This window comes from Pseudolysinimonas sp. (assembly GCF_057350545.1).
On sequence record NZ_JBMRCP010000097.1, the window covers coordinates 1 to 45,849 of the forward strand.

The 45,849-nt window shown below is 70.7% G+C and carries 51 protein-coding genes and 1 tRNA gene; 16 read left to right on the forward strand and 36 right to left on the reverse strand.

The window, feature by feature from the left end; all coding sequences use genetic code 11:
- Positions 1-189: 189 nt before the first annotated feature.
- Complete coding sequence (locus ACO1X9_RS13305) at positions 190-1,011, reverse strand: sigma-70 family RNA polymerase sigma factor (RefSeq protein WP_486351325.1); 822 nt, start codon at positions 1,009-1,011, stop codon at positions 190-192.
- A 310-nt stretch (positions 1,012-1,321) separates the two neighbouring features.
- On the opposite strand from ACO1X9_RS13305, the gene ACO1X9_RS13310 reads away from it, so the two are divergent.
- From ACO1X9_RS13310 to ACO1X9_RS13330, 5 genes are all read left to right on the forward strand, one after another.
- Positions 1,322-1,804, forward strand: coding sequence for a flagellar protein FlgN (locus ACO1X9_RS13310; protein ID WP_486351326.1), 483 nt, complete (start codon positions 1,322-1,324; stop codon positions 1,802-1,804).
- Between the two features lie 7 nt (positions 1,805-1,811).
- Positions 1,812-3,224 carry a flagellar hook-associated protein FlgK gene (flgK, locus tag ACO1X9_RS13315; RefSeq protein WP_486351327.1) on the forward strand — a complete coding sequence of 471 codons (1,413 nt, stop codon included), beginning with the start codon at positions 1,812-1,814 and terminating at the stop codon, positions 3,222-3,224.
- 2 nt (positions 3,225-3,226) lie between these two features.
- A complete protein-coding gene (flgL, locus tag ACO1X9_RS13320; RefSeq protein WP_486351328.1) occupies positions 3,227-4,108 on the forward strand; it encodes a flagellar hook-associated protein FlgL in 882 nt (293 codons plus the stop codon).
- The gene (locus tag ACO1X9_RS13325) at positions 4,105-4,485 is read left to right on the forward strand and encodes a flagellar assembly protein FliW (protein ID WP_486351329.1); all 381 of its coding nucleotides are present in this window, start codon (positions 4,105-4,107) and stop codon (positions 4,483-4,485) included. Before flgL ends, ACO1X9_RS13325 begins: the two co-directional genes overlap by 4 nt.
- A gap of 95 nt (positions 4,486-4,580) precedes the next feature.
- Positions 4,581-4,934: a hypothetical protein gene (locus ACO1X9_RS13330; RefSeq protein ID WP_486351330.1), complete on the forward strand. Its 354-nt coding sequence runs from the start codon at positions 4,581-4,583 to the stop codon at positions 4,932-4,934.
- A gap of 63 nt (positions 4,935-4,997) precedes the next feature.
- Here the strand turns inward: ACO1X9_RS13330 and ald are convergent, their stop codons facing one another.
- Positions 4,998-6,113, reverse strand: a complete 1,116-nt coding sequence (gene ald / locus ACO1X9_RS13335; protein ID WP_486351331.1) for an alanine dehydrogenase — start codon at positions 6,111-6,113, stop codon at positions 4,998-5,000.
- 134 nt (positions 6,114-6,247) lie between these two features.
- Between ald and ACO1X9_RS13340 the strand changes: the two genes are divergently transcribed.
- Positions 6,248-6,730: an Lrp/AsnC family transcriptional regulator gene (locus ACO1X9_RS13340; RefSeq protein WP_486351332.1), complete on the forward strand. Its 483-nt coding sequence runs from the start codon at positions 6,248-6,250 to the stop codon at positions 6,728-6,730.
- Here the strand turns inward: ACO1X9_RS13340 and ACO1X9_RS13345 are convergent.
- From ACO1X9_RS13345 to ACO1X9_RS13360, 4 genes are all read right to left on the reverse strand, one after another.
- Complete coding sequence (locus ACO1X9_RS13345; RefSeq protein ID WP_486351333.1) at positions 6,727-7,887, reverse strand: M20 family metallopeptidase; 1,161 nt, start codon at positions 7,885-7,887, stop codon at positions 6,727-6,729. The genes ACO1X9_RS13340 and ACO1X9_RS13345 overlap by 4 nt on opposite strands.
- Positions 7,884-8,081 carry a hypothetical protein gene (locus ACO1X9_RS13350; protein WP_486351334.1) on the reverse strand — a complete coding sequence of 66 codons (198 nt, stop codon included), beginning with the start codon at positions 8,079-8,081 and terminating at the stop codon, positions 7,884-7,886. The genes ACO1X9_RS13345 and ACO1X9_RS13350 overlap by 4 nt, the downstream gene beginning before the upstream one ends.
- Positions 8,082-8,114: 33 nt before the next feature.
- Positions 8,115-8,735, reverse strand: coding sequence for a YdeI/OmpD-associated family protein (locus ACO1X9_RS13355; protein WP_486351335.1), 621 nt, complete (start codon positions 8,733-8,735; stop codon positions 8,115-8,117).
- Positions 8,736-8,999: 264 nt separating this feature from the next.
- Positions 9,000-9,746 carry an ANTAR domain-containing protein gene (locus ACO1X9_RS13360; RefSeq protein WP_486351336.1) on the reverse strand — a complete coding sequence of 249 codons (747 nt, stop codon included), beginning with the start codon at positions 9,744-9,746 and terminating at the stop codon, positions 9,000-9,002.
- A 151-nt stretch (positions 9,747-9,897) separates the two neighbouring features.
- Between ACO1X9_RS13360 and ACO1X9_RS13365 the strand changes: the two genes are divergently transcribed.
- Positions 9,898-11,481, forward strand: coding sequence for a M28 family peptidase (locus tag ACO1X9_RS13365; protein WP_486351337.1), 1,584 nt, complete (start codon positions 9,898-9,900; stop codon positions 11,479-11,481).
- A gap of 176 nt (positions 11,482-11,657) precedes the next feature.
- Here ACO1X9_RS13365 and ACO1X9_RS13370 read toward each other — a convergent pair whose 3' ends face one another.
- From ACO1X9_RS13370 to ACO1X9_RS13405, 8 genes are all read right to left on the reverse strand, one after another.
- Positions 11,658-11,897, reverse strand: a complete 240-nt coding sequence (locus ACO1X9_RS13370) for a hypothetical protein (RefSeq protein ID WP_486351338.1) — start codon at positions 11,895-11,897, stop codon at positions 11,658-11,660.
- 162 nt (positions 11,898-12,059) lie between these two features.
- Positions 12,060-12,494, reverse strand: coding sequence for a GreA/GreB family elongation factor (locus ACO1X9_RS13375; RefSeq protein WP_486351339.1), 435 nt, complete (start codon positions 12,492-12,494; stop codon positions 12,060-12,062).
- Positions 12,495-12,588: 94 nt separating this feature from the next.
- Positions 12,589-12,735 (reverse strand): DUF2871 family protein, encoded by a 147-nt coding sequence (locus ACO1X9_RS13380; RefSeq protein WP_486351375.1) that lies wholly within the window; start codon positions 12,733-12,735, stop codon positions 12,589-12,591.
- A 25-nt stretch (positions 12,736-12,760) separates the two neighbouring features.
- Positions 12,761-12,832 (reverse strand) — tRNA-Arg (locus tag ACO1X9_RS13385).
- A gap of 46 nt (positions 12,833-12,878) precedes the next feature.
- Positions 12,879-13,781, reverse strand: coding sequence for a CHAP domain-containing protein (locus ACO1X9_RS13390; protein ID WP_486351340.1), 903 nt, complete (start codon positions 13,779-13,781; stop codon positions 12,879-12,881).
- Between the two features lie 77 nt (positions 13,782-13,858).
- A complete protein-coding gene (locus ACO1X9_RS13395; RefSeq protein WP_486351341.1) occupies positions 13,859-14,356 on the reverse strand; it encodes an HNH endonuclease in 498 nt (165 codons plus the stop codon).
- 316 nt (positions 14,357-14,672) lie between these two features.
- Entirely contained in the window at positions 14,673-15,317 is a 645-nt protein-coding gene (locus ACO1X9_RS13400; RefSeq protein ID WP_486351342.1) for a C40 family peptidase, read from the reverse strand.
- A 310-nt stretch (positions 15,318-15,627) separates the two neighbouring features.
- Entirely contained in the window at positions 15,628-16,320 is a 693-nt protein-coding gene (locus ACO1X9_RS13405; protein ID WP_486351343.1) for an iron-dependent transcriptional repressor DtxR, read from the reverse strand.
- A gap of 57 nt (positions 16,321-16,377) precedes the next feature.
- On the opposite strand from ACO1X9_RS13405, the gene serC reads away from it, so the two are divergent.
- Both serC and ACO1X9_RS13415 read left to right on the forward strand, forming a co-directional pair.
- Positions 16,378-17,502, forward strand: a complete 1,125-nt coding sequence (gene serC / locus ACO1X9_RS13410) for a phosphoserine transaminase (RefSeq protein ID WP_486351344.1) — start codon at positions 16,378-16,380, stop codon at positions 17,500-17,502.
- 14 nt (positions 17,503-17,516) lie between these two features.
- Positions 17,517-17,750, forward strand: a complete 234-nt coding sequence (locus tag ACO1X9_RS13415) for a DUF2530 domain-containing protein (protein ID WP_486351345.1) — start codon at positions 17,517-17,519, stop codon at positions 17,748-17,750.
- Here ACO1X9_RS13415 and ACO1X9_RS13420 read toward each other — a convergent pair.
- On the reverse strand, positions 17,661-18,227 hold the full coding sequence (locus ACO1X9_RS13420; protein ID WP_486351346.1) for a DUF3027 domain-containing protein: 567 nt from the start codon (positions 18,225-18,227) through the stop codon (positions 17,661-17,663). The two genes, ACO1X9_RS13415 and ACO1X9_RS13420, sit on opposite strands and share 90 nt — an antisense overlap.
- A complete protein-coding gene (locus ACO1X9_RS13425) occupies positions 18,224-18,604 on the reverse strand; it encodes a cold-shock protein (protein ID WP_486351347.1) in 381 nt (126 codons plus the stop codon). The genes ACO1X9_RS13420 and ACO1X9_RS13425 overlap by 4 nt, the downstream gene beginning before the upstream one ends.
- Before the next feature lie 25 nt (positions 18,605-18,629).
- On the opposite strand from ACO1X9_RS13425, the gene ACO1X9_RS13430 reads away from it, so the two are divergent.
- The 6 genes from ACO1X9_RS13430 (at position 18,630) to ACO1X9_RS13455 (ending at position 25,567) form a co-directional block, all read left to right on the forward strand.
- Positions 18,630-18,890, forward strand: a complete 261-nt coding sequence (locus ACO1X9_RS13430; RefSeq protein WP_486351348.1) for a hypothetical protein — start codon at positions 18,630-18,632, stop codon at positions 18,888-18,890.
- Positions 18,891-18,896: 6 nt separating this feature from the next.
- Positions 18,897-20,750: a helicase-associated domain-containing protein gene (locus ACO1X9_RS13435; protein ID WP_486351349.1), complete on the forward strand. Its 1,854-nt coding sequence runs from the start codon at positions 18,897-18,899 to the stop codon at positions 20,748-20,750.
- A 115-nt stretch (positions 20,751-20,865) separates the two neighbouring features.
- Positions 20,866-22,503 carry a DNA repair helicase XPB gene (locus ACO1X9_RS13440; RefSeq protein ID WP_486351350.1) on the forward strand — a complete coding sequence of 546 codons (1,638 nt, stop codon included), beginning with the start codon at positions 20,866-20,868 and terminating at the stop codon, positions 22,501-22,503.
- Positions 22,504-22,681: 178 nt separating this feature from the next.
- Positions 22,682-23,776 (forward strand): helix-turn-helix transcriptional regulator, encoded by a 1,095-nt coding sequence (locus tag ACO1X9_RS13445; RefSeq protein WP_486351351.1) that lies wholly within the window; start codon positions 22,682-22,684, stop codon positions 23,774-23,776.
- Positions 23,777-23,858: 82 nt separating this feature from the next.
- The gene (locus ACO1X9_RS13450) at positions 23,859-24,395 is read left to right on the forward strand and encodes a TetR/AcrR family transcriptional regulator (RefSeq protein ID WP_486351352.1); all 537 of its coding nucleotides are present in this window, start codon (positions 23,859-23,861) and stop codon (positions 24,393-24,395) included.
- 56 nt (positions 24,396-24,451) lie between these two features.
- Entirely contained in the window at positions 24,452-25,567 is a 1,116-nt protein-coding gene (locus ACO1X9_RS13455; RefSeq protein ID WP_486351353.1) for an epoxide hydrolase family protein, read from the forward strand.
- Positions 25,568-25,582: 15 nt separating this feature from the next.
- Here ACO1X9_RS13455 and ACO1X9_RS13460 read toward each other — a convergent pair whose 3' ends face one another.
- The 20 genes from ACO1X9_RS13460 to ACO1X9_RS13555 form a co-directional block, all read right to left on the reverse strand.
- The gene (locus tag ACO1X9_RS13460) at positions 25,583-26,611 is read right to left on the reverse strand and encodes a zinc-dependent alcohol dehydrogenase (RefSeq protein ID WP_486351354.1); all 1,029 of its coding nucleotides are present in this window, start codon (positions 26,609-26,611) and stop codon (positions 25,583-25,585) included.
- Between the two features lie 174 nt (positions 26,612-26,785).
- Positions 26,786-27,568 carry an IclR family transcriptional regulator gene (locus ACO1X9_RS13465; protein ID WP_486351355.1) on the reverse strand — a complete coding sequence of 261 codons (783 nt, stop codon included), beginning with the start codon at positions 27,566-27,568 and terminating at the stop codon, positions 26,786-26,788.
- A gap of 62 nt (positions 27,569-27,630) precedes the next feature.
- Positions 27,631-28,578: a phosphotriesterase family protein gene (locus ACO1X9_RS13470; RefSeq protein WP_486351356.1), complete on the reverse strand. Its 948-nt coding sequence runs from the start codon at positions 28,576-28,578 to the stop codon at positions 27,631-27,633.
- The gene (locus tag ACO1X9_RS13475; RefSeq protein WP_486351357.1) at positions 28,575-28,964 is read right to left on the reverse strand and encodes a RidA family protein; all 390 of its coding nucleotides are present in this window, start codon (positions 28,962-28,964) and stop codon (positions 28,575-28,577) included. The genes ACO1X9_RS13470 and ACO1X9_RS13475 overlap by 4 nt, the downstream gene beginning before the upstream one ends.
- The gene (locus ACO1X9_RS13480; RefSeq protein ID WP_486351358.1) at positions 28,961-29,821 is read right to left on the reverse strand and encodes a fumarylacetoacetate hydrolase family protein; all 861 of its coding nucleotides are present in this window, start codon (positions 29,819-29,821) and stop codon (positions 28,961-28,963) included. The genes ACO1X9_RS13475 and ACO1X9_RS13480 overlap by 4 nt, the downstream gene beginning before the upstream one ends.
- A 7-nt stretch (positions 29,822-29,828) precedes the next feature.
- Entirely contained in the window at positions 29,829-30,719 is an 891-nt protein-coding gene (locus ACO1X9_RS13485; RefSeq protein WP_486351359.1) for a 3-hydroxyacyl-CoA dehydrogenase family protein, read from the reverse strand.
- Positions 30,716-31,873, reverse strand: coding sequence for a hypothetical protein (locus ACO1X9_RS13490; RefSeq protein ID WP_486351360.1), 1,158 nt, complete (start codon positions 31,871-31,873; stop codon positions 30,716-30,718). The genes ACO1X9_RS13485 and ACO1X9_RS13490 overlap by 4 nt, the downstream gene beginning before the upstream one ends.
- Before the next feature lie 22 nt (positions 31,874-31,895).
- A complete protein-coding gene (locus ACO1X9_RS13495) occupies positions 31,896-32,627 on the reverse strand; it encodes an SDR family NAD(P)-dependent oxidoreductase (RefSeq protein WP_486351361.1) in 732 nt (243 codons plus the stop codon).
- Positions 32,624-33,754 carry an amidohydrolase family protein gene (locus ACO1X9_RS13500; RefSeq protein WP_486351362.1) on the reverse strand — a complete coding sequence of 377 codons (1,131 nt, stop codon included), beginning with the start codon at positions 33,752-33,754 and terminating at the stop codon, positions 32,624-32,626. Before ACO1X9_RS13500 ends, ACO1X9_RS13495 begins: the two co-directional genes overlap by 4 nt.
- Positions 33,751-34,929: an ABC transporter ATP-binding protein gene (locus ACO1X9_RS13505; RefSeq protein ID WP_486351363.1), complete on the reverse strand. Its 1,179-nt coding sequence runs from the start codon at positions 34,927-34,929 to the stop codon at positions 33,751-33,753. The genes ACO1X9_RS13500 and ACO1X9_RS13505 overlap by 4 nt, the downstream gene beginning before the upstream one ends.
- Positions 34,930-34,932: 3 nt before the next feature.
- Positions 34,933-35,763, reverse strand: a complete 831-nt coding sequence (locus ACO1X9_RS13510) for a carbohydrate ABC transporter permease (RefSeq protein WP_486351364.1) — start codon at positions 35,761-35,763, stop codon at positions 34,933-34,935.
- On the reverse strand, positions 35,760-36,677 hold the full coding sequence (locus ACO1X9_RS13515; RefSeq protein ID WP_486351365.1) for a carbohydrate ABC transporter permease: 918 nt from the start codon (positions 36,675-36,677) through the stop codon (positions 35,760-35,762). The genes ACO1X9_RS13510 and ACO1X9_RS13515 overlap by 4 nt, the downstream gene beginning before the upstream one ends.
- Positions 36,678-36,755: 78 nt before the next feature.
- Positions 36,756-38,012 carry an ABC transporter substrate-binding protein gene (locus ACO1X9_RS13520; RefSeq protein WP_486351366.1) on the reverse strand — a complete coding sequence of 419 codons (1,257 nt, stop codon included), beginning with the start codon at positions 38,010-38,012 and terminating at the stop codon, positions 36,756-36,758.
- 83 nt (positions 38,013-38,095) lie between these two features.
- Complete coding sequence (locus tag ACO1X9_RS13525) at positions 38,096-38,869, reverse strand: MBL fold metallo-hydrolase (RefSeq protein WP_486351367.1); 774 nt, start codon at positions 38,867-38,869, stop codon at positions 38,096-38,098.
- Positions 38,866-39,876, reverse strand: a complete 1,011-nt coding sequence (locus tag ACO1X9_RS13530; protein ID WP_486351368.1) for a Gfo/Idh/MocA family protein — start codon at positions 39,874-39,876, stop codon at positions 38,866-38,868. The genes ACO1X9_RS13525 and ACO1X9_RS13530 overlap by 4 nt, the downstream gene beginning before the upstream one ends.
- On the reverse strand, positions 39,869-40,690 hold the full coding sequence (locus tag ACO1X9_RS13535) for an ABC transporter ATP-binding protein (RefSeq protein ID WP_486351369.1): 822 nt from the start codon (positions 40,688-40,690) through the stop codon (positions 39,869-39,871). Before ACO1X9_RS13535 ends, ACO1X9_RS13530 begins: the two co-directional genes overlap by 8 nt.
- A complete protein-coding gene (locus ACO1X9_RS13540; RefSeq protein ID WP_486351370.1) occupies positions 40,683-41,681 on the reverse strand; it encodes an ABC transporter ATP-binding protein in 999 nt (332 codons plus the stop codon). Before ACO1X9_RS13540 ends, ACO1X9_RS13535 begins: the two co-directional genes overlap by 8 nt.
- Positions 41,678-42,541, reverse strand: a complete 864-nt coding sequence (locus ACO1X9_RS13545; RefSeq protein ID WP_486351371.1) for an ABC transporter permease — start codon at positions 42,539-42,541, stop codon at positions 41,678-41,680. The genes ACO1X9_RS13540 and ACO1X9_RS13545 overlap by 4 nt, the downstream gene beginning before the upstream one ends.
- Positions 42,534-43,481 carry an ABC transporter permease gene (locus ACO1X9_RS13550; RefSeq protein ID WP_486351372.1) on the reverse strand — a complete coding sequence of 316 codons (948 nt, stop codon included), beginning with the start codon at positions 43,479-43,481 and terminating at the stop codon, positions 42,534-42,536. Before ACO1X9_RS13550 ends, ACO1X9_RS13545 begins: the two co-directional genes overlap by 8 nt.
- 51 nt (positions 43,482-43,532) lie before the next feature.
- Positions 43,533-45,116 (reverse strand): ABC transporter substrate-binding protein, encoded by a 1,584-nt coding sequence (locus ACO1X9_RS13555; RefSeq protein ID WP_486351373.1) that lies wholly within the window; start codon positions 45,114-45,116, stop codon positions 43,533-43,535.
- A 145-nt stretch (positions 45,117-45,261) separates the two neighbouring features.
- On the opposite strand from ACO1X9_RS13555, the gene ACO1X9_RS13560 reads away from it, so the two are divergent.
- A partial coding sequence (locus ACO1X9_RS13560) for a response regulator transcription factor (RefSeq protein WP_486351374.1) occupies positions 45,262-45,849 on the forward strand: 588 nt, incomplete at its 3' end.

Consider the following 45,849-nt stretch of genomic DNA (forward strand, 5'->3'; position numbering starts at 1 on the left):
AGGTTCGACTGCGTCGCCGACAGGTTGCGGTACGCGTTGAGCGCGCCGATGTTGGTGTTGATCTGCATACCCATTGTGATTCCTCCATGATTCGGGTGTGACAGCCGGTCCATCCGTGGTCCGGCAAGTACGACTGTCGGGCGGTGCGGTTATTCCGTTAGAAGTTCGATCGAGCTCGTGCGCGGTCGGTCAGCCGGCGGCCGACATCCCGAGGGCCGCGGTCGGGACGACGCCGGCGCGCAGCCGCGACGTACCGAAGTCGGCGAGCGCCGCGAGGTAGGCGCTGCGGCGCGCGGGGGCGATGCGCGACGACGGCTCGACCGGGGCCGCTCCTTCGTCGCCGTAGTGCGTCGCCATCCCGTCCTTGAGCAGACGCAGCGCCTCGGAGCGCATCTGCGACACCGCCGAGTGGGTGAGCCCGAGTTCGGCGGCGACCTCGGTGACGCTGCGGTCTTCGAAGAACACCTGCTCGACGATGTGCCGCATCTTCTCCGGGAGCGCCTCGACGGCGGCCCGCACGAAGGCGGTGCGCTCGCCGTCGAGGAGGGAGTCCTCGGGGCTCGCGATCTGCGCGGCGACGGTCTCGGTGACGTGCTCGTCGAGCGTCGTGGTGACGGTCGACGCATCGGAGAGGGCCGCGCGCGCCGTGGAGATGTCGACGCCGAGTGCGTTGGCGAGCTCCGTGACGTCGGGCGTGCGGCCTAGCGCGGTGGTGAGGGTCTCCTGCACCGCGAGGGTCTCCTTGATGCGCGTGCGCATCGTGCGGGTGGCCCAGTCGGCGGCGCGCATCTCGTCCGCGATCGCGCCGGTGATGCGGCGACGCGCGTAGGCGCCGAACGGCACCCCGCGGTCGGGATCGAACGAGTCGGCGGCCATGACGAGTCCGAGCGACGCAGCCGAGGCCAGATCGTCGCGGGACAGGTGCGTGGCCCGGCTCCAGATCTCGGAGACCAGGTAGCCGACCAACGGCAGGTTGTCGACGATGAGTCGATCGCGCTCGGACTTGAGCATGGACACTTCCCCCCAGCAAGCACATACGGGTACCGGGGAAAGCGGGCGTCCGTTGTTCGGGTTCGGAGCCGTCCGTCGCACCCTTCTCTCCCAGCATCCCGACGGTTCCCCAGCAGAACCGCCGGAACTCGAGGTCCGACAACCCAGAGGAAACCAGCCCCGTCTACCCCCTTGCTACCCCCCACTCCGGGCGCGCCCCGTGAGGGGGTCACAGGAGGGGTACAGCGAACTCGCAGGGACGAAAACGCCTTCCGCGGCTTACGGTTCGCACAGGTCGACCGATTGTGTCCCCCGATGAGAGGAGGGCCGGATGGGTGCCCAGGAGCTGTCCACGCTGCTCTGGCGTGAACGCGAACTTCTCGAGCTGCTGCAGTTCAAGCTCGAGGAGGAGCGACTGCTGCTCACGGCGGGCAAGTCCCGCTGGCTGCCTTTCGCGACCCGCGAAGTCGAGCAGGTGCTCGAACGCCTCCGCGCCTCCGGCCTGGAACGCACGATCGCGGCCGGCGACGTCGCCGACGAGTGGAAGGCGTCGGAGCACACCTTGGGCTCGCTCATCGCCGCGGCCCCCACATCTGCCTGGCGCGAGACCTTCGAGGCCCATCAGCGCGCACTCACCGACCTGACCGCGCAGATCGCCGAGGTGCGCGACGCGAACGTGCAGTACCTCCGTGCGGCGACCCAGTCGACGCAGGAGACCCTCGCCTCCCTCGACCTCGGTTCGGGGCTCTACGACGCCCGCGGCGGGGCGGCGACCGATGTCGCCCCCGGCCGCATCCTCGACGGGGAGGGCTGAGCCCGCCATGGTCAACTCCACCTTCGGTCTGCTGTCCACCGCCGCGTCGGGCCTGCAGGCCGCGCGCGCCGGCATGGATGTCGTGGGCCAGAACATCGCGAACATCAACACCGCGGGGTACACGCGTCAGCGGGTCGAGACGAGCGCCGCCGCCCCCCTCGGCGCGGGCAACCTGCTCGACACCACCTTCCGGGTGGGCTCCGGGGTGCGCATCGACGGCGTCCAGCGTCTCGGCGACACCCTGCTGGAGCGTCGGCTGCAGGCCACCGCGGCCGACTCGGGCGAAGCGTTCATCCTCACCACCGTCTATGCCGCGCTCGAGGCGGGCATCGCCGAGCCGAGCGAGAACGGGCTCTCCGCGGCGCTCAACGGCTTCTGGTCGGCGTGGCAGGACGTCGCGGCGCAACCGACCGACGACTCGATCCGCGGCGTGCTGCTCGAAGAGGCGCGCAGCCTCGTGGCCCGCATCTCGCAGACCGCGAGCGCCGTCGAGTCCACCTGGACGAGCGTGCGCGCCGACCTCACCGACTCCGTCTCGGAGGTCAACGAGCTGGCGACCAGGTTCGCGAACCTCAACGGTCAGATCACGACGCTCGCGGCATCCGGTGGTTCCACGAACGAGCTGCTCGACGAGCAGGCGCGCCTCGCGGGCGAGCTCGCCGAGCGCACCGGATCGACGCTGCGTCGGCACTCCGACGGCTCGGCCGACGTGCTGATCGGCGGCAACCCGCTCGTCTCCGCCACGACGGCGCGGACGCTCGTCGTCACCGGCACCGACGTTCCGGGCGGCGTGGGCGGCAACCCGCCGCGCGTCGAGTGGGCGCACCACCCGGGCGTCGCGGCCGAGATCGGCGGCGGCGAGATCGCCGGGCGGCTCGCCGCGCTGTCGGCAGACGGCCCCCTGCTCGGCCAGCTCGACGCGCTCGACGCGCTCGCCACCTCCCTCGCCGCGAAGGTGAACGCCGTGCACGCCGGCGGAGCGACCCGCGCGGGCGTCACCAACCTCGACTTCTTCGCCCTCGCGCCCGGCGTCCCCGCCGCACACGGACTCACGCTCGTGCCGACGACGGTGGATGCGATCGCCGCGGCGACCCCGGGCACGGGAGGCGCCGGCGGACACGTCGCCGACGCGATCGCGCAGCTCGCCGACGCCTCCGACGGACCCGACGCCATCTGGAACCGCTACGTCGTCGCGCTCGGTACCGAGTCGCGAGCCGCGACGTCGCGGGCCTCCCTCGCCGATCAGGCCGCGGCGGGTGCCGTCGCGATCCTCCAGTCGCAGTCGGGCGTCGACATGGATGAGGAGACGATCTCGCTCATGACCTACCAGACCGCCTATCAGGGCGCCGCGCGCGTGATGACGGCCGTCGACGAGATGCTCGACGTGCTCATCAACCGCACCGGCCTCGTGGGGAGATGACGATGACCCGGATCACCAGCCAGATGCTGACGATGTCGGCGCAGCGCAACCTCGCCACCTCGCAGTCGGAGCTCGCGCGCCTCCAGGAGATGGGCTCGAGCGGCACGCGCCTCTCGAAGCCCTCCGACGACCCCGCCGCGACCGCATCCGCATTGCGCGTGCGCACCGCCCAGCGGGCGACCGAGATCCACCAGCGGAACGCCGACGACGCCCTCGGCTGGCTCGGCGCCGTCGACAACGCGCTCGGCTCCTCGACCGACCTGCTGCGCCGCGTGCGCGACCTCACCGTGCAGGGCTCGAACGACGGGGCGATGTCGACCGAGTCGCGCGAGGCGATCGCCGTCGAGCTCGAGAGCCTGCGCGACGCCCTCCTGCAGCAGGCGAACACCCAGTACCTCGGGCGCAGCGTCTTCGCGGGCAACTCGCTCGCCGGCCACGCCTTCGCCGCCGACTACAGCCACTCCGGCGTCGTGGGGACGACCCTCGAGCGTCGCATCGGACCCGACTCGAGCGTCACGATCGACGGCGACGGAGTCGCGGCTTTCGGCGCGGGTGCGACGAGCGTCTTCGCGCTCATCGACGACATCGCGACCGACCTCCGCGCGGGCACCCCGATCAACACCCGACTCGACGGGATCGACGACCACCTCTCGGCGATCACGACGCAACGGTCGGTCGCGGGCAGCCGGTACGCTCAGGTCGAACGCGGGAAGGAACTCCTGATCATGTCGTCCAACGAACTCGAAGCACGTCGTTCGGGGCTGGAGGACGCCGACCTGGGCAGGATCATCATCGACCTGAAGATGCAGGAGGTCGCTTACCAGGCGGCCCTCAGCGTCACCGCCCGGGCCATCCCGCCGACGCTTCTGGAGTTCCTCGCGTGACCGCGACACTGACCTTCACCGCCCCTCCGCCCGGGCTCGCGCCACATGTCGAGTTCTCCCTCGACGACGTCGAGGGCGCCCCGGGCCTGCATGCCCTGCGCGCGGCGACCGACGCCACCGTGCGGCTCTTCGTCGTCGAGGCCTCGGTCTACGTGCCCGACTACGCCCCGACCTTCACCGAGGAGCACCTGCTGGATGTCGGCGCCGGTGCTCGCGCCGACGCCTCGGTACTCGTCGTGACGACCCTCGACGCCGACGGCCCCGTCGTGAACCTGCTCGCCCCCGTGCTGGTGAACACCGCGACGGGCGCCGCGTCGCAGGTCATCCTCGACGGGTCGGACTGGCCGCTCCGCGCGCGTCTCGCGAAGACGGCGTAGCGCGTCGCCGACACCACCGATTTGCGTCGAAACTGCCGCATCACGCAAGTGCGCTCGACGCAGATCGATGAACTCGAGCCTCGTACGCTGATCGGATGAACCCCGACTGGATCGAGCACAAGCGCGGCGACCGCGAACTGCTCGGCTGGATCGCGCCCGACGGCGACGGGTTCGTCGTGTTCGACCTGCTCGGCCGCTCCCGCACGCCCGCACCCGTCGACTGGCTCGACGCCGAGGAGTTGCTCGAGGAGCTCGGCATCGGCTACCTCGCCGACCGCTACACACTCGTGCGCGACGACGGCTCCGAGCAGCCCGTGCGCATCGGGGAGCTCAGCACGACCGGGGTCACCGTGATCGCCGACGACTTCGGCGCCGCGTCGGCGGTGGGCGCCGATCCCGAGCGCTTCCGACTGCCGTTCCCGGTGCCGGTCGAGGTCTTGCGCGGTTAGTCGCAGAACGTCGCGGGAGGACGCGACAATGTGCAACTAACCCGACAAAACCCCGACCCGAGATCAGGCCGGCTCGGCGAGCGGGGTCTCGAACGGGAGCTCGAGCGCCTGCGCGACACCTCGGTTGAACAGCTTCCCGTCGTGGGTGCTGAGCCCGCGGGCGAGCGGCCGGTTGCGGGCGGTCGCCGCCTCCCAGCCGTGGTCGGCCAGATCCAGGATGTAGGGAAGGGTCGCGTTGGTCAGGGCGCGGGTCGAGGTCTCCGGCACGGCGCCCGGCATGTTGGCGACGCAGTAGTAGATCGAGTTGTGCACGGGGAACGTCGGGTCGTCGTGCGTGGTCGGCCGCGAGCCCTCGAAGCAGCCGCCCTGGTCGATCGCGATGTCGACGAGCACGCTGCCTTCGCGCATCCCGGCCACCATCTCGTCGGTGACGAGTTTCGGCGCGGCGGCGCCGGGGATGAGCACCGAGCCGATCACGAGGTCGGCCTCGCGCAGCTGGTCGGCGATCTCGAGCCGCGACGAGTGCCGCGTCTGGAGCGTGGTGCCGAAGCTCTCCTCGAGCTGCCGCAGACGCGGGAGGTTGACGTCGATGACGGTCACGTCGGCGCCGAGCCCGACGGCGTTGCGCGCGGCGTGCTCCCCCGCGACGCCGCCGCCGATGACGACGACCTTCGCCCGACGCGTTCCGGGAACGCCGCCGAGCAGCGTCCCGCGACCGCCCGCGGAGTGCATGAGGTGGTAGGCGCCGACGACGATCGAGAGCCGTCCGGCGACCTCGCTCATCGGGGCGAGCAGCGGCAGCGAACGGTCGTCGAGCTGCACGGTCTCGTAGGCGATCGACGTCGTGCCCGCGGCGAGCAGCGCGTCGGTGCAGGGTCGGGATGCCGCGAGGTGCAGGTAGGTGAACAGCACCTGGTCGCGGCGCATACGTCCGTACTCGGCGGCGATGGGCTCCTTGACCTTGAGCAGCAGATCGCCCTTGGCCCACACGTCGTCGGCGTCGGCGGCGAGCTTCGCGCCGGCCGCGACGAAGGCGTCGTCGGAGATCCGCGAGCCGTTGCCGGCGCCGGGCTCGATCCACACCTCGTGGCCGCGCGCGACGAGGGCGTCGACACCGGCCGGGGTGATCGCGACACGGTTCTCGTTGTTCTTGATCTCCGTGGGGATGCCGATGCGCATGGGTGACCCTTTCGACGTCGAAGTGGCTCCATCCTGAAGCCATCGCGTTTCCGGCGGATGAACTCCGAAACATTCGCGCCTTTGCGCCCGAATCAGGTTGAATGTTTCCAGCGAGCAGCCCCGAGGAGGGTTCCATGTCGGATGTCCTGCAGCCCGAGAGCGACGATCTCGACCGAGCCGTGCTCGGCATCCTGCAGCACGACGCGCGCGCGACCAACCGCGACGTGGCCCGCCGCCTCGGACTCGCCGAATCCACCGCCCACGCGCGCGCCCGCCGACTCGAGTCGCGCGGCGTGATCGCAGGCTACGAGGCCGTCGTGCGGCAGAGCAGGCTCGGGCGGGGGCTGCAGGCCCTCATCCACGTCACGCTGCGCCCGGGCGCGCGGCAGACGAGCCTCACCGAGTTCCGCGAGCTCGTGAGCGCGCTGCCCGAGGTGAACCAGCTGTTCTTCCTCGGCGGCACCGACGACTTCATCGTGCACGTCGCCGTCGAAGACTCGTCGGCCCTGCGCCGGCTCGTCGTCGACCACCTCTCGGCCAACCCCGCCGTCGCGTCGACCCGTACGAGCATCGTCTTCGAGTACCACCGCAACATCACGACGGCGTCGTTCGACTAGCTCCCCGCGAAGCGCAGCACCGCCTCTACTACGGCGCCGGGGTAGGCCCGCACCTGGTCGACATCCACCCACTCGTCGACGGCGTGCAGCCCGCCGCCCGCGGGGCCGCACACGACGGTCGGGATGCCGGCCTCCTCCCAGAGCGCCGACTCCATCCAGTACGGGAACCCGCGCCGAGCGCCACCGCCGAGCGCGGCGCCGAGATGCTCCGCGAACGCGTGGGACGCACCCGCGGGTGCCGCCTGCCACGGGCTGCGCCGGATCACCGACGTCACCTCGACACCGACACCGCTCGGGATGCCGAGAGCCGTCACGAGGGAACGCACGTCGTCGAGACCCGCGGTCGGGGGCTCCGACGGCAGCGTGCGTCGTTCGACGAGCACGTCGGCGTGGGCGGCGATCGTGAACGGTGCGGACCCGGCGCGCACGACCGTCGTCATGAGCGACCCGCGGTCGAGTTCGGGGTCGGGCGCCTCGCCGCGGAGTTCTGCGTCGCGCGCGACGATGGCGGCGAGGAGCCGCGCGACGACCGGCACCACATCGACGCCCTCGTCGGGCTGCGACGAGTGGGCGGCCCTCCCCATGAGCTCGACGCGCACGACCTCGTAGCCGCGATGCGCCGAGGCGAGGTCGAGCCAGGTGGGCTCGGCGATGAGGCAGACGTCGGGGCGTCCCGCGATCCGCTCCAGCCGCGCGAGCACGGCCTCCGCCCCCGTGCTGCCGTCCTCCTCGTCGGCGACCAACGCCACCACGAGTCGCCCGGGAGCGTCGCGTGACGCGAGCTCCTCGGCGGCGACCAGCAAGCCGGCGACGCCCGCCTTCATGTCGCTCGCGCCGCGGCCGTACAGCCGGGAGCCTTCGACCCGCGGGACGAAGGGTGCGGGCATCCCCTCGACCGGCACGGTGTCGAGGTGCCCATTCAGCACGACGCTCGGGCCGGGGCGGCTGCCGTCGCGCACCGCGAGGATGCTCGGTCGACGCGGGTCGGCCGACGGCACGCGGTGCACGGCGAAGCCGACGGCCACGAGTCGATCGGCGACGACGTCCGCGATCCGCTCCTCCCCCGCACCCGTGGTCGCGAGGCTCGGGCTCACGGAGTCGATCGCGACGAGTTCCTCGGTGAGTCGGAGGGCCAGGTCGCCCAGGTCGACGGTCACGAGCGCGCGCGACGGTGGAGCACGAACGCGATGAGGAGGAGCAACAGCCCGGCGCCGGCAATCGGGAGACCCAGCACGACGAGCAGGCCGGCGCCGATGTTGGCATCCGGCTGCGGCATCGACCCCCAGATCGCTCCGACGAGCGCGGCGAGCCCGCCGATCAGGAGGGCGGCGGCTCCAAGCTTCCTCAGCATGAATCCAGTCTCCCTCACGGTCGAACAGCGAGGTCAGCCCCGGGCGCGTCGACCCTCGGATGCGGCGGTGACGATCTCGGCGATGCGAGCCGCCCGAGTCTCGTCGCGGGCGGCACTGACGAGGATCCAGAGCATCTGCTTGCGCGCGCTGGGTGGGAAGGCATCCCAGTGGGCCCGGGCTCGCGGGTCGAGATCGAGCGCCGCCGAGAGGTCGGGCGGATCGATGAGGTCTTCGACCGAGTCGAGGATCGTCCACCAGCCGTTCGCCCTCGCGGCGGCGATCGCGGCGCGGCCGGCATCCGTCATGAGACCACGCCGCTCCATCTCGGCGGCACGCTCGCGATTGAGTCGCGTCCACGAGCTCTTCGCCCTGCGCGGCGTGTAGAGCTGGAAGCCGCGGTCGTCGTCGAAGACGGTGTTGGTCGAGTCGACCCACCCGAAGCAGATGGCCTCCTCGACCGCGTCGGGATACGGGCAGCGCGGTCGACCGGTGCCGGTGCGCCACGAGCACAGCCAGACGCCGCGGGCCGACGCGTGGTTGAGGTCGAGCCAGGCGCGCCACTGCTCCCGGGTCTCCGCGTGGAAGACCGGGTAGTCGAACTTCCAGGTCGCGGGGTGATCGGACGCCGGGGTCGGTGGCTGCGAGGCGGGCATCAACCGCACACGATAGCCGGCACCGCAGACACCACGTGCCCCGAGACCGTGCTCCGGCGCCAGGCACGGCGAGCGGCCCGGATCGACCGGAAGGGGCGGCGAGCTCCGTCACTGCCGAGACGCCGACGCGGATGGCGTCGGGGGACGACATCCGAAGACGACTCGGTGACGGCCGCCTCATCGAGGGCGTTGCTCATGCTGGGGGCCCCTCGAATCGGCGCGGACAGAACCCGCCGCCGGGGACTAGAGCAACTGCGGCTGACCCTACACCGTCGGACGCCGATTGACGTCAAGAGTTCGCGCGGTGACCCCTTCGGCGACGGCACGCAGCGTGAGGTTGTGATGGCGCGCGTACGCTCGGAGCCGGCTGAACGCCTCATCCACCCCGATGCTCTCGAGCACCGACAGCACCCCTTTGGCCTGCTCGATGATGACGCGGCTCTCGAGCGCCCACTGCAGTTGCTCGGCGACGAGGCTCGACTCGCGGATGCTGCGCTCCTGCAGGATGCCGATGGTCGCGACATCCGCGAGCGCCTGAGCCACCCCGGCGTCCGCCGGATTCAGGATGCCGGGGGCACTGCTGAAGAGGTTGAGAGCCCCGATCACCTGCCCGCGCAGACGCATCGGGGTCGCGTGGACGGCGCGGAAGTCCTGCTCGAGCGCGGCGGCCAGGAACTCCGGCCAACGATCGTCGGCGACGGCGACGTCGGCGATGTCGACGACGGATCCGGTGCGGAAGCACTCGACGCAAGGGCCTGCGCCCGCGCTGAGCTGCATGATCTCGACGAGCTCGGCCCGCTCGCTGGTCGACGCAAGCAGCCGCAGGTGACCGTCGTCGTCGGCGAGGAGGAGGCCCGCGGCTTCGACATCGAGCACGTCGGCGCAGACCGCGACGAGCGTGTGCAGCAGATCGATCAGGTCGTAGTCGGCGATCAACGTGTCGGCTACTGCGACGAACGCGCCGTTGATGCGCTGTTCCCTCGAGACCTCATCCATGACGAACCGCCTCATGTCACGATCGCGGCGTCGCCGGCGGGGCCGACCGTCGGTCGTGCTCGAAGCGTACACTCGCCGCGTTCCGGCCGGGCCAGTCCGCGATCTGTGAGACGCGAGCTCGATACCGTCGACTCCCGGAGCGACGCTTCCGACGTAGTATCCGGCTGTGAGCGACCTCGAGAACGCACTGGATGGCGTCAGCGCCGAACGGCTGCTCGACCACATCCGCACCCTCGCCTCGCCCGCCTTCCAGGGTCGGCGCCCCGGCACGGAGGGCGAGACCCTCACCATCGGGTACCTCGAGGAGCAGCTGCGGGCGATCGGGCTCCGAGGCGGCGTGCCGGGGGGCGGCTTCGTGCAGGAGGTGCCGGTCGTGAGCAACGTCCCGTCGCCGACGACCCGCATCGCGTTCCCGGGCAGCGAGCCGCTGCAGCCCGTCCACTTCGACGACTACCTGATCCGGTCGCCGCACCCGACCGTCGACCTGCGTGCGCCGCTCGTCTTCGTCGGCTTCGGCGCCGAGGCGCCCGAGTACGACTGGAACGACTACCCCGACGACGTCGACGTCACGGGCGCGATCGTCGTGATGCTCGCGGGCGACCCGAACCGCCCCGATCCCGCCGATCCGACGCGCGCCGACCCGACGTTCTTCAAGGGCTCGGCGATGACCTTCCACGGCCGGTGGACCAACAAGTTCGACGTGGCCGACCGCCACGGGGCTGCGGGATGCCTCATCATCCACGACGACGTGCGCGCGGGCTACCCGTTCTCGGTGCCGCGCAGCGGCTGGGAGGGCGAACACCTCGGGATGGAGACCCCGGCCGACCGGATGCCGCTCGAGGGCTGGCTCACGCGGGACTTCGCGCGAGAGCTCCTCCATCGCGCAGGCCACGACCTCGACGACCTGGAGCGGCGCGCGCTCGAGCCCGGATTCCGCCCGGTGGTCGTCGGTGCCGAAGCCCACGTCGCCCTGACGAACACGACGCGTCGCTTCACCTCCCGCAACGTCGTCGCGCGTCTCGACGGCACCGACCCCGAGTTCTCCGACGAATGCGTCGTCTACTCGGCGCACTGGGACCACTTCGGCCAGAAGATCGAGGACGGCGTCGTGACGGGCACGCTCGGCGGCGCGGTCGACAACGCGTCCGGATGCTCGGCGGTGCTCGAGATCGCCCGCGCCCTCGCCGCATCCCCCGCTCGCCGCTCGGTCCTGTTCGTGTTCTTCACGCTCGAGGAGTCCGGGCTGCTCGGCGCCGCCCACTACGTGGGCGACCCCGCGGTGCCGCTCGACGACACCGTCGCGATCCTCAACCTCGACATGATGAACGTCTGGGGTCGCACGAGCGACGTCGTGAGCACGGGCCGCGGGCACTCGAGCCTCGATGCCGTGCTCGAGCGCCGGGCCGCGGAGCTCGGGCGCGTCGTCACGGGCGATCCCGAGCCCGACAAGGGCTACTTCTACCGCTCCGACCACCTCGAGTTCCTGCGCCACGGGGTGCCCGCGCTGTTCTTCCTGCACCCGGGCTCGGTGTACCTCGACCGCCCCGCCGACTACGGCACCGCCGTGCGCGCGCGGTACGTGAGCGACCTGTACCACAAGCCGGGCGACGCGATCGAGGACGACTGGGATCTCGCGGGGATGGTCGAAGACGTGCGGATGCTGACCCGCATCGGCCGCGACATCGCCGACGCCGACGAGCGGCCGACCTGGTCTCACGACTCGGAGTTCGCGATCCGCGTGGTCGACTGACTCCGTCGGGTGGACCGACCCCGTCGACTGATACCCCTAGCCGGGGCGCATGAACTCCGAAAAGACCACTCAGGAAGAAGTCGCGGTACGGAGGTTCGGCGCCGAGGGTTCCGAGGTCGCTGTGTTCGAGTTCGAAGGCCGCTTCAGGGTCTCCTACCTCCGGCACACGATGGCGCTCAGGCCGGGCGGATTGAGTTCTTTGTTGACGAACTCCTCGGCTCCGAGCAACCCGAGCTTGCGCCCGATGCCGCGCTCGACGCTCCGAAGGGCAGCTCCGGGCTGTCGGTGAGCACGAGGTTGACGTAGACCATGCCCGCCTCGATACGGTCGACGAGGCGCTCCGCCTGGACGGCATCCGTCGTGAACGGGTAGGAGCCCGAAACCGAGAGCGGTGCCGTCGGCGATTCGGATGCCATTGTCTTCGTCCTGGGCCTCGGAAGACCATCGCTACCGGTCCGAAGCGATCCTCGCCGTAGGCATCGATGTCGGGCGTCACGCCTCTGAGGACGGTCGGCTCGAGGTACGGGCGGATGCGGTCACCGCCGAGGACCAGCGTCTCGCCCTGCGACGCGGCTCTATCAGGACGTCGCGCTGCCGAACGGTACCGCAGACACGACGCGGCCCGACACCTCGGCGCCAGAGGGCGTCGCGAAGGCGAAGCCATCACCAGGGAACTTGCCTTCGATCGCCATCCCGAGAGGCGAGGTCGGCGGGTATATGTCGATAAGGGCTTCCTCAGCCGCCTCGGCAATCCCGCGATGCGCGAGAAGGAACGTGATGGGGCCGGAGTCCCCATCGAACTGAACGGTGACCGTCATGCCCGGTTCGACGAGTCCGTCGTCCGGCTTGTCGCTGACGTCGGCGTGACGAAGGATTGCACGGAGTTCGCGGATGCGCGCTTCGACCTCGGGTGCGGGCGCCGAATGGCGACGAGTCAGCTGCTCGAATTCTTCCTGAAGTTTGCTGTAGGCAGCCGGCGTGAGCCAGATCGTTTCGTGCAGAGGTGCGGGCATGGCCAGGCCCCCTTTCTCGTCGTGGCCGCGCAAGGGTAGCGGCGCGAGGGTAAATCTTTAGCCTACCTCGCTCGCCCGACCGAGGCGTGGGCTTTCAGGCGGCTACGCAGAGCCAGGACGAGCAGATGATTCCGTCGGTGAGCAATATATGGGCGGTCCCGGCGATGCCCGCGACGGCCTTGCTTGTTTCGACGCCGGTGACCTGGTGCATCCCGTGCACGGTCAGCATCGCGGCGGTGATGACGAGGCCATCGGTTCCATCTACGTGCCCCTGGAGGGACTCGAACCCCCAACCCTTTCCTTAGGACGGAACTGCTCTTCCATTGAGCTACAGAGGCTGAAGCCCTGAGTCTACCGAGCAGCCGCCTCCCGTTCCGCGAAGGGTCAGCCCGGCGGGTAGAGGTAGTACGCGCCGCTCGCGGGAATCACGCGCTGGCTGTACCCGTGGTCGACGGAGTAGTTGTACTCCTCGAGCGCGACGCTGCCGTCGGGAAGGATGCCGGAGACGTAGGCGACGTGGTTGCCGCCCGGGAACCACGCGACGGCACCGGCGACGGGAGTCGCCGAGGTGGTCCAGCCCTTGTTCTCCCAGTGACGCTTCCACGAGTAGGCGCTGCCCTGGGCGAGGGTCGACCAGTCCCACCGGAACGGAGCGGACGTCGAACCGGCGTCGCGGTTGAGCCGCCACGCGACGAAGTCGACGCACTCGCGGTAGTAGTAGCGCAGCGGGGAGAGCCCGCCGCCCTGGGGACGCGAGAGGTACTCGGGCCAGGGGTAGTCGTCGCCGAGGGCCCGAGCACCGGAGGCGAGGTACGCCGCGAGGTTCTGCTGGCGGATGGCGTCGGCGTAGAGGCGGCGGAGGTCGGCCGCGCTCGTCGTGCTGTAGCCGTCGCGGATGAAGAGCGACTCGTCGGTGGTCGCCGCCGTCACCTCGAAGGTCTGACCCTCGAGGGGGCCCGTGGTGAGGGCGAGCGGGTTCTGGTCGGCGAAGGCGGGGAGCGTGAGAGAGGCGAAGAGGCCGACCACGACGGCCATGACGCCCGCGCTGCTCAGCTTGCGCCGCCATCCGGATGTCGTCGGCTTGGCGATGCTCGACCGCACGGCGTCGCGCACGCGGGTGCGCTTGCTGCCCCTCTTGGGTTGCTGCTTCACGACGGCGCGGGGCTCAGCCTCGGTCGACACGTATCCGCCGGCCTGGCGCATCTCACGACGCGACGTGAAGCCGGGAGCCGGAGCCAGCTCGGAGGGGTCGGCTGGCGTCGGTGCAGCGAAATCGCTATCCGTCACGTAGAAACAGCCTCCGGGTCAATGACCTCTCGACCTTACGCGAGCGACGCTGGGAAATCACGGTGAGATAACGACCCTCACGCCGCCGGCGCGAGGTACTCCTCCCATTGGGGCTGCGAACGCTCGACGCCGCGCACGAGCCACGAGGTGCCGTGCGGGGCCTTCGGGAGGGTGCGCAGCGACCATCCCATCTCCTGCGGCGTGCGGTCGCCTTTGAGGTTGTTGCACCGCAGGCAGCACGCGACGAGGTTCTCCCAGCTGTCGGCGCCCCCGCGCGAACGCGGCATCACGTGGTCGATCGTCGTCGCCCCCGCACCGCAGTAGCCGCACCGCTGCCCGTCGCGACGCAGTACGCCGCGGCGTGACACCGGCACGAGGCGACCCGAGGGCACCTTCACGTAGCGGCGGAGGAGGATGACCGACGGACGATCCCACTCCCCCGAGGTTCCGATGACCGGATGGTCGGCATCGCTCTCCACGATCGACGCCTTGCCGCCCAGCACGAGCACGAGGGCTCGCTTGAAGGACACGACCGCGAGCGGCTCGTAGCCCGCGTTGAGTACCAGGGTTCGCATGTCAGGTCTCCTCTCGAGGGGCCTGCACGGCTTGCAGGCTTCGACTCCCGAGTCACCCTTGATGCAGAAGGAGCACCGAAAACGCGAGAAGGCGCCGTCGCGAACGACAGCGCCTTCTAGCAAGCCGGAACGTGACAGTGCACGACCGGCCGGATGCTGCGCCGTATCCGGAACAGCGCGCGGGCATCCTTGGTGGGGATGCTGCCCGTGCTCCGCATACGACTCTCCTGGATCCTCGAGGGATTCGAGGGCTCAAGGCTAACCCCGGAGACCGACCGTGGAGGTTACGCCACGGTGACGATTGCGGGATGCGGCGTCAGATGCCGGCGCGAACGACCCACCAGTTGCCCCACGGGGCGCCGACCTTGACGCCCGTCGCGGGGGTGGAGGCGTGCACCATCTGGCCGTTGCCGATGTAGATGCCCACGTGGCCGCCGCCGTCGGTGATGATCAGGTCGCCCGGCAGCATGGCCGACGGGTCGATCGCGGTCATGCGACCCTGCGCGCTCGACGAGTGCGGCAGCGAGATGCCGACGTGGGCGAACACGAACTGCGTGAAGCCCGAGCAGTCGAAGCCGGCCGGGCTCGCGCCGCCGTAGACGTAGGGCGAGCCGACGTACTGCATCGCGATCGACACGATCGTGGCGGGGTCGTAGCCCGGGTACGGCGGGTTGGCGAGCAGGTCGCCCACGCTCGGACCGCTGTACGCGCGGTACGCGGCGATCTGCGCCTCGCGGGCGAGCTGCGCCGCCGAGGTGGTCGTGTACGACTCGAGACCGGTCACGGCGACGACCTCATCGGCGGCGAGGGTCGGCAGTTCGAACGTCTGCGCGGCCTGAGCCTTGTAGGCCTCGAGGTCGGAGATCGCCGTCGCGTCGCCCGAGCGGTACGCGTAGGCGGGGAGCGCGACGGTGGCGAAGATCGCGGGAACCGCGACACCCATCACGAAGAGGGGGAGCACCCGGGGTCGGGGCCTGCGCCGACGGAAGGAGCCGGCATTCGGGTCGGTGGCGGATGTGGGGGAAGGGGTAGGGGTAGAGCTAGAGAACACGAGAGACTCCTGCGTCGCACCGCCTCTCGAGCGGCCCCATCCCTGTCGTATGTCACGTCGCGCGGCAGAGGATGGGGGGTGCGAACGCCCTGCCGAGCGGCCTCCGACCGGACTGGCTGGCCGGGAGGACCCGCTGACTCTACGTGCGGAAACCTGAGATCGAGCCCTACATCCCCTGAGGCCGGATGTTCTACCCCCGAACGGGGGTGGGGAGGACGGGTCAGGCCGCCACGTAGACGTGGATGGCGACCTCAGCGGGCAACTCGAGCCCCTCGCCGAATCCCTCGACCTGCACGAGCACGTAGCCGGAGGCCGCCGAGATCGTCGCCGTCGCACCCGGCACGACGCCCGCCGCGCGCAGCTGCTCGAGCAGCTCCGGCTCGAACTGCACCGGCTCGCCGAGGCGGCGCAGCTCGACGCTCACCGGGCCCGACTCGTCGCGCACCCGTTCGACGATGTTCACGACGCCTTCGAGGAACGGGCGCGACGCGAGTCCGCCGATCTCCTCGAGTGCGGGGATCGGGTTGCCGTACGGCGACTCCGTCGGGTTGCCGAGAACCTCGAGCAGGCGGCGTTCGACCTGCTCGCTCATGACGTGCTCCCACCGGCACGCCTCGTCGTGCACGAGGCTCCAGTCGAGACCGATCACGTCGTGCAGGAGGCGCTCGGCGAGGCGGTGCTTGCGCATGACGTGGAGCGCGCGCGTGCGGCCCTCGGGGGTGAACTCGAGATGGCGGTCGCCCTCGACGCGCACGAGACCGTCGCGTTCCATGCGCCCGATCGTCTGCGACACGGTCGGCCCCGAGTGCCCGAGGCGCTCCGAGATGCGCGCACGCAGCGGCACGATCCCCTCTTCTTCGAGGTCGTAGATCGTGCGGAGATACATCTCGGTGGTGTCGACGAGATCGGTCATCAGTGGTGGCCTCCCAGAAGCCCCATCCTAGCTTTCGGCCGCCCGTAAGATCGGTGCATGCCGACGCTCGAGATCCCCCGTTCGCTGCTGCCCGTCGACGGCCGCTTCGGATGCGGGCCCTCGAAGGTGCGCCCCGAGCAACTCGCGCACCTCCAGTCGAACGCGCACCTCCTCGGCACGTCGCACCGTCAGGCACCTGTGAAGCAACTCGTCGGCCGGGTGCGCACCGGCCTCGCCGACCTCTTCGCGATCCCCGACGGCTACGAGGTGCTGCTCGGCAACGGCGGCTCGACCGCGTTCTGGGACATGGCCGCGTTCTCCCTCATCGAGAAGCGCAGCGAGAACCTCGCGTTCGGCGAGTTCGGCGCGAAGTTCGCCGCCGCGGCGGCCGCACCGTTCCTCGACAAGCCCCACGTCATCCAGGTGCCGGGCGGGCAGCGCGCGGATGTCGAGGTGATCGAGGGCGTCGACCTCTACGCGTGGACGCACAACGAGACCTCGACCGGCGTGATGGCCCCGGTGACGCGCGTGCACGGCGACCCGGGTGCGCTCACCGTCATCGACGCGACGAGCGCGGCCGGCGGCGTGCTGTTCGACGCGGCCGAGGCGGATGTCTACTACTTCGCCCCGCAGAAGAACCTCGCGAGCGACGGTGGCCTGTGGTTCGCCCTCGTCTCCCCGGCTGCCGTCGCGCGCATCGAGCGGATCGCGGCCTCCGATCGTTGGATACCCGAGATCCTGAGCCTCAAGAACGCGCTCGACAACAGCCGGCTCGACCAGACGCTCAACACCCCGGCTCTCGCGACACTCCTGCTGTTGGAGAGCCAGCTCGACTGGATCCACGACAACGGCGGGCTCGCCTGGGCCGACGCGCGCACGAAGGAGTCGTCGGGGCTGCTCTACGACTGGGCGGAAGCCGCGCCCTTCGCGACACCGTTCGTCGCGAACCCCGCCGATCGCTCGCAGGTCGTCGCGACGATCGACTTCGACGACACGATCGACGCGGCCGAGATCGCGAAGACCCTTCGCGCGAACGGGATCGTCGACACCGAGCCGTACCGCAAGCTCGGCCGCAACCAGCTGAGGGTCGCGACGTTCACGGCGATCGAGCCGGATGACGTGCGCGCCCTCCTCGCGAGCCTCGACTGGGTGCTCGAGCACTCCCCGGTCGCGGTCGGCTAGGGATCGGAGCGAGCGTGCGCCTCTTCATCAAGGACTCCGAGCGACGCGCCGACCCGGCGCCGGTCAAGACCGACGACCGCAAGGTCGTGCTCGTCGGGCTCGTGGGCTGGATCATCGCCCTCGGCGTCATGCTGCTGCTCCTGCCGCAGCTGCAGGAGTCAGACCTCGTCTGGGTGCTCTGGACCGTCGTCTGCGGACTCGGCCTCGGCCTCGTCCTGCTCGTCTTCACCGCTCGCCGGCACGGCTAGCTCGTCGTCGTCGTCGTCGTCGACGTCGTCGACGTCGTCGACATCCGACTCGTCGTCGACATCCGAGTCGTCGTCGTCATCGTCGTCATCGTCCGACTCGTCGTCATCGTCGACGCCGTCGGAGTCGTCGTCGACGTCCACCGCGTCCGCCTCCCCGAGCTCGGCTGCCGCGGCGGCCTGAGCGAGCCGGTACTCCTCGAGCCGCTCGGCCCACGGCACCCACTCGGGCGCGAGCAGCGCGCCGTCGCCGGGCATGAGCTCGGCTTCGAGCACTGTCGGCTCCTCACCGGGAAGCTCCGCGACGCTCACCGACCAGTGCCAGCCGGGGTAACCGGCGAGGTTCGCGGCGAAGCTCAGCGTCGTGACGCCCTCGTCTTCGGTGGTGCGGTCGAGCAGTTCGCCGATGGTCTCGGCCGGCGTGAGCTCGGCGAGAGTGGTGCGGGCGATCTCGACCATGTCGCTCATCGTGACGCTCATGCCTCGAGGTCGTCGGCGACGCGCCGCAGCACCGAAGCCACCTTCTGGCCGCGGTCGCGGCTCGGGTAACGTCCGTGCTTGAGATCGCCGCCGATGCTGTCGAGCAACGTCACGAGGTTCTCGACGACGATCGCCATCTCCTCCGCGTTGCGGCGGTTGCGCTGACCGAGCGTCTGCGGCGTCTCGAGGATGCGCACCGAGAGCGCCTGCGCGCCGCGCTTCCCGTCGGCGATGCCGAACTCGAGGCGCGAACCCGCCTTGACGACCGCACCCGTCGGCAGCGCCGAGGCGTGCAGGAAGACTTCGGAACCATCGTCGGAGGCGATGAATCCGAATCCCTTGTCCTCGTCGTAGAACTTGACCCGACCGGTGGGCATGGCGACTGACCTCTATCCTTGACCCGTGGCGAATGACACCGCGGTACCCGGCAATCGTATCGAACGCGTCCTCGCGTTCATGATCGGATCGGTCGCGGGTATCTCGATCCTCGGAATCATCGCCGTCTTCGTCGGCAACATGTCCGGCACCGACCTGACGAGTGGCGTCTGGCCCGCCGTCACGACACTCCCGCTGATCGGTCTCGCACTCGCCTTCGTGCTCATCATCGTGTTCACCGTCGTGCGCATCCAGCGCCTGCGGCGCGACGCCCAGGACGGCCGCTAGCCGGCAGTGGCTGCCAGCGGATCGGCCCTCGCGCTCGCGGCTCGGCTGCGCGCCCTCGACGACGACGCGCTCGCCCGCCTCGTCGCCCAGCGCGCGGTGCGCGAGTCCGGCATCCGCGACTTCTTCGACCTCGCCGAGGCGCTGCTCGACCGCACCTCGGTGCAGGCGGCGCTCGAGCGCCTCGACCGCGGCACGCTCGCCCTGCTCGCCGTCGCGGGTGAGCTCGCGGAGCACGGGGGTGCCCCGACCGCGGAGCAGCTCGCCGGACGGCTCGAGATCCCGATCGCCGAAGCCCGGGAACGCATCGCCGCGTCACTCGAGGCGGGCCTGCTCGGGGCGGAGTCCGGGCGTTACGCCCCCTGGGATGCCGTCGTCGAGCAGTTGCGTGCGTGGCCGGCGTTCGGTCTGCCGGCCGGCCGCGACCTCGAGTCGGGCACCCCGCCCGCCGTGCTCGAACCGGTCAGCGAGACGGATGTGCGCTTCATCGACCGCGGCGCGGGCGACCGGGCGTTCGGCACCCTGGGCGCGGTCACCGAGACCCTCCTCGCCCTGCGCGACGCTCCCGCGCGTCGCCTCACCCGGGGCGGGCTCGCACTGCCCGACGCCCGCCGCCTCGCCGCGATCGCGGGAGTCGCGACGGAGGAGGTCGAGCTGCTCCTCGAGATCTCGGCGCGCGCCGGGCTCGCCGTGCTGTCGGGCACCGAATGGGTGCCGACGGCTGCCCTGACCGGTTGGCTCGCCGGCTCGCGCGTCGAACGCTGGGTCGAACTCGCCAACGGCTGGTTGAGCCGCCTGCCCGACGATCTGCGCGACCTGCTGCGCTCCCGCGCCCACGTCGTCTGGGGCGTCGGTCTGCTCGACTACCTCGGCTGGCTCTACCCCGCGGGCGGGCAGTGGATCCGCGAGCGCGCGGCCGCCGCGGCCCGGGAGGCGGAGCTGCTCGGCATCACGGGGCAGGGGGCGCCCAGCACTGCGGGATCCCGCCTGCTGCTCGACGGTCCGGCGGCCGCCGCCGAGGCGATGGCGCAGGCGTTCCCGGCCGAGGTCGAGTCGGTCTACCTCCAGCACGACCTCACCGTCATCGCACCGGGTCCCCTCCGCGTCGACCTCGAAGCGCGACTGCGCGGGATGGCGGAGGTCGAAGCACGTGGAGTCGCGTCGTCGTTCCGCATCACCGCCGTGTCGCTCACACGGGCCTTCGTCGCGGGCGAGACGGCGGACGGCATCCGCGCCTTCCTCAGCGCACTCTCGCTCACCGGCATCCCGCAGCCGCTCGACTACCTGCTGTCCGACACCGCGGCTCGCTTCGGCACCCTCCGCGTCGGTCGTCTCGAGGAGGCACCGGGGAGCTACGTGCGTTCCGACGACGCCGACCTGCTGCGGCAGCTCGCGGTCGACCAGGCGCTCTCACCGCTCGCGCTCGAGGCGACGGGACGGCACCGTCTCGTCAGCCGGTTCGACGTCGGACTGGTCTACACCTCGCTGCTCGACGCCCGGTACCCCGTCGTCGCCGAAGACGCCGCCGGAGAGATCGTGGCGATGCGCGCCGAGCGTCGCGCCTCGTCGGGCGGAGGCGTCGTGACCGACGACACCGCCGCCATCCTCATCACCCGCGTGCGCGAGAGTGCCGCCGCGGCGCCCGAGGAGGCCGACCGAGCCTGGCTCGCGCGGCAGCTCGAACTCGCGATCAAGGGCAAGGTCACCGTGAAGGTCACCGTGCGGCTGCCCGACGACAGCGTCGCCGACTACGTGCTCGAGCCCGCGGCGCTCGCGGGAGGCCGACTGCGCGCCCGCGACCGCAGCGCCGACATCGAGCGCACGCTGCCCCTCGCGTCGATCGTCGCCGTCGCCGACGCCTGAGCCGCCCCGCGTGGTTGGACCCAGGCATGTGCACCTGGACCCGATCGTTGCTAGGTCTGTGCGTGCTTGGCTGGATCAAAGCGCGCACGGGTCGAGGCACGTAGAATCGACGGTTATGTCCGGGCCCCTCATCGTGCAGAGCGACCGCACCGTGCTGCTCGAAGTGGCGCACCCGCAAGCCGAAGACGCGCGCCATGAACTCGCCGTCTTCGCGGAGCTCGAACGGGCTCCCGAGCACGTGCACACCTACCGCATCACCCGCCTCGGACTGTGGAACGCCCGGGCCGCCGGCCACACTGCGGAGCAGATGCTCGACACCCTCGAGCGGTACGCGAAGTTCCCGGTGCCGCAGACGGTCGCGGTCGACATCGACGAGACGGTCGGGCGCTACGGTCGGCTCGTCATCGAGCGGGATGCGCAGGGAGAGCTCATCCTGACCACGACCGATCCGGCGGTGCTCGCCGAGATCACCCGGTCGAGCAAGGTCGGTCCGTTGCTCGGGGTGCGGCGCACGAGCACCGAGTGGACGCTGCAGCCGTGGGCACGGGGTCAGGTGAAGCAGGAGCTGCTCAAGCTCGGGTGGCCCGCGGAGGACCACGCCGGCTACACCCCCGGCACGCCGCACGTGATCGACCTGGTCGAGACCGGCTGGGCGATGCGCGGGTATCAGCAGAAGGCGATCGACAACTTCTTCGACGGCGGCTCGGGCGTCGTCGTGCTGCCCTGTGGGGCGGGCAAGACGATCGTCGGCGCGGGTGCGATGGCGCAGGCCGACTCGACGACCCTCATCCTCGTCACCAACACCGTGAGCGCGCGCCAGTGGCGCACCGAGCTGCTCAAGCGCACGACCCTCACCGAGGAGGAGATCGGCGAGTACTCCGGCGAACGCAAGGAGATCAAGCCGGTCACGATCGCGACCTACCAGATCCTCACGGCGAAGCGGAAAGGCGAGTTCGCCCACCTCGCGCTGCTCGACGCACTCGACTGGGGTCTCATCGTCTACGACGAGGTGCACCTGCTGCCCGCGCCGGTCTTCAAGCTCACGGCCGAACTGCAGGCCCGTCGCCGCCTCGGCCTGACCGCGACGCTCGTGCGCGAAGACGGTCGGGAATCGGATGTCTTCAGCCTCATCGGCCCGAAGCGCTTCGACGCCCCGTGGAAGGAGATCGAGGCGCAGGGGTACATCTCCCCCGCCGCCTGCTACGAGGTGCGCATCGACCTCCCCGCCTCCGAGCGGCTCGAGTACGCGGCGAGCGCCGACGATCAGCGCTACCGCCTCGCCGCGACGGCCCCCGCGAAGCTCCAGGTCGTGAGAGACCTCGTCGCGAAGCACGCAGGAGAGCGCATCCTCGTCATCGGGCAGTACCTCGACCAGATCGACGAGCTCGCCGAAGCCCTCGACGCCCCCGCGCTCACCGGCTCGACGCCGACCGAAGAGCGCGAGCGGCTCTACGAGGAGTTCCGCGAAGGGCGCCTCAAGGTGCTCGTCGTGAGCAAGGTCGCGAACTTCTCGATCGACCTCCCGGAGGCGACCGTCGCCATCCAGGTGTCGGGTTCGTTCGGCTCGCGCCAGGAGGAGGCCCAGCGCCTCGGCCGTCTGCTGCGCCCGAAGGAGTCGGGCATCCCGGCGTCGTTCTACACCCTCGTCGCCCGCGACACCGTCGACCAGGACTTCGCGCAGAACCGGCAGCGCTTCCTCGCGGAGCAGGGCTACTCGTACACGATCATGGACGCGAGCTCGCTCGCGGCCTGAGAGCGCAGCGCCCGGCGGCGACGCCCCAGGCGGCGACGCGAGCTCGCTCGCGGCCTGAGAGCGCAGCGCCCGGCGGCGACGCCCCAGGCGGCGACGCGAGCTCGCTCGCGGCCTGAGAGCGGTCCCCCGACGCACGACGTGCTGTACCCCGGTCTGTGCGCGCCGCTACGGTGAGGGCATGACCATCGGTCAGGTGGCGACGCGGTATCGGGCGGCAGAGGGACGCCTGGATGCCGTCTGCGCCGACGCGACCTCGGCGCGCGAGCTTCTCGAGGAGGTCGACGCGATCCTCAGGTCGACACTCCTCGCCCAAGGTTCCTTCCTGTGCACCACCGATCCCGTGTCGGGCGTCTTCAACGCGGAGGCCGTCGTCACCGACCTGCCCGACGCGATGCGCGCACCGTGGATGATGAACGAGTTCCTCCAGGACGACCACAACAAGTTCGGCGACCTGCGCGCCGCAGGGATCACCGTCGCGAGCCTCCGTGACTCGGTGCGCGCGAGTGGGCGGCCGAGCCTCCGGGCGATCGAGGTCAACGCGCGCTTCGGCTACGGACCCGAGCTGCGCGCCGTGTTCACCCGTGGCGACGGCTGCTGGGGCGCGGTCAACCTCCTACGCGCCGCGGGAGCCCCCGAGTTCGACCCCGACGAGCTCGCGTGGCTCGCGTCGATCGTCGGACCCGTCGCGGAGGGGCTGCGTCGTCTCGTGCTCGAGCGCACCCTGCTCGGACCCGACCGTGTCGAGCCCGGCGTGATCATGCTCGACACCCGGGGGCACATCGTCTCCCAGTCGCAGACCGCACCGGGGCTCGTCGACGACCTGTGGATCGCCCCGCTCGACGGCGGACCCGACGAGGCGCTGCCGTGCCAGGCCGTCTCCGTCGCCCTCGTCGCCCGTGCCCGCGCCCTCGGGGTCGGCACGAGGCTCGAGCCGATCACGCGCGTGCAGGGACGTTCCGGGCACTGGCTGAGCCTGCGCGGCACCCACGCCGTCGCCGACGACGGTTCACTCGCCCACATCGTGCTCACGATCGAGCCGGGCCGACCCGACGACATCATGGCGATGATCGCCGCCGCCTACGGTCTCACCCCGCGCGAGCAGGAGGTGTTCGCGGAGCTCCGGGCGGGAGATTCGATCGACGAGACGGCCGCGCGGATGTTCATCTCGCCGCACACGCTGCGCACCCACGTGCGCTCACTCTTCGCGAAGACGGGGTGCTCGTCACAGGGTGAGCTGATGAGCCGGCTCTTCATCCATCGCACTCCCGCCTAGCGTCACCCCGCCGCCGGAATCGTCGGATCGAGGTATTCGAGCGACATTCGTTTCGTACCGTACGGTACGGTACGTTGTCACCGTGGTGACGAGAGAACGCTGGCTCACGGAAGGTGTCGAGGCGCTGCGCGCCGACGGGCCCGCCGGCATCCGCATCGACCGTCTCGCCCGTCGGCTCGGGCTCACGAAGGGGTCGTTCCACCACCACTTCGCGGGAGCGACCGACTACCGGCGCGCCCTGCTCGCCCACTGCTGCGCGCAGGCGGACGCCGCCATCGACGACGCCCGTGTGCGGCTCGCCTCCGTCGCCGACATCGAACTGGCGACGATCCTCCCCACCGTTGCCGACGGGCTGCACGATCGCACGCTCGACGTCGCCTTGCGCGGTTGGGCGGTCGACGACGCCGAGGCGCGCACCGCCGTCGCCGCGATCGACGGCGCCCGCCTCGCGTTCCTCGAAGAACTGTGGACGGATGCGCTCGGTGACCCGGCGGCGGCACGCATCGCCGCACTCGTTCCGCACCTCATCACCGTCGGCGCGAGCGTCAGCCCCGGCGTCGGAGACGACGAACTCGACGGGGTCTTCCGACTGCTCGCCCGACTCGCGCCCGTGCGCTAGCCACCCGTCGGCGATCGGCCCTGCCCGCGATCGGTCCCTCGGCGTAGCCTCGCGACATGACGCGCGTCGAACCGTTCGAGATCGACGTCGCGCAGGACGTGCTCGACGATCTGCGCGACCGGATCCTCCGCACACGGCGTCCGCCGACCGCGCGGCACGACTGGGAGCGTGGCACCGCGACGGCCGCCCTCGACCGGCTCCTCGCCCACTGGGGCGGCCCGTACGACTGGCGCGCGGCGGAGCGACGGTTGGGCTCCCTCGCCCACCTGCGGGTGGAGGTCGACGGGCTGCGGCTCCACGCGGTGCGAGCGGGCACGCGTGGGGCCACGCCGCTCCTGCTCCTGCACGGCTGGCCCGACGGCGTCCTCCGCTTCGAACGCGCCCTCCCCCTGCTCGCCACGCGGTTCGAACTCGTCGTGCCGAGCCTCCCCGGCTACGGCTGGAGCGACATCCCGACCGAACCCACGGGTCCGGCCCGGGTGGGCGATCTCCTCGCCGGACTCATGACCGCCCTGGGGCACGAGCGTTTCGGCGTGCACGGCGGCGACATCGGATCGACGATCGGCGGGCAGCTCGCGTTGCGGCATCCCGAGCGCATCCTCGGCCTGCACCTCGGCGACGTGCCGCTGCACCGCCCGCGCGCGCTCACGACGGCCGACCGCACGCCTGCCGAGGACGAGTGGCTGGCCCGCCTCGCGGCGTGGGATGCCCCCGGCGGCGGCGGCGCCTATGCGCGGCTCCAGCGCAGTCGGCCTCAGACCCTCGCCGTGGCGCTCGAGGACTCGCCCGCGGGACTCGCGGCGTGGTTCCTGGAGAAGTTCCACGCCTGGACCGACCCCGGCGGCGACGTCTTCGAGCACTTCACGCTCGACGACCTCTGCACGAACCTCACGGTGTACTGGACGACGCGCACCGCGGGATCGGCTGCCGACTACTACTACGACAACGCGCATTCGACACTCGGCACGGGACGGGTCACGGTGCCGACCGCGTTCGCGCAGTTCCCGAACGACATCCTCCCCGGGCCCCGCGAATCGGCCGACCGCTGGTTCGATGTCGTGCGCTGGACGGAGTTCCCGCACGGGGGCCACTTCGGGCCGTGGCAGCATCCCGAGCCGTGGGCGACCGATGTCGTCGCCTTCTTCGACCAGCTCGCAGACCGTCGTCGCTGAGTGCTCGGCTCTGTCCTAGAGGTCGAAGCGCACGAGCGCCTTTCCGGGCACGTCGACGACCGAGGCGAGACGGGTGAACATGGCGTCGGCCGCCTCGAGTCCGACACGCTCGCTGATGAGCCCTTCGAGCCGAACGTCGCCCTCGCCGACCCACTTCGCACAATCGACGAAAGTCTCGTGCGAGTACGTGAAACTGCCGACGAGCGACCGCTCCTCGGTGCTGATGCGATAAGCCGCGAGCGAGAGCTCAGGGCTCCCCATCCCGACGAGGGAGATCCGACCGCCGAACGAAGTCACCGAGAGCGCGTCCGCGAGCGACTCGGTGATCCCGACGGCGTCGACGGTGACCGGCACCGGCCCTCCGAGGTCCGCGAGCTGCTCCGCGAGTGGTGCGGCGCGAGGGTCGAGCGCCGTCGCGCCGAGCCGCTCGCACAGCTCCCGCCGACCCGCGTTCGGCTCGCTCACGACGACCTCGCTGGCGCCCTCGTGGAAGGCCGCGAGCACGCAGGCCTGGCCGATGGGCCCACCGCCGATGACGAGCACGCGCTCGCCCTCTGAGACGCCGACCCGTCGCACGGCGTTGAGCCCCACCGCGAGCGGCTCGACGAGCGCGCCGAACTCCTCCGGCATCCCTTCCGGCAGCACGACGACGTTCTGGGACGGCACGGCGAAGCGCTCGGCGAACGCCGAGACGATCGTGGGGTCGACGCCGAGCAGCGAGCGGTCGGGAGCATGCTGTTCGCGGCCCGCGAAGTGTGCCCGGGCATCGACGCCGAGGAAGACGGGGTTGACGGTCACGAGGGCACCCAGCGGGTAGGCGGAGGCCTCGACTCCGTCACCGAGCGCGACGATCCGCCCGACCGTCTCGTGTCCCATGACCTGACCCGGGATGCGGCGCCCGTTGTCGCCGGTGTAGCCGTGGATATCGGACCCGCAGATGCCGGTCGCGATGGTCTCGATCACGATCTGCCCGGCGGCGGCCTCCGGCTCGGGCAGATCGACGACCACGATCCGGCCGAACGATTCGAGCTGCAGTGCGCGCATGGTCCGAGTCTCCGTTTAGTTCACATAGGTGAATCCCTATTCACCTTACGGAACCAGCATGGCACACCCGAGTCGGCGAGACAACGAGGACACGGCCGGACCTGGGCGCACCCTCGCGGCGCGGAGGCCGCGCACGTGCCGACCCGACGGTGCGTGAAGCCCGTGGAGTGCGGATCAGCGCGGGACGGGAGCCTCGAGCGCCGCGGAGATGAGGCGCGACTGGCGTACGAGCACCTCGATGAGCTGGCCGACCGGCAGCTCGCCCTGCTCGATACGTGCCTTCGGCACCGAGCAGCTCATCGCGGCGATCACGCCGCCCGACTGGGTCTTGATCGGGACGGCCACGCAGTAGACCCCGTAGGTGTACTCGCCGTCGTCGAGGGCGTAGCCCTGCCGGCGCGCCACCTGCAACACCTTGATGAGCTCGTCGCCCGAGGTGATCGTCTGTGCCGTGTAGCCCGGCAATTCGACCCCGGAGAACCGACGCTCGAGCTCGGCGTCGGGCAACCCGGAGAGGAGCGCCTTGCCGATGCCCGTGACGTACGCCGGCAGGCGGCTGCCCACGCTCGAGATCAGCCGCAACGGGCGGGTGCCCTCCGACTTGTCGATGTAGACGACGTCGAGATCGTCGAGGATGCCGAGCTGCACCGTCTCGTCGAGCTCGAGGTTCGCCTCGCGCAGGTACTGCCGTGCCCGCACCACGAGGTCGCGGCTGCGCATGAACGACTGGCCGATCTCCCACGGCTTGACCCCGATCGAGTACAGCCTCTCCTCCGGATCGAACGTGAGCCAGCGCTTCGCCGTGATCGTCTGAAGCAGGCCGTGGAGGCTGCTCTTCGGGTACGGCAACCGCTCGACGAGCTCGACGAAGCTCACGCCGTCGCGGTACTGCGCCACGAGCTCGAGGATCTCGAGCGCGCGCAGTGCCGACTTCACGCCAGACGACTCGTCACCCATGACCACTCCGAGCTCTCGGCGACCCAGCGTAGCCGACGGGCCGTCGCCTCGTGCGGGCGTCGTCACGCGGCGACCACGGGCTCGCGGAAGGCGAAGGCGCGCGCCGGGTTGCCCACCGTCATGAGCTCGATGTCGCTCTCCGCGACACCTCGTTCGCGCAGCAGCGGGAGGAAGTTCTCGATGACGTTGGCATACCCCACGCCGCCGTAGGCGGAGAGCTGGCCGAGCTCGCAGATGTCGTTCGACAGCATCACCCGGTCGGCGAGCCCCTCGGCGCAGAGACGAGCCACGTTGTCGACGCGGAACGAGATGGGGGCGTATCCGCCGACGAAGGCGAGGTTGTCCACGTTGAGCCAGGCGCCCCGCGCCGCGATCGGCAGGATGTTGTCGATCGTGCGTCGATCGCCGAGGTGCGACACGATGACCGACGACGCCGCCACCCCCTCCTCCGCGAGCAGGTCGAGCTGCTCGAGAGCCAGCTCTCCCCAGTGGGTCGTGTGCGTGAGGATCGGCGCGCCGGTGCGGGCGTGGGCGCGTCCCGCCGCTCGGAAGACGCGCTCGGCCGCGGGCGTGATGTGACCGCGCTCGGTACCGATCTCGCCGATGAACCCGGCGCGCACACCCGTGCCGTCGGCTCCCTCCTCGATCTCGGCGACGAGGAACCGGGCGAGCTCCTCCGTCGAACGTTCGGCGATGTAGGGCGGATAGACGACCTCCCGGTACCACCCGGTACCCATGAGGATGTTGACGCCCGTGGCCCGACTCAGCCGCACGAGCGCCTCGGGGTCTCGCTTCAGCCCGATGTTGGTGGGATCGCACACCGTCCCGCCGCCGGCGGCCTTGAACCGCGCGAGCTCCTCGATCGCGAGCTTCTCGTCGTCGAGGATCGCCTCGTAGAGCTGGCGCAGGCCCCAGGCGTCGAGGAGCAGGTGGTCGTGGGTCAGCGTGTTCCCCATCTCGGCGGGCTCGATCTCGCCGAGCACCGTGACGACGCGTCCCGCGGTCGTCACGCGCCGCCCTCCGGCAGCACGGCGAGCGCGTCGATCTCGACGAGCAGCCCGGGCGGCAGGCCCACGTAGACGGTCGTGCGCGCGGGGTAGGGCGCCTCGAAATAGGACTCGTACTCGGCGTTCATCTCCGCGAACTGCGACGGATCGGTGAGGTAGACGCGCATGTGCACGACATCGCCCGGGGTCGCACCGCACGACGCGAGGCTCGCGACGAGGTTGTCGAGCGTGCGTCGGGTCTGCGCCGCGACGCCTTCGACGAGGGTGCCGTCGGGGGCGAAACCCGCCTGCCCCGCGGCTGCGACGGTCGTGCCGATCCTCACCGCCTGCGAGTAAGGGCCCGCTGGGGGCGGCGCATCCGTCGTGCGTCCTTCGATCCTGCGCGTCATGCCGCGACCTCCTCCGCGTCGACGACGGTCTGCTCGAGCGTGCCGAGCCCGTCGATCTCCATCCGAACCCGGTTGCCCGCGCGCAAGTAGGGGAAACGGCCCGAGAGCGCGACCCCTTCCGGCGTGCCGGTGAGGATGACGTCGCCGGGTTCGAACGCCATCACCTGACTGAGGTCGCGCAGGATGCGCGCGACGGGGAAGACCATGTCGGCCGTCGAGGAGTCCTGCCGCGGGTCGCCGTCGACCCACGATCGCAGCCGGAGCGCCTGCGGGTCGGGCACCTCGTCGGCCGTGAGCAGCCACGGCCCGAAGGGCGAGAACCCCGGACCGCACTTGCCCTTCGACCACTGCGAGGTCTCGAGCTGCCAGGCACGCTCGCTCAGGTCGTTGACGAGCACGTATCCGGCGATCGCCGCGAGCGCCTCCTCGTCGCTGCCGAGCCGGTACGCGTCCGCGCCGACCACGATGCCGAGCTCGACCTCCCAGTCGAGCTGGGTTGCGCCGGAAGGCAGCAGGATCGGGTCGTGCGGGCCGACGATCGTGTTGGTCTTCTTGAAGAACACGACGACATGCTCAGGCGGTGCCGATCCCGACTCGGCCGCGTGGGCCGCGTAGTTCATCCCGACGCAGACGAGCGACGGCGGACTCGCGAGCGGTGCGCCGATCCGCTCGGCCCCGACGTCGACGGGCCGGAGTGTGCCGGCGGCGAGCGCGGCGCGGGTCGCGGCGATCCCGCCGTCCGCGAGGAATCGCGGATCGACGTCGGCGGTCAGCGGGGTGAGGTCACGCATGACCCCCGCGTCGTCGACGACGACGGGTCGCTCCGCTCCCGCGGGCCCGATGCGCATGAATCTCATGACGCGCTCATCCTTCCTGTCCGGCGGCGAGTACCCGCCGCACGACCTTGTCCCGGCGGCGGGAGAGCTCCTCGCCGCGATGCTCGCCGTAGAGTCCGGCGCCGGACTTCGCGCCGTGCCGACCGGCAGCGACGTGCTCGAGCAGCACCGCGGGCGGGGCGAAGCGCGGACCCAGCCGCTGCTCGAGGTCCTGAAGAATCCAGGCATAGGTGTCGAGCCCGCCGAGGTCGGCGTTCGCGAGCGGCCCGAGCGCGGCGAGCCTCACCCCGAAGGATCCCGCGACGATGCGGTCGATGTCCTCGGCGCTCGCGAGCCCCTCCTCGAGGCACAGCAGCGCCTCGCGCACGAGGGCGAATTGGATGCGGTTGGCGACGAAGCCCGGAGAGTTGCGGACGACGACAGGGTCCTTGCCCGCACGGGCGAGCAGGTCGACGGTCGTGGCGACGATCTCATCGCGGGTGGCGCTCCCGCGCACGACCTCGACGCACGGGATGAGGTCTGCCGGGTTGAACCAGTGCGTGCCGAGCACGCGACCCGGGTCGGGCACGTGCTCGGCGAGCGAGTCGATGTCGAGTGCCGACGTGTTGCTCGCGAGGATCGCGCCGGGCGACGCGGTCTCGCCGAGACGCCGCCACACCTCGGCCTTGACCTCCGGCCGCTCCGGAACGGCCTCGATCACGAGGCCCGCCCCGGTCACGGCGTCCGCGGCGACGCCGCCGACACTCACCCGTTCCCGGGTTGCCGGAACCTCAGCGTCGAGCAGCCGTTCGAGCGCCGCGCGACCCGACGGGTCGGGATCGGCGATCCGCACGACGTGCCCGGCTCCGGCGAGCGCGACCGCGATGCCGCGGCCCATGATGCCGGCGCCGAGCACGGCGACGTCGAGGAGCGCGGTCATCGGTCGAGGCACTCCACGATCGCGGTGCCGAGCGCGACCCCGTCGCCGGGACGCAGCGCCATCGGGTTGATCGTGACGACTCCGCGCCACGCCTCCGACTCGCCGACGTACGCGGGCACCGGGCGCGCGGCCAGGGCGAGCGCGAGCGCATCGACCGCGGCCGTGCTCTCACCTGCGCGCACGTGGAGTGACGGCACGTCGAGGGCGGTGTCGTGGTGCCGGGTCACGTCGACGCCGCCCTCGCGCAGGATGCGCTCCGTCTCGGCAAGCTCGGCGATGCCCGGGGCCTCGTCACCTCCGGGGTCGCGCACGTAGCGCTCGAGCGCGGCGAGGAGACCCGCGATCTGCTCGCGACCGACCTTCATCGGACGTCCGGGTCCGTGGCGCGGGGGCGTGCGGCCGCCCGCGGCGAGCCCGGGCGGCCAAGTCGCGAGACGCTCGTCCATGTCCTGATGCTGAGCGCCGACGGCCTCCACGAGGTCGGCACGCCCGAGCAGCAACCCGCTCGCCTGCGGACCGCGGAAGCCCTTGCCTCCGCTCAGGGCGACGAGGTCGGCCCCGTCGGTGAAGAGCGCCCGCAGCCGCTCGAGCCCCGGCGCATGCACGGCGCCGTCGACGAGCACGGGTACGCCGTGTGCGTGCGCGATCTCCGCCGTCGCCGCGAGCGACAGCAGGTTGCCGGGCTTGCCCGGGCGGTAGAGCACGGCTGCGACGTCGTCGCCGAGGACGCGGTCGAGCTCGTCGGGATGCGTGGAGTCGGGGTAGCCGATCGTCTCGAGCACCGCGCCCGTCGGCGCGATCGCGCGGTCGTAGGGGTCGCGATGCGCGGCCTGGATGATGACGCGGTGCCGCATCCCGGTCGTGTCGGGCAACCGGTCGACGAGGTCGGCGCGGCCGCCGGTCATGGCCGCCGCCGTGCCGAGCAGCATCGCCGCGGAGGCACCCGAGGTCACGTACGCCGCGGGAGCACCGAGCAGTTCGGCGATGCGCCGGCCGGCCGCGGCCTCGAAGACATCCATGCGCACGGGCGAGGCGAGCGACTCCTGCATGGCCGCCCAGACCTCGGGATGCAGCGGCAGACCGCCGAGCCGGGTCGCCGGACCGACCCCGTTGAGCGCCGCCGGCACCCCGAGCCCCTCGTAGAGTCCCGTCATCTCCGCCGTCCTTCCGTGGTGCTCATCGTCCCAGCACCATCCCTCCGTTGACCCCGAGCAGCTGCCCGGTGATGTATCCCGCGCCCGGCGCCGCGAGAAAGCCGACCGCCTCGGCAACCTCCTCGGGCGTTCCGGCGCGCTTGACGAGAGAGCGCTCGATGCGCACCGCGTCGAAGTCGGCGTCGCGACGCGCGCCGAAGAACTCGGTCTCGGGCACATAACCGGGGAGTACGAGGTTGGCCGTGATCCCCTCGGGTCCGAGTTGCGCCGCAAGCCAGAACACCCACGCGTGCAGAGCGGCCTTCGCGGCGCCGTAGGACCCGCCGTAGCCGCTTCCCAACTGAGCGCCGATCGACCCGATACCGACGATCCGGCCGCCGGGCCGGGCCAGCAGAGGCCGCACGGCCTCGACGAGCAGCACCGCCGTGAGCAGATTCGCTCGGAGGTCGGCCTCCCAGTCGCGCGCGACGTCGGTCAGCTCGACCGGCACGGTCGCCGGCGTTCCGCCGGCGGCGGGGACGACGACGTCCACGACCCTCTCGCCGAGCGCGTCGCGCACCGCCTGCGCGCCCTCCGAAGTGGCGAGGTCGGCGGCGACAGCGTGCACCCTGCCGCCCAGGGCCGCGCGGGTCGTCTCGAGGGGCTCGGAGCGACGTCCGACGACCCAGACCTCGTCGCCGCGGGCAGCGAACCAGGCGGCGCAGGCGCGGCCGATCCCGCTGCCTCCGCCGCTCACCACGACCGTGCGGCTCACGCGCGGCCCTCCGGATCGTGCACGACAGCGCCACTCGCCACGGTGAGCACGCAGGTGAGGCGGCCGGCCGCGTCGACGACGCCGGGCGTGCCGGGCATCCCGAGCGTCACGGCGCCGTCGACGACGCGTAGGACGGCGACGTCGCCCGGGGCGCCGGGGTCGAGCGTGCCGACGCCCGCGGCGTCGAGGCCGACGGCGCGGGCCGGCGCGAGCGTCGCGCGCACGAGCGCGTCGGGGAGATCCATCCCGAAGGCGAGGAACTTCGACAGCACCGTCGGCAGATCGGTCACACGCGACTCGGAGTAGGTGTGCAGGTCGGTGCTGATCGAGTCCGGCGGCTGCCCCGCCTCCACCATCGCGCGTCCGACGGCCGCATCGAAACCGGACATCCCGTGACCCACGTCGAGCAACACGCCGCGCTCGCGCGCCGCCAGCACGGAGGGACGCACGACGCCGTCGGCGATCATGGCGTTGCCCGGCCAGTCGGAGAACGCGTGGGTGAGGATGTCGCCGGGCCCGAGCAGGTCGAGGATCTCGTCGAGCGTCGCGGGTGCGGGTCCGAGGTGCACCATGAGCGGCAACCCGACTCGGTCGGCCACCGCACGGGCTCGGCGCAGCGCCTCGCGGACGTGCTCTCCGCCGACGTCGGCCGAGGCGCGCACCTTGACGCCCACGACGACGTCGCGGTGAGCCTCGATCGCGTCAACCGCGACGTCGACATCGGCGTACTCGGGCGACTTGAGCTCGCCGCGCAGGAGGATACTCGTCGTGCCGATCGAGGAGATATTGACGAACGCGCGTATCCGGAGGTGGGTGCGGTCGAGCGTCGCCCGGCGGAAGGCGCCGAAGACGTGCCCGCCCGCGCTCCCCGCGTCGACGAAGGTCGTCGTGCCCGAGGGCGGGCCGACCACATCCGGGTCGACGCCGAGGTCCTGCCCGACGAACAGGTGCGTGTGCAGGTCGACGAGCCCCGGTGCGACGACGAGTCCCGAGACGTCGACGATCGTGTCGCCCGTCGTCGGGGACGCCGCCGAGACCCGTCCGTCCTCGACGCGGAGGTCGCGGCGCTCGAGCACTCGGCGACGTGCGTCGAGCACGTCGCCGCCACGCAAGAGGAGCCCGGTCATGAGACGACGGCGAGCTCTGCGCGCGTCGCGAGGCGGTCGCCCGACTCGCGGTCGAACCAGGACGCGTTCACGAGATCGACGGAGACGTCGACGAGGTCGCCGAGCACCACATCGACCTCGCCGGGGATGCGCGCGTAGTAGACGTCGCGCGCCGCCGCGGCACCCAGCGTGCCCGGCTCGGCGTCGCCGAGGTGGAAGCCCACGATCGTCTCCGCCCCGAGCCGCTCGACGACGCGCACGCGAGCCGGGAGGTCGCCGCTGCCGCGCGGCGCGATGCGGAGCCGCTCCGCGCGGACGCCGAGCAGCACGTCGTCCGCGTCCGGCCGCGCGGCGCCGTCGACGGCGAGCGCGCCCCCGTGTGCGAGGTGCACGCCCGCGGCGTCGAGGGTGGCCGGCATGAGATTCATCGCAGGCGACCCGATGAACCGGGCCACGAACGTGTTCGCCGGGCGGTCGTAGATCTCCTTCGGTGTCCCCTGCTGCTGGATCACGCCGGCGTCCATGAGGATGATGCGCGTGCCCATCGTCATCGCCTCGACCTGGTCGTGGGTGACGTAGACGAAGCTCTTGCCGACCCGCTCGTAGAGCGCGGAGATCTCGACCCGCATCTGCGAACGCAGCTTGGCATCCAGATTCGAGAGCGGCTCGTCGAGGAGGTAGACCGCGGGGTCTCGGACGAGCGCTCGCGCGAGCGCGACACGCTGCCGCTGACCGCCGGAGAGGCTCTTCGGTCGACGGTCGAGCAGGGGGGTGAGCTCCATCATCTCGGCGATCTCCGCGACGCGACCGGCGACCTCGGGGTCGCGCATCGCGCGGAACCGCATGATCACGTCGATGCCCGGGATGTGGTGCCACCAGTGGAAACGCGACATCAGCAGCGGGAAGGCGATGTTCGCGCGCACCGAGAGGTGCGGGTAGAGGGCGTAGGACTGGAACACGAAGGCGATGTCGCGGCGCTTCGGATCGAGGTCGTTGACCCGTTCCCCGTCGAACAGCAGGTCGCCGTCGTCGATCGAGATGAGGCCCGCGATCATCCGGAGCATCGTCGACTTGCCGCAGCCCGAGGGGCCGAGCAGCACGAGGAACTCCTTGTCGGGGATCTCGGCGGTGAAGTCGCGGATGACCTCGGAGCCGCCGAAGCGCTTGGAGAGGTGCGAGAAGGTCAGAGCTGGCATGGCTTATCCCTTGACGGAGCCGGCCGTGAGGCCGCTCACGATCTGACGTTGGACGAGAAGGAAGAACACGATCGCGGGGATCGTGAAGACGATCGCGGCGGAGAATACGGTCGAGAGCGGCGTGATGAATTCGCCGATGAACGACGACAGGCCGACGGATGCGGTCCAGAGCTCGCGGTCCTGGATGAAGGTCGTCGCGAAGAGGTACTCGTTCCAGCCGTCGAAGAACAGCAGCACGGCGGCGGCCGCGATCGACGGGGCCGTGAGCGGGATCATGATGCGCAGCAGGATGACGAACCGCGGGCAGCCGTCGACGCGCGCCGCCTCCTCGATCTCGTACGGCACGGCATCCATCGCGGCCTTCACGATCCAGACCGCGACGGGCATGACGAACGCCGTGTTGGCGAGCACGAGGCCGCCGAGTCCGTTGAGCAGTCCGAGCGTCGCGAAGAGCGCGTAGAGCGGCACGATGAGCAGCGCCTCGGGCAGCATCTGCGTCGCGAACAGCGCGAAGCCGAGCACGCCGCGACCGTGGAACCGGTAGCGCGAGAGCCCGTAGCCCGCGAGCACCGCCATCGCGAGACTCGCGAGGGTCGTGCCCACCGCGACGAGCGCGCTGTTGGTGAGCCAGGTGAGGATCGGCACGTCGCTCGTGAAGACCGCGAAGAGCTCCCCGATGCGGGTGAAGTCGGGCACGAGCGGCTGCCCCGTGAAGAGCTCGCCGCGCGGGGTGAGCGCGGTGTTGAGCATCCAGTAGACGGGGAACGCGGCGATCACCACGACGACGATGACGACGACGTAGCGCAGCACGCGGCCGACGATGCGGCGGATCACAGCGCCTCCTTCCGGGCCTCGCGGCGATCGACCAGGAAGTAGACGACGGTCACGACCATCGACAGGCACAGGCCGAGGATGCCGATGGCCGCCGCCCGCCCGAGGTCGGAGTTCTGGAATGCCTCGCGGTAGACGCTGATGACGATCGTGTTCGTCGCGTCGATCGGCCCGCCGCCGGTGAGCAGGTAGATGATCTCGAAGCGTCGGATCGACCAGATGGTCATGAGCAGCGCGACGACCCGGATCGTCGGGATGACGTGCGGCACGACGGCCGACTTGAAGACGTTGAACGCATCCGCGCCGTCGACCCGCGCGGCCTCGCGCAGCTCGGCGGGCACGCTCTGCAGCGCGGCGAGCACGACGAGCATCACGAACGGGAAGACCTTCCAGATGCTCGCGACCGAGACCGACAGCAGTCCGAGCGCGGGGTCGATGAGCCAGCCCTGCTCGCCGATCCCGAGTGCCCGCAGGCCGGCGTTCGCGACGCCGCTCTCGACGTTGTAGATCCAGATGAAGACGAGCACGACCGAGACCGAGGGCACCGCCCACGGGATGGTGAGCAGCGCGCGGAAGATCGCGCGGCCGCGGATGCCCTCGTTGATCGCGACCGCGGCGACCGTGCCGAGCACGATCGAGCCGACGACGGTCGCGGCCGTGTAGAGCAGCGTCGTGCCGACGGAGCCCCAGAAGCGTGCCTCGGTGAGCAGCTCGCCGTAGTTCTCGACGCCGACGAACCGTCCGCCATTGGGGTTGAGCAGCACGGCGTCGGTGAAGCTGAACCACAGCCCCCGCACGACGGGGATCGCGGTGAACAGCAGCAGGTAGAGGGCCGCCGCGCCGACGAAGAGGTAGGGGGCGAGGGATGTCGTGCGCCGACGTCGCCGGGGGGCGTCGACCTGGACCGTCGTGGTCACTCGCTCAATCCCTTTCGATCGGTGGACGTGGAGGGAGGAGGACCGTGCGCCGCCCGCACGGCCCTCCTCCCGGATGGATCAGCGCAGCTCGTTCGCCGCGTTCGTGAGGGCCTCCTGAGGATCGAGATCCTCGAGGAGCACCTTCTCGATCCAGCCCAGAACCACGTGGCGGATCTGGGGCGTGACCGACTCGAACCCGGGGATCACGGCGGAGTGCGTGTACGCGCCGTTCTCGCGGTAGGCCGCGGCCCACGGGTTCTCGTCGAGGAAGCCGCCGGGCAGCTCGGTCGTGGTCGCGACCGTGGACGTGTTGCCGATGACCTCCGAGATCTTCTGCTGGGTCTCGGGCGAGAGGAACCAGTTCATGAAGTCACCCGCGAGGGCCTGGTTCTCGGTGCTCGAGTTGATGCCGAAGTAGATGCCGACCTGGCTCGTCGCGAGCTCGGGGAACGGCAGCGGCGAGGCCATCATGGAGGTCGACGGTACCGTCTCGCTCACCATCGCGGGAGGGGCGCCGGTGGCGTCGATCATCATCGCCAGTCGACCTTCGCTGAACTTCGTGCGGAAGGTCGAGGCGTCGTCGCCGACGGCGAAGGCACCCGAGTCGTACATCTCCTTGTAGAACTCGACGGCGGCGACGTTCTCCGGGCTGTCGATGGTCAGCTGACCGTCCTCGGCCCAGGCTCCGCCGAAGCCGACGATCCAGTTGTTGAAGTCGATCCACCACGGGGTCTCCTCCGCGAGGCGGTGACGCACCGCGAAGCCCGTGATGCCCGTGGTCTCCTTGATGGCGACGGCGGCCTCGAGCAGCTCCTCGGGCGTGGTGGGCGGCTCGACGCCGGCCTGCTCGAGGATGTCGGTGTTCCACAGGAACGCGTAGGGCGCGACCTGCCAGGTGACCGCGAGGCGCTCACCGTCGCGCACGACGGCATCGTTCGTCGAGTTGAGCGTCTCCACGACCTCGTCGGTCAGGATGCCGTCGAGCGGCAGGAGCTTCCCGGCCGCGGCGAGCTCGGGGTAGAAGGTGTCGGCCATCGTGAAGATGTCCGGGCCACCGCCCGACGAGAACTGGATCTTGAGCTTCGTCTCGTAGTCGGCCCGCACGATGCCGACCGTCTCGATCGTCGCGTTCGGGTTGTACTCCTCGTATTCCTTGATGATGTCCTGCATCGCCTCGCCGTAGGCGGGCGCGAGGAAATCCCAGTGCGCGATCGTGAGCGTGCCGCTGGGCTGCTCGCCGTCGGGGGTGCTGTCGGGTGATGCGGTGCATGCTGCCAGCACGCCGACGGCGGTGACTGCGGCGAGTGCCGCAGTGAGTGGTCTCCTGCTGAACACCTTGACCTCCTGGGTCGGGATTGGGGTGCGCCCACTCTAGCGAGACGTTTCTCACCTGTAAACAAGAGTTCACACTGGCGAAACTAGAGTTGATGACCCCCGTATTCCTGGGCGTTCCCGGGGTCGTGGATGGCCACGACGACGTCGGCGCGGTCCGCCATCCGGGCCATCGCGCGGCGCGCGGCGGCGGCATCCTCGGCGATTCCGATCGGCGACCCGGTCTCGAGATTGCGGTTCACGAACGCCGTCTCGAGCACCGCGACGACCCCGCCGGCCGTCTCGACGAGCACCGCCGCCGAGCCCGGGTGGTGCCCGCCGGTCACCTCGAACACGACGCCCGGCACGATCTGCTCCTCGTCGGCGACGAGCCGTAGCCGCCCCTCGATCGCGAGGGCGCGCAGGCTCGCCCACGCCGGCGCCGTGAAGTAGAACTCGGGAGCCGGATGCCCGGGCGGGTCGACCAGCAACTCGAGCACTCCGGCGCGCGCGAGGTAGAAGGTCGCGTTCGGCAGCAGCTCCGCGTCGATCCCGCCCGTGTGGTACGTCACGGTCTGCGTGATCGCAACGAACGAGACGTCGGCCGGTGCGATGCCGAGGTCGGCGAGGATCTCGGGAAGCGTGCGCACCTCGCGGAACCCCACGTCGTCGCCGAACGCCGCGTTCGTCGCACCGAGCGCCGCGGTGTCGCGCGGGTCGAGCGGCAGCCCCGCGTCGATGAGCCCCACGGTCTCGCCATCGGTGACGACCCAGACGTAGAAGTGGAGGTCGTGCAGCGACGCGTCGTTGTCGCCGAGCACGAGCGCCCAGCCGGGGGCGGGGAGGATGGCGGCGCGCTCGGCGCGGAGACGGTGGGTCACGACGTGGATGTCCTCCCGGTCTCGACCCAGCGCCCCGTCGCGGCGGATCTCTCGGCCGCCCCGGCGAGCACGACGGCGCGGTGCCCGACGGCGAGCGTCGGCTGATCGAGCATCTCACCCCGGATGCCCGCGACGAAGTGCTCGAGTTCGCGCGCGAGCCAGTCGTCGTCGACGAACGACTCCTCGACGACGCCGTCCGCGGTCGACACCCGCAGGTACCGGGCCATCGTGTCGACCTCGATCATCCCGCGGGTGCCCTGCACGACGAGGGAGAGGTGGGGCGCGGCGTCGTAGCCGAGACCGAACGACATCGTCGACATCCCGAGCGTCGTCGCGCCGAGCCGCGCCTGCAGCGCGACGGCGATCTCGGTGTCACCGCCCGCGAGTGCGGCGGGGCGCGCGACACGGGCCGAGAGCTCGGCGATGTCGGCGCCGAGCAACCACTCCCAGCGGTCGAAGACGTGGTGGCTCTGCAGCTGGAGGGTGCCGCCGCCTGCTGCGCGGTCCCAGTACCAGCCGGGGGTGACCCGGTAGGCCTCGATCACGGTGTCGGTGACGAGGTAGACCTCGCCGAGCGCGCCGTCGCGCACGAGCTCGCGCGCGCGACGCCACTCCCCGCGGAAGCGCGTGCTGAAGCCCATCATCCAGAACGCCGACGTCTCGCCTGCCGCGCGCAGCACCTCGTCGGCGTCGGCGAGGTCGGTCGTGAGCGGCTTGTCGACGAGCACGTGCAGCCCGAGCGCCGCGGCCTCGAGGCAGGCGTCGCGGTGGGCCGAGTTCGGCAGCCCGATGTAGACGGCGTCGAGCCCGGCGTCCGCGGCCGCGGCGAGCGAGACGGATGCCGCGGCGCCCACCGCACGCGCCACCGCCTCGGCGCGGGCCGGGTCGCGATCGAGCACCGCCGTGACCTCGACCCCCGGCAGCGCCGCAGCCGCCCGTACGACGCGCTCCCCCATCCCGCCGGCGCCCCACACCCCGAGGCGCACGACGCGACCCTGCTCAGTCATCGGCGAGCCCCCGCGCGCGCAGGGCCCCGGTCGGATCGGGGTAGGCGTCGAGCAGCAGCCTCGTGTACGGGTCGCGTGGGTTCGCGAGCACCTCGCGGGTCTCCCCCGTCTCGACGATGCGCCCGCCCTTCATGACGATGAGCCGGTCGGCGAGCGCCGACAGCACGGGCAGCTGGTGCGACACGAAGATCACCGAGATGCCGGTGTGGTCGCGCAGATCGAGGAAGAGGTTGACGATCTCGGTCTGCACCGACACGTCGAGGGCGCTCACCGCCTCGTCGGCGATGACGACACGGGGGCGGGAGGCGAGGGCGCGCGCGATCGCGACCCGCTGCCGCTGCCCTCCGCTGAGGTCGCGCGGCAGCCGCGAGGCGTACGACGCCGGCAGTCGCACCTGGTCGAGCAGCTCGGTGACGAACCCCACGTCGCGGGCGCCCGGGATGCCGTGTACGACGCCCGCCTCGCGGATCGCCGCGCCGACCTGGAGTCGTGGGTTGAGCGACGAGTACGGATCCTGGAAGACCACCTGGAGATGCCGGCGGGCCCTCCGCAGCGCGGCACGCCCGAGGGTCATGAGGTCCTGCCCGTCGAGCAGCACCTCGCCGGCATCCGCGTCGACGAGCCGCGCGACGCACTTCACGGTCGTCGACTTGCCGCTGCCCGACTCGCCCGCGATGCCGACGATCTCACCGTGTCCGAGCTCGAACGACACGTCGTCGACCGCGACGAGCGGATCGCGGCGCCCGGCGAACCCGCCGCGCGGGTAGGTCTTCGTGAGGCCGCGCACCGACAGCACGGCGTCCGACTCAGCCATGCGCGACGCCTCCGACCGTGAACGGGCACGCCGTCGTGTGCGCGGCGCCCGCGGGCAGCAGCTCCATCGACACCTCCGTGCACTCGGGGCGGGCGAGCGGGCAGCGCGGCGCGAACGGGCAGCCGCCCGCGTACGCCACCGTGCCGAGCGGTGGCCCGGGAATGGTCGGTCGGCGGTAGCCCCGCTCGGGCACCTCGAGCGTCGGCACCGACGCGATGAGCGCCCGGGTGTAGGGATGCTGCGGTCGGCGGTAGACCTCCGCGACCGGACCCGACTCGACGACGAACCCGCCGTACATGACCGCGACCCGGTCGCACATCTCGGCGATCACACCGAAGTCGTGCGAGACGAGCAGGATCGACGTGCCGCGTTCGTCGCGCACCCGTCGCAGCAGCCGGAGGATCTGCGCCTGCGTCGTCGTGTCGAGCGCCGTCGTCGGCTCGTCCGCGATGAGCAGGCGGGGGTTCGACCCGAGCGCCATCGAGAGCATGACCCGTTGCCGCATCCCGCCGCTGAGCTCGTGCGGGTACAACCGCAGCTTCTGCGCGGGATCCGGGATGTCGACCTCCTCGAGCGCCGCGACCGCGCGGGCCGTCGCCTCCGCCCGCGTGAGCTGCGACGTGACGCGCAACGCCTCGACCATCTGGGAGCCGATCCGCCGGGTCGGGTTGAGCGACGAGAACGGGTCCTGGAAGATCATGCCGACTTCGGACGACCGGAAGGCGAGCAGCTCGTCGCGGCCGAGGGCGAACACGTCGCGCCCCTCGAACGTGACGCTCCCCGACAGCACGTGCCCGCGATCGGGCAGCAGGTTGAGGATCGCGCGACAGGTGAGGCTCTTGCCGGAGCCCGACTCGCCGACGAGGCCCACGATCTCGCCGGGGCGGATGTCGAGGTCGACCCCGCGTACGGTCGCCGTGGTGTCGGCCCGATTCGCGCCGAACCCGATCCGCAGGTCGTCGATCGCGAGCAGGGGTGCGGTGCCGGTCATGCGGCCGCCTCCGTCTTCCGACGGCTCGAGAAGCCGTCGTCGATCATCCCCACGGCGACGCCCAGGACGATGAGGATGAGGGCCGGCAGCGTCGTGATCCACCACGCCGTGAGCAGGAACGGCTGCCCGCCGGCGATGATCGAGCCGAGGTCGGCGGTCGGCGGTTGCGCGCCGAAGCCGAGGTAGGACATCGCGGCGAGCACGACCATCGCGGCCACGACATCCATCGTCGCGAAGGTCAGACCCGGCCGGAAGATGTTCGGGATGACGTGCCGCACGAGGATGCGCAGCGACCCGTAACCGAGCGACCGGGTGGCCATGATGAACTCGTGCTCCCGCAGCGCGAGCACCTCGGCGCGTGCGATGCGGGCGTAGACGGCCCAGCCGACGACGACCATGCCGATCGCGACGCTCACGGTGCCGACCCCGAGGATCGCGACCGTCGCGAGCACGACGACGAGGAACGGGATCGCGATCGCGGTGTCGATCACGCGCGACACCGCGGCGTCGAGCCACCCGCCGACATAGGCGACGATCGAGCCCAGCAGCGTGCCGATCATGAGCGCGGCGCCGATCACCGCGGCGCTCGTCACGAGCGAGATCTGGGTGCCGACGAGCGATCGGGTGAGCACATCGCGTCCCGCCGAGTCGGTGCCCATCCAGTGCGCGAGCGACGGCGGCTGCAGCGACGCGCGCACCTCGGGGGCGTTCGGATCCCACGGCGAGAGCCACGGCCCGACGATCGCCGCGATGACGACGACGGTGAGGATCGCGACGCCGATGCGCGACTCGACGCTCCAGCCGTTCCAGGTGCGGCCGGCGCGCACGGCACGGCGGGTGAAGAAGGACAGCTCAGCCATGACGGATCGCGCTCCTGACACGGGGGTCGAGCGCCGCCTGCAGCAGGTCGGCGACGAGGCCGGCGAGGACGACGACGCTGCCCGCGAGCAGCGCGAGCACCTGCACGACCGGGTAGTCGCGCCGCTCGACGGCCTGCACGAGGAGCGAGCCCACGCCCGGCACGTTGAACACCTGCTCGAGCACGGCGGTGCCGCCGACGAGGTAGCCGATGACCACCGCGATGATCGAGATCACCGGGGTCACCGCGTTGCGGAGGGCGTGACGTCGGATGACGCGGCCCTCGGAGAACCCGCGGGCGCGCGCCGCCTCGATGTACTCGGTGCCGAGCACGCGCGTCATGCTCGAGCGCAGCGACCGGGTCACGACCGCGATGAGCGAGAGGCCGAGGGCGATCGCCGGCAGCGTGAGGGTGCGCAGCCCGCCGAGGAAGCCGCGCTCGTAGCCCGAGACGGGGAAGAGCCCGAACTGGATGCCGAGCACGAGGGCGAGCACGAGGCCGACCCAGAAGGCGGGCATCGCGAAGATCGCGGTCGCGAGGATGCGGATCGTGAAGTCCGCGATGCGGCCCGAACGGATGGCGGCGTAGATGCCGAGCACGAATCCGAAGACGAGGGCGAGCAACAGGCCGTAGGTGATGAGGAACGCGCTCGGCTCGATGCGCGAGGCGATGAGCGACGCGATCGGCTGCCCGAAGGTGACCGAATCACCCAGGTCGCCCGTGACGATCCTGCCGAGGTACATGCCGAGCTGCACGATCACGGGCTCGTTCAGGCCGAGACTCTCGCGCACCGACTCGACGTACTCGGGAGCGGCGCGCTCACCGAGCATCGTGCGCACCGGGTCGCCCGGCACGGCCTGGAGGATGAGGAACACCAGCACGGCCAGCACGAGCAGCTGGCCGACGCTGAGGAGGAGCCTCCTGAGGAGGTAGAGGACCATGCCCCTACCTCCCCAGGAGTGATGCGGTGAAGATCACGAGACGGCGCTGACCTATCCCGCGAGCCAGGCCGACGTGAAGGTGCTCTGCCCGATCGGGTTGTTGGCGAACCCGCACACGCCCGACCCGATGCCCGCGAGCAGCGGGAGGTTGAGCACGTTGATCGCGGGCTGCGCCTCGAGGATGGCCTCCTGGATGGCGGGCCACAGCTCGGCGCGCTCCGCCTCGTCGACGCTGCCGATGAACTCGAGCGTCTGCGCCTCGATCTCCGGGTCGTTCCACCAGGTGAAGAACCCGTTGGTGCCGCCCTGCACCGCGTAGAAGCTCGCGAACTCGTCGGGGATCGGCACGTCGCTCGCCGCGAACGAGTACGGCAGCATGAGGTCGTACGTGCCGCCCGTGAAGTTCTTGCTCAGGGTGGCCTGGTCCTCCGGCAGCAGCTCGATCGTCACGCCGAGGTCGGCCCACGCCGCCTGCAGCACGACCGCGAGGCTGTCGAAGGCCGCGTCGCCGCTCGGGTACTCGAGGGTCGCCTCGAACCCGTCCGGGTAGTCCGACTCGGCCATGAGGGCCTGCGCCGCGGCGAGGTCGAACGGCGTCGGCGCGATCTCACTCGCGTCGGCGTCGAGCGAGAGTCGGGGCAGCGCGCTGTTGGGCAGCTCGCCCAGGCCGAAGTAGATCTGCTCGTTGACGGCCTCGCGGTCGATCGCGAGCGAGAGCGCCTGGCGCACGTTCTGGTCGGCGAACGGACCTTCCTGGTTGTTCATCGACAGCAGGATCCACGACGGGATCTCCGACGACTTGATCTCGATCGACGACTCGGCGCCGAGCGCCTCGACCTGCGACCACGGCACGATGTCGACGAGTTGCACGTCGCCCGAGCGCAGCGCGAGGGTGCGCGAGTTGCCGTCGGTGATGAAGCGGAACTCGACGCCGTCGAGCAGCACGTCATCGGCGCCCCAGTACTCGGGGTTCTTCGTGAAGCTGATCGACGATCCCTTGACCCACTCGTCGAGCACGAAGGGTCCGCTCGAGATCGGGTCTTCGAAGAACGCGTCGCCCGCGGCCTCGACCTCTTCCCCCGGGAGGATGCCGGCGGTCACCATGGCCAGAGAGTAGAGGAATCCGCCGATGGGCTCCGACATCTCGATGCGCACGGTCGAGTCGTCGACGATCGTGGTGCCCGCGTAGCCGCGCGCGAACGAGGCCCACGCGCTCACCTCGGGGTCGGACCAGTTGTCGAGCGTGTACTGCACGTCCGCCGGCGTGATCGCTCGGCCGTTCGAGAACGCCGCACCCTCGCGGATGTGGAACGTGTACGAGAGTCCGTCTTCCGCCACCTCCCACTCGTCAGCCACCCCGCCGACGATGTCCTGCGTGGCACCCGTCGGGTCCATGCGCACGAGGGTTTCGAAGATCATGTTGATCGCCTCGGTGTCGCCGAAGCCGCCGGGCGTCGAGTACGGGCTGAGCGAGAGCGTCTCGTTCTGCTTGCCGGCCACGAGGGTGCCTCCGGCGACGGGCGTGCCGGTGCACGACTCGGCGGCGGGCGGCGACGAATCAGCCGGGCTGCACGCGGCGAGGCCGACGAGCAGCGCGGCACTCGCCGCGAATGCGATGGACGAACGGATTCTCACGGTGCCTCCTGGGTTGACGACTGATTCATATTTGTGAACCTGAGTTCACATTTGTCGGAGGTTACCAGACGCGAGCACGTGCGCAACAGAGGCGGTCGATGGAGGCTCCCAGGAAAGGTTCAGCAGACGCGCAGAAACTGGGACCATGAGTGACGGCCCCCGCATCCTGATCGTCGACGACGAGCCGAACATCCGCGACCTGCTGACGACGAGCCTGCGCTTCGCCGGCTTCGCGGTGCGCGCCGTCGGCAACGGGGCGCAGGCGATCTCGGCGGTACTCGAGGAGGAGCCCGACCTGATCATCCTCGACGTCATGCTCCCCGACATGAACGGCTTCGGCGTCACCAAGCGGCTGCGCGCATCCGGCTACACCGCGCCGATCCTGTTCCTCACCGCGAAAGACGACACCGACGACAAGATCACCGGCCTCACCGTCGGCGGCGACGACTACGTCACGAAGCCGTTCTCGCTCGACGAGATCGTCGCGCGGCTCAAGGCGATCCTGCGCCGCACGATGCACGACGAAGAGGATGCGATCATCCGCGCCGGCGAACTCACGATGGACCAGGACACGCACGAGGTCACCGTCGGCGACGAGCAGGTCGAGCTGAGCCCGACCGAGTTCAAGCTGCTGCGCTACCTCATGCTCAACCCCAACCGCGTGCTGTCGAAGGCGCAGATCCTCGACCACGTCTGGGAGTACGACTTCAACGGCGACGCGGGCATCGTGGAG

Coding starts and splice junctions, on each gene's coding strand:
- ACO1X9_RS13305 (WP_486351325.1), bottom strand. CDS start 1,011: ATGCTCAAGTCCGAGCGCGATCGACTCATCGTCGACAACCTGCCGTTG.
- ACO1X9_RS13310 (WP_486351326.1), top strand. CDS start 1,322: ATGGGTGCCCAGGAGCTGTCCACGCTGCTCTGGCGTGAACGCGAACTT.
- flgK (WP_486351327.1), top strand. CDS start 1,812: ATGGTCAACTCCACCTTCGGTCTGCTGTCCACCGCCGCGTCGGGCCTG.
- flgL (WP_486351328.1), top strand. CDS start 3,227: ATGACCCGGATCACCAGCCAGATGCTGACGATGTCGGCGCAGCGCAAC.
- ACO1X9_RS13330 (WP_486351330.1), top strand. CDS start 4,581: ATGAACCCCGACTGGATCGAGCACAAGCGCGGCGACCGCGAACTGCTC.
- ald (WP_486351331.1), bottom strand. CDS start 6,113: ATGCGCATCGGCATCCCCACGGAGATCAAGAACAACGAGAACCGTGTC.
- ACO1X9_RS13340 (WP_486351332.1), top strand. CDS start 6,248: ATGTCGGATGTCCTGCAGCCCGAGAGCGACGATCTCGACCGAGCCGTG.
- ACO1X9_RS13350 (WP_486351334.1), bottom strand. CDS start 8,081: ATGCTGAGGAAGCTTGGAGCCGCCGCCCTCCTGATCGGCGGGCTCGCC.
- ACO1X9_RS13355 (WP_486351335.1), bottom strand. CDS start 8,735: ATGCCCGCCTCGCAGCCACCGACCCCGGCGTCCGATCACCCCGCGACC.
- ACO1X9_RS13360 (WP_486351336.1), bottom strand. CDS start 9,746: ATGAGGCGGTTCGTCATGGATGAGGTCTCGAGGGAACAGCGCATCAAC.
- ACO1X9_RS13370 (WP_486351338.1), bottom strand. CDS start 11,897: ATGGCATCCGAATCGCCGACGGCACCGCTCTCGGTTTCGGGCTCCTAC.
- ACO1X9_RS13375 (WP_486351339.1), bottom strand. CDS start 12,494: ATGCCCGCACCTCTGCACGAAACGATCTGGCTCACGCCGGCTGCCTAC.
- ACO1X9_RS13395 (WP_486351341.1), bottom strand. CDS start 14,356: ATGCGAACCCTGGTACTCAACGCGGGCTACGAGCCGCTCGCGGTCGTG.
- ACO1X9_RS13405 (WP_486351343.1), bottom strand. CDS start 16,320: ATGACCGATCTCGTCGACACCACCGAGATGTATCTCCGCACGATCTAC.
- serC (WP_486351344.1), top strand. CDS start 16,378: ATGCCGACGCTCGAGATCCCCCGTTCGCTGCTGCCCGTCGACGGCCGC.
- ACO1X9_RS13420 (WP_486351346.1), bottom strand. CDS start 18,227: ATGAGCGTCACGATGAGCGACATGGTCGAGATCGCCCGCACCACTCTC.
- ACO1X9_RS13425 (WP_486351347.1), bottom strand. CDS start 18,604: ATGCCCACCGGTCGGGTCAAGTTCTACGACGAGGACAAGGGATTCGGA.
- ACO1X9_RS13440 (WP_486351350.1), top strand. CDS start 20,866: ATGTCCGGGCCCCTCATCGTGCAGAGCGACCGCACCGTGCTGCTCGAA.
- ACO1X9_RS13445 (WP_486351351.1), top strand. CDS start 22,682: ATGACCATCGGTCAGGTGGCGACGCGGTATCGGGCGGCAGAGGGACGC.
- ACO1X9_RS13455 (WP_486351353.1), top strand. CDS start 24,452: ATGACGCGCGTCGAACCGTTCGAGATCGACGTCGCGCAGGACGTGCTC.
- ACO1X9_RS13460 (WP_486351354.1), bottom strand. CDS start 26,611: ATGCGCGCACTGCAGCTCGAATCGTTCGGCCGGATCGTGGTCGTCGAT.
- ACO1X9_RS13465 (WP_486351355.1), bottom strand. CDS start 27,568: ATGGGTGACGAGTCGTCTGGCGTGAAGTCGGCACTGCGCGCGCTCGAG.
- ACO1X9_RS13475 (WP_486351357.1), bottom strand. CDS start 28,964: ATGACGCGCAGGATCGAAGGACGCACGACGGATGCGCCGCCCCCAGCG.
- ACO1X9_RS13480 (WP_486351358.1), bottom strand. CDS start 29,821: ATGAGATTCATGCGCATCGGGCCCGCGGGAGCGGAGCGACCCGTCGTC.
- ACO1X9_RS13485 (WP_486351359.1), bottom strand. CDS start 30,719: ATGACCGCGCTCCTCGACGTCGCCGTGCTCGGCGCCGGCATCATGGGC.
- ACO1X9_RS13490 (WP_486351360.1), bottom strand. CDS start 31,873: ATGACGGGACTCTACGAGGGGCTCGGGGTGCCGGCGGCGCTCAACGGG.
- ACO1X9_RS13500 (WP_486351362.1), bottom strand. CDS start 33,754: ATGACCGGGCTCCTCTTGCGTGGCGGCGACGTGCTCGACGCACGTCGC.
- ACO1X9_RS13505 (WP_486351363.1), bottom strand. CDS start 34,929: ATGCCAGCTCTGACCTTCTCGCACCTCTCCAAGCGCTTCGGCGGCTCC.
- ACO1X9_RS13530 (WP_486351368.1), bottom strand. CDS start 39,876: ATGACTGAGCAGGGTCGCGTCGTGCGCCTCGGGGTGTGGGGCGCCGGC.
- ACO1X9_RS13535 (WP_486351369.1), bottom strand. CDS start 40,690: ATGGCTGAGTCGGACGCCGTGCTGTCGGTGCGCGGCCTCACGAAGACC.
- ACO1X9_RS13540 (WP_486351370.1), bottom strand. CDS start 41,681: ATGACCGGCACCGCACCCCTGCTCGCGATCGACGACCTGCGGATCGGG.
- ACO1X9_RS13545 (WP_486351371.1), bottom strand. CDS start 42,541: ATGGCTGAGCTGTCCTTCTTCACCCGCCGTGCCGTGCGCGCCGGCCGC.
- ACO1X9_RS13550 (WP_486351372.1), bottom strand. CDS start 43,481: ATGGTCCTCTACCTCCTCAGGAGGCTCCTCCTCAGCGTCGGCCAGCTG.